The organism is Pseudomonas sp. SCT, from assembly GCF_003864275.1.
Classification (GTDB): Bacteria; Pseudomonadota; Gammaproteobacteria; order Pseudomonadales; family Pseudomonadaceae; genus Stutzerimonas; species Stutzerimonas stutzeri_AE.
On record NZ_BDJA01000012.1, the window covers coordinates 1 to 56,695 of the forward strand.

General features: G+C 59.8%; 51 protein-coding genes and 6 pseudogenes (1 of these 57 cut by a window edge). 26 read left to right on the forward strand and 31 right to left on the reverse strand.

Going from position 1 to position 56,695, the window contains the following annotated elements; all coding sequences use genetic code 11:
* Positions 1-223: 223 nt before the first annotated feature.
* Together BHD08_RS21660 and BHD08_RS21665 are read left to right on the forward strand one after the other, a co-directional pair.
* On the forward strand, positions 224-826 hold the full coding sequence (locus BHD08_RS21660) for a recombinase family protein (RefSeq protein ID WP_010465829.1): 603 nt from the start codon (positions 224-226) through the stop codon (positions 824-826).
* The gene (locus tag BHD08_RS21665; RefSeq protein WP_010465834.1) at positions 810-3,839 is read left to right on the forward strand and encodes a Tn3 family transposase; all 3,030 of its coding nucleotides are present in this window, start codon (positions 810-812) and stop codon (positions 3,837-3,839) included. The genes BHD08_RS21660 and BHD08_RS21665 overlap by 17 nt, the downstream gene beginning before the upstream one ends.
* 198 nt (positions 3,840-4,037) lie before the next feature.
* Here BHD08_RS21665 and BHD08_RS21670 read toward each other — a convergent pair.
* Positions 4,038-4,151: pseudogene (locus tag BHD08_RS21670) on the reverse strand (TetR/AcrR family transcriptional regulator); the annotation flags it as partial.
* A 151-nt stretch (positions 4,152-4,302) separates the two neighbouring features.
* Here BHD08_RS21670 and BHD08_RS21675 point away from each other — a divergent pair.
* Positions 4,303-4,860 carry a carboxymuconolactone decarboxylase family protein gene (locus tag BHD08_RS21675; RefSeq protein ID WP_125024889.1) on the forward strand — a complete coding sequence of 186 codons (558 nt, stop codon included), beginning with the start codon at positions 4,303-4,305 and terminating at the stop codon, positions 4,858-4,860.
* Between the two features lie 307 nt (positions 4,861-5,167).
* A complete protein-coding gene (locus tag BHD08_RS21680) occupies positions 5,168-5,596 on the forward strand; it encodes a hypothetical protein (protein ID WP_218567513.1) in 429 nt (142 codons plus the stop codon).
* A gap of 347 nt (positions 5,597-5,943) precedes the next feature.
* Here the strand turns inward: BHD08_RS21680 and BHD08_RS21685 are convergent, their stop codons facing one another.
* From BHD08_RS21685 to BHD08_RS21720, 9 genes are all read right to left on the reverse strand, one after another.
* Positions 5,944-6,225: a hypothetical protein gene (locus BHD08_RS21685; RefSeq protein ID WP_125024891.1), complete on the reverse strand. Its 282-nt coding sequence runs from the start codon at positions 6,223-6,225 to the stop codon at positions 5,944-5,946.
* 424 nt (positions 6,226-6,649) lie between these two features.
* Complete coding sequence (locus tag BHD08_RS21690) at positions 6,650-6,982, reverse strand: hypothetical protein (RefSeq protein ID WP_125024893.1); 333 nt, start codon at positions 6,980-6,982, stop codon at positions 6,650-6,652.
* A gap of 198 nt (positions 6,983-7,180) precedes the next feature.
* Entirely contained in the window at positions 7,181-7,711 is a 531-nt protein-coding gene (locus BHD08_RS21695) for a hypothetical protein (RefSeq protein WP_125024895.1), read from the reverse strand.
* Positions 7,692-8,732, reverse strand: coding sequence for a DUF3179 domain-containing protein (locus tag BHD08_RS21700; RefSeq protein WP_125024898.1), 1,041 nt, complete (start codon positions 8,730-8,732; stop codon positions 7,692-7,694). The genes BHD08_RS21695 and BHD08_RS21700 overlap by 20 nt, the downstream gene beginning before the upstream one ends.
* Positions 8,733-8,744: 12 nt before the next feature.
* A complete protein-coding gene (gene grxC / locus BHD08_RS21705; protein ID WP_125024900.1) occupies positions 8,745-9,005 on the reverse strand; it encodes a glutaredoxin 3 in 261 nt (86 codons plus the stop codon).
* 67 nt (positions 9,006-9,072) lie between these two features.
* Entirely contained in the window at positions 9,073-9,447 is a 375-nt protein-coding gene (locus BHD08_RS21710) for an MAPEG family protein (RefSeq protein WP_160128680.1), read from the reverse strand.
* Entirely contained in the window at positions 9,377-9,673 is a 297-nt protein-coding gene (locus tag BHD08_RS22990) for a hypothetical protein (RefSeq protein WP_160128683.1), read from the reverse strand. Before BHD08_RS22990 ends, BHD08_RS21710 begins: the two co-directional genes overlap by 71 nt.
* 125 nt (positions 9,674-9,798) lie before the next feature.
* Complete coding sequence (locus BHD08_RS21715) at positions 9,799-10,611, reverse strand: alpha/beta hydrolase (RefSeq protein WP_125024904.1); 813 nt, start codon at positions 10,609-10,611, stop codon at positions 9,799-9,801.
* Between the two features lie 86 nt (positions 10,612-10,697).
* On the reverse strand, positions 10,698-11,270 hold the full coding sequence (locus BHD08_RS21720; RefSeq protein WP_125024906.1) for a carboxymuconolactone decarboxylase family protein: 573 nt from the start codon (positions 11,268-11,270) through the stop codon (positions 10,698-10,700).
* 305 nt (positions 11,271-11,575) lie between these two features.
* Between BHD08_RS21720 and BHD08_RS21725 the strand changes: the two genes are divergently transcribed.
* The 12 genes and pseudogenes from BHD08_RS21725 to BHD08_RS21780 all read left to right on the forward strand — a co-directional run bounded on the left by BHD08_RS21725 (position 11,576) and on the right by BHD08_RS21780 (position 23,677).
* On the forward strand, positions 11,576-12,106 hold the full coding sequence (locus BHD08_RS21725; protein ID WP_256678751.1) for a TetR/AcrR family transcriptional regulator: 531 nt from the start codon (positions 11,576-11,578) through the stop codon (positions 12,104-12,106).
* 62 nt (positions 12,107-12,168) lie between these two features.
* Complete coding sequence (locus BHD08_RS21730; protein ID WP_125024908.1) at positions 12,169-12,846, forward strand: haloacid dehalogenase type II; 678 nt, start codon at positions 12,169-12,171, stop codon at positions 12,844-12,846.
* Positions 12,847-12,925: 79 nt separating this feature from the next.
* Entirely contained in the window at positions 12,926-13,906 is a 981-nt protein-coding gene (gene arsS / locus BHD08_RS21735) for an arsenosugar biosynthesis radical SAM (seleno)protein ArsS (protein WP_125024910.1), read from the forward strand.
* 12 nt (positions 13,907-13,918) lie between these two features.
* A complete protein-coding gene (locus BHD08_RS21740; RefSeq protein WP_125024912.1) occupies positions 13,919-16,111 on the forward strand; it encodes an FAD-dependent oxidoreductase in 2,193 nt (730 codons plus the stop codon).
* Positions 16,108-17,187: an FAD-dependent oxidoreductase gene (locus BHD08_RS21745; protein WP_256678752.1), complete on the forward strand. Its 1,080-nt coding sequence runs from the start codon at positions 16,108-16,110 to the stop codon at positions 17,185-17,187. Before BHD08_RS21740 ends, BHD08_RS21745 begins: the two co-directional genes overlap by 4 nt.
* An 85-nt stretch (positions 17,188-17,272) precedes the next feature.
* Entirely contained in the window at positions 17,273-17,674 is a 402-nt protein-coding gene (locus tag BHD08_RS21750; protein ID WP_160128685.1) for a DoxX family membrane protein, read from the forward strand.
* A gap of 120 nt (positions 17,675-17,794) precedes the next feature.
* Positions 17,795-19,118: pseudogene (locus BHD08_RS21755) on the forward strand (OprD family porin).
* A gap of 258 nt (positions 19,119-19,376) precedes the next feature.
* Positions 19,377-20,417, forward strand: a complete 1,041-nt coding sequence (locus tag BHD08_RS21760; protein ID WP_125024918.1) for a methyltransferase domain-containing protein — start codon at positions 19,377-19,379, stop codon at positions 20,415-20,417.
* A 13-nt stretch (positions 20,418-20,430) separates the two neighbouring features.
* Complete coding sequence (locus BHD08_RS21765; RefSeq protein ID WP_125024920.1) at positions 20,431-21,240, forward strand: phosphate ABC transporter substrate-binding protein; 810 nt, start codon at positions 20,431-20,433, stop codon at positions 21,238-21,240.
* Positions 21,206-22,063, forward strand: a complete 858-nt coding sequence (gene pstC / locus BHD08_RS21770; RefSeq protein ID WP_218567514.1) for a phosphate ABC transporter permease subunit PstC — start codon at positions 21,206-21,208, stop codon at positions 22,061-22,063. Before BHD08_RS21765 ends, pstC begins: the two co-directional genes overlap by 35 nt.
* Complete coding sequence (gene pstA, locus BHD08_RS21775; protein ID WP_125024927.1) at positions 22,060-22,890, forward strand: phosphate ABC transporter permease PstA; 831 nt, start codon at positions 22,060-22,062, stop codon at positions 22,888-22,890. The genes pstC and pstA overlap by 4 nt, the downstream gene beginning before the upstream one ends.
* A 4-nt stretch (positions 22,891-22,894) precedes the next feature.
* A complete protein-coding gene (locus BHD08_RS21780; protein ID WP_125024929.1) occupies positions 22,895-23,677 on the forward strand; it encodes a phosphate ABC transporter ATP-binding protein in 783 nt (260 codons plus the stop codon).
* 227 nt (positions 23,678-23,904) lie between these two features.
* Here BHD08_RS21780 and BHD08_RS21785 read toward each other — a convergent pair.
* Together BHD08_RS21785 and BHD08_RS21790 are read right to left on the reverse strand one after the other, a co-directional pair.
* A pseudogene (locus BHD08_RS21785) lies at positions 23,905-24,450 on the reverse strand (DUF5131 family protein); the annotation flags it as partial.
* A gap of 29 nt (positions 24,451-24,479) precedes the next feature.
* On the reverse strand, positions 24,480-25,451 hold the full coding sequence (locus BHD08_RS21790; RefSeq protein WP_125024931.1) for a site-specific integrase: 972 nt from the start codon (positions 25,449-25,451) through the stop codon (positions 24,480-24,482).
* A gap of 179 nt (positions 25,452-25,630) precedes the next feature.
* On the opposite strand from BHD08_RS21790, the gene BHD08_RS21795 reads away from it, so the two are divergent.
* Together BHD08_RS21795 and BHD08_RS21800 are read left to right on the forward strand one after the other, a co-directional pair.
* Positions 25,631-26,680 (forward strand): DNA-binding protein, encoded by a 1,050-nt coding sequence (locus BHD08_RS21795; RefSeq protein WP_125024933.1) that lies wholly within the window; start codon positions 25,631-25,633, stop codon positions 26,678-26,680.
* 215 nt (positions 26,681-26,895) lie between these two features.
* Positions 26,896-28,173, forward strand: a complete 1,278-nt coding sequence (locus BHD08_RS21800) for a DUF5623 domain-containing protein (protein ID WP_125024935.1) — start codon at positions 26,896-26,898, stop codon at positions 28,171-28,173.
* 94 nt (positions 28,174-28,267) lie between these two features.
* Here the strand turns inward: BHD08_RS21800 and BHD08_RS21805 are convergent, their stop codons facing one another.
* From BHD08_RS21805 to BHD08_RS21840, 8 genes and pseudogenes are all read right to left on the reverse strand, one after another.
* Positions 28,268-29,521 (reverse strand): site-specific integrase, encoded by a 1,254-nt coding sequence (locus BHD08_RS21805; protein WP_256678753.1) that lies wholly within the window; start codon positions 29,519-29,521, stop codon positions 28,268-28,270.
* 384 nt (positions 29,522-29,905) lie between these two features.
* A pseudogene (locus BHD08_RS21810) lies at positions 29,906-32,245 on the reverse strand (Tn3-like element ISPa40 family transposase); the annotation flags it as partial.
* A gap of 33 nt (positions 32,246-32,278) precedes the next feature.
* Positions 32,279-33,787 (reverse strand): annotated as a pseudogene (locus BHD08_RS21815) (Tn3-like element ISPa38 family transposase); the annotation flags it as partial.
* 252 nt (positions 33,788-34,039) lie between these two features.
* Complete coding sequence (locus BHD08_RS21820) at positions 34,040-34,600, reverse strand: chlorite dismutase family protein (protein ID WP_002718009.1); 561 nt, start codon at positions 34,598-34,600, stop codon at positions 34,040-34,042.
* A gap of 491 nt (positions 34,601-35,091) precedes the next feature.
* Positions 35,092-35,700: a DUF6088 family protein gene (locus BHD08_RS21825; protein ID WP_045735839.1), complete on the reverse strand. Its 609-nt coding sequence runs from the start codon at positions 35,698-35,700 to the stop codon at positions 35,092-35,094.
* A 316-nt stretch (positions 35,701-36,016) separates the two neighbouring features.
* A complete protein-coding gene (locus BHD08_RS21830; protein WP_063543707.1) occupies positions 36,017-36,496 on the reverse strand; it encodes a hypothetical protein in 480 nt (159 codons plus the stop codon).
* The gene (locus BHD08_RS21835; RefSeq protein ID WP_063541077.1) at positions 36,477-37,121 is read right to left on the reverse strand and encodes a DUF6036 family nucleotidyltransferase; all 645 of its coding nucleotides are present in this window, start codon (positions 37,119-37,121) and stop codon (positions 36,477-36,479) included. Before BHD08_RS21835 ends, BHD08_RS21830 begins: the two co-directional genes overlap by 20 nt.
* Before the next feature lie 38 nt (positions 37,122-37,159).
* The gene (locus BHD08_RS21840) at positions 37,160-38,158 is read right to left on the reverse strand and encodes a DNA-binding protein (protein WP_063542795.1); all 999 of its coding nucleotides are present in this window, start codon (positions 38,156-38,158) and stop codon (positions 37,160-37,162) included.
* A 179-nt stretch (positions 38,159-38,337) separates the two neighbouring features.
* On the opposite strand from BHD08_RS21840, the gene BHD08_RS21845 reads away from it, so the two are divergent.
* From BHD08_RS21845 to tnpC, 3 genes and pseudogenes are all read left to right on the forward strand, one after another.
* On the forward strand, positions 38,338-39,132 hold the full coding sequence (locus BHD08_RS21845; protein ID WP_125024937.1) for a hypothetical protein: 795 nt from the start codon (positions 38,338-38,340) through the stop codon (positions 39,130-39,132).
* A 217-nt stretch (positions 39,133-39,349) separates the two neighbouring features.
* Positions 39,350-41,116: pseudogene (locus BHD08_RS21850) on the forward strand (Tn3 family transposase); the annotation flags it as partial.
* Positions 41,113-41,475, forward strand: a complete 363-nt coding sequence (gene tnpC, locus BHD08_RS21855; protein WP_125024939.1) for a Tn3 family transposase post-transcriptional regulator TnpC — start codon at positions 41,113-41,115, stop codon at positions 41,473-41,475. The pseudogene BHD08_RS21850 and the gene tnpC, both read left to right, overlap by 4 nt.
* 235 nt (positions 41,476-41,710) lie before the next feature.
* On the opposite strand, the gene BHD08_RS21860 is transcribed toward tnpC, so the two are convergent.
* From BHD08_RS21860 to merR, 8 genes are all read right to left on the reverse strand, one after another.
* Positions 41,711-43,057: an NAD(P)/FAD-dependent oxidoreductase gene (locus BHD08_RS21860; RefSeq protein WP_125024942.1), complete on the reverse strand. Its 1,347-nt coding sequence runs from the start codon at positions 43,055-43,057 to the stop codon at positions 41,711-41,713.
* Positions 43,054-45,030, reverse strand: a complete 1,977-nt coding sequence (locus tag BHD08_RS21865; protein ID WP_125024944.1) for a glycoside hydrolase family 15 protein — start codon at positions 45,028-45,030, stop codon at positions 43,054-43,056. The genes BHD08_RS21860 and BHD08_RS21865 overlap by 4 nt, the downstream gene beginning before the upstream one ends.
* 2 nt (positions 45,031-45,032) lie before the next feature.
* Entirely contained in the window at positions 45,033-45,839 is an 807-nt protein-coding gene (locus BHD08_RS21870) for an SDR family oxidoreductase (protein ID WP_125024946.1), read from the reverse strand.
* Positions 45,840-45,921: 82 nt separating this feature from the next.
* On the reverse strand, positions 45,922-46,215 hold the full coding sequence (locus tag BHD08_RS21875) for a hypothetical protein (protein WP_125024948.1): 294 nt from the start codon (positions 46,213-46,215) through the stop codon (positions 45,922-45,924).
* Positions 46,216-46,309: 94 nt separating this feature from the next.
* The gene (locus tag BHD08_RS21880) at positions 46,310-46,981 is read right to left on the reverse strand and encodes a hypothetical protein (RefSeq protein WP_125024950.1); all 672 of its coding nucleotides are present in this window, start codon (positions 46,979-46,981) and stop codon (positions 46,310-46,312) included.
* A 503-nt stretch (positions 46,982-47,484) separates the two neighbouring features.
* Positions 47,485-48,267, reverse strand: coding sequence for a hypothetical protein (locus tag BHD08_RS21885; protein ID WP_125024952.1), 783 nt, complete (start codon positions 48,265-48,267; stop codon positions 47,485-47,487).
* 512 nt (positions 48,268-48,779) lie between these two features.
* Complete coding sequence (locus BHD08_RS21890) at positions 48,780-48,995, reverse strand: hypothetical protein (protein WP_125024954.1); 216 nt, start codon at positions 48,993-48,995, stop codon at positions 48,780-48,782.
* Between the two features lie 167 nt (positions 48,996-49,162).
* A complete protein-coding gene (gene merR, locus BHD08_RS21895; RefSeq protein WP_125024956.1) occupies positions 49,163-49,591 on the reverse strand; it encodes an Hg(II)-responsive transcriptional regulator in 429 nt (142 codons plus the stop codon).
* Between the two features lie 71 nt (positions 49,592-49,662).
* On the opposite strand from merR, the gene merT reads away from it, so the two are divergent.
* The 5 genes from merT to merD all read left to right on the forward strand — a co-directional run bounded on the left by merT (position 49,663) and on the right by merD (position 53,895).
* Positions 49,663-50,013, forward strand: coding sequence for a mercuric ion transporter MerT (gene merT, locus BHD08_RS21900; protein ID WP_125024958.1), 351 nt, complete (start codon positions 49,663-49,665; stop codon positions 50,011-50,013).
* 18 nt (positions 50,014-50,031) lie between these two features.
* Complete coding sequence (gene merP / locus BHD08_RS21905) at positions 50,032-50,310, forward strand: mercury resistance system periplasmic binding protein MerP (protein WP_125024960.1); 279 nt, start codon at positions 50,032-50,034, stop codon at positions 50,308-50,310.
* 212 nt (positions 50,311-50,522) lie between these two features.
* Positions 50,523-52,211 (forward strand): mercury(II) reductase, encoded by a 1,689-nt coding sequence (merA, locus tag BHD08_RS21910; RefSeq protein ID WP_125024962.1) that lies wholly within the window; start codon positions 50,523-50,525, stop codon positions 52,209-52,211.
* Positions 52,212-52,227: 16 nt separating this feature from the next.
* Complete coding sequence (locus BHD08_RS21915; protein WP_125024964.1) at positions 52,228-52,881, forward strand: tetratricopeptide repeat protein; 654 nt, start codon at positions 52,228-52,230, stop codon at positions 52,879-52,881.
* 609 nt (positions 52,882-53,490) lie between these two features.
* Entirely contained in the window at positions 53,491-53,895 is a 405-nt protein-coding gene (gene merD, locus BHD08_RS21920; RefSeq protein ID WP_125024966.1) for a mercuric resistance transcriptional repressor MerD, read from the forward strand.
* A gap of 489 nt (positions 53,896-54,384) precedes the next feature.
* Here merD and BHD08_RS21925 read toward each other — a convergent pair whose 3' ends face one another.
* The 3 genes in view from BHD08_RS21925 to BHD08_RS21935 are tightly spaced (at most 53 nt apart) and all read right to left on the reverse strand, a layout consistent with a single transcriptional unit that may run on beyond the window.
* Positions 54,385-54,996 carry an HAD family hydrolase gene (locus BHD08_RS21925; protein ID WP_125024969.1) on the reverse strand — a complete coding sequence of 204 codons (612 nt, stop codon included), beginning with the start codon at positions 54,994-54,996 and terminating at the stop codon, positions 54,385-54,387.
* A 53-nt stretch (positions 54,997-55,049) separates the two neighbouring features.
* On the reverse strand, positions 55,050-56,363 hold the full coding sequence (locus BHD08_RS21930; protein WP_125024971.1) for a three-Cys-motif partner protein TcmP: 1,314 nt from the start codon (positions 56,361-56,363) through the stop codon (positions 55,050-55,052).
* A gap of 21 nt (positions 56,364-56,384) precedes the next feature.
* Positions 56,385-56,695 carry the 3' portion of a phage Gp37/Gp68 family protein gene (locus BHD08_RS21935; RefSeq protein WP_125024973.1) on the reverse strand. Its footprint extends 433 nt past the window's final position, so only the last 311 of its 744 coding nucleotides appear in the window; the start codon falls outside the window, past its right edge; it ends in the stop codon at positions 56,385-56,387.

Here is a 56,695-nt window from a genome sequence, read left to right on the forward strand (position 1 = left end):
TTTCCAGTGTCGTCATTGTCGGCTATTGGCCGGCAGCAGCCCGTCGTTGCCTGATGGATCCAACCCCTCCGCTGCTATAGTGCAGTCGGCTTCTGACGTTCAGTGCAGCCGTCTTCTGAAAACGACAGCTGTGCTACCTGTGCAACACCCCCTCAAAAATGTACGGAAAACTCTATCGCTATTCACTATTATGCGGAAACCTGTTTTTGATGGTTATCCGCCTATGTTGGTTGGCTACATGCGCGTGTCGTCGGACTCCGACCGCCAGAGCACGGACTTGCAGCGCGACGCGCTGCTCGCCGCCGGCGTCGATCCGCGTCACCTGTTTGAGGATCGTGCCTCTGGCGCGAAGGATGACCGTGCCGGCTTGGCGCGGGCGCTTGAGTTCGTTCGAGCCGGCGATGTGCTGGTGGTGTGGAAACTCGACCGGCTCGGTCGCTCGCTGTCGCACCTGCTCGCCATTGTGACTTCGCTCAAGGACAAGCGGGTGGCGTTCCGCTCGCTGACAGAGAACCTGGACACTACGACGCCCTCGGGCGAATTCCTGTTCCAGGTGTTCGGTGCGCTCGCGCAGTACGAGCGCGCCTTGATTCAGGAGCGCGTCGTCGCGGGCTTGGCCGCCGCACGCAAACGCGGCCGGATCGGCGGCCGGCCGCAGGCGATCACTGGTGAGAAGCTGGACGCCATCGTCGCCGCGCTCGATGGCGGCATGTCTAAGGCGGCGGTGTGCCGCAACTTCAATGTCAAGCGCACTACGTTGATCGAAACATTGACGCGAGCAGGTTGGCGTGGTGCGGGAAGGACGGTCGATGAGCAACAAGAATAAGCTACTCACCGTCTTTTCTGACGCAGAGCAGGAAGCCTTGTACCGCCTACCGGACTTCGACGATGCTCAGCGGCTGGAATACCTGGCGTTGGCCGAATCTGAACTGGCGTTCGCCAGCAGCCGGCCTAGCCTGCAGGCCCAAGTCTATTGCGTCTTGCAGATCGGCTACTTCAAGGCCAAGCATGCTTTCTTCCGCTTCGATTGGCATGAGGTCGAGGACGATTGCGCCTTCGTGCTGAGTCGCTATTTCCACGGCGAAGCGTTCGAACGCAAGGCGATCACCAAGCATGAGCACTACAGCCAGAGGGGTCAGATCGCCGAACTGTTCGGCTACCGGTCGTGGGCGGCTAGCTTCCTGCCGCAACTGGCACAGCAGGCTGAACAGATCGTGCGGCGCGACGTAATGCCAGGATTCGTGGCCGCCGAACTGATCGTTTGGCTCAGCGAGCACAAAATCATCCGGCCCGGCCACACCACCTTACAAGAGCTGGTCAGTGAAGCCCTGTCCACCGAACGCAGGCGCTTGGGCGGCTTGCTGGCAGAAGTGTTGGACGAATCGGCCAAAGCTGCGCTGGGCCAGCTCCTGGTGCGTGACGACACCCTGTCTCAACTGGCAGCGCTCAAGCAGGACGCTAAAGATTTCGGCTGGCGTCAGATGGCAGGGGAGCGCGAGAAGCGCGCCACGCTGAAGTCCTTGCACGGGATCGCCAAGGCGCTGCTGCCCAAGCTCGGCATCTCGCAGCAGAACCTGCTGTACTACGCGAGCCTGGCGAACTTCTATACCGTCCATGACCTGCGCCACCTGAAGGCGGAGCAGACCCGGCTCTACCTGCTGTGCTATGCCTGGGTACGTTACCGGCAGCTCACCGACAACCTGGTCGACGCGATGGCCTTCCACATGAAAAAACTTGAGGACGAGAGCCGCACGGGTGCGAAACAGTCCTTTGTCGCCGAACAGCTGCGACGCCATCAGGAAACGCCGCAGGTTGGCCGCCTGCTGTCGCTGTACGTGGACGACAGCGTGGCCGATCCGACGCCGTTCGGCGAGGTGCGCCAACGCGCCTACAAAATCATGTCCAGGGAATTGCTGCAAAACACGGCGCAGCGCATGAGCGTCAAGCCACTGAACAAACTGGCGCTGCACTGGCAGGCGGTGGACGGCCTGGCCGAACGCATTCGACGCCATCTACGGCCGCTGTACGTCGCGCTCGACTTCGCCGGCACGGCCCCCGATAACCCATGGCTCGCGGCGCTGACTTGGGCCAAGAGCGTGTTCGCCAAGCAGCAGCGCCTATCACAACGGCCACTCGACGAATGTCCGGCGGCAACGCTGCCGAAACGCTTGCGTCCGTACCTGCTGATGTTCGATGCCGAAGGCACGCCGACAGGCCTGCATGCCGATCGTTACGAATTCTGGCTTTACCGTCAGGTCAGGAAACGCTTCCAGGCGGGCGAGCTCTACATTGACGACAGCTTGCAGCACCGGCATTTGTCCGACGAGTTGGTTTCGATGGACGAGAAAGCCGCCGTGCTCGCGCAGATGGACATCCCCTTCCTGCGGCAGCCGGTCAGTGCCCAGCTCGATGCACTGGCGGCCGAGTTGCGTGCGCAATGGGTGGCGTTCAATCGCGAGCTGAAACAGGGCAAGCTGACGCACCTGGAATACGACAAGGACACGCAGAGACTGACCTGGCGCAAGCCCAAGGGGGAGAACCAGAAGGCGCGCGAGCAAGCTCTCTACGAGCAACTGCCATACTGCGATGTCGCCGACGTGTTTCGCTTCGTCAACGGCCAGTGCCAGTTCCTGTCGGCGCTGACACCATTGCAGCCACGCTATGCGAAGAAGGTAGCCGACGCCGACAGTCTGATGGCGGTGATCATTGCCCAAGCCATGAACCACGGCAACCAGGTTATGGCACGTACCAGCGACATCCCGTACCACGTCCTGGAGAGTACCTACCAGCAGTACCTGCGCCAGGCGACGCTACATGTGGCCAACGATTGCATCAGCAACGCCATCGCCGCACTGCCGATCTTCCCGCATTACTCGTTCGACCTCGATTCGTTGTACGGTGCCGTTGATGGGCAGAAATTCGGCGTCGAGCGACCAACTGTGAAGGCGCGCTACTCGCGCAAATATTTCGGCCGCGGCAAGGGCGTCGTCGCCTACACGCTGCTGTGCAATCACGTGCCGTTGAACGGCTACCTGATAGGCGCACACGAGTACGAGGCTCACCACGTGTTCGACATCTGGTACCGCAACACGTCGGACATCGTGCCGAGCGCGATCACCGGCGACATGCACAGCATCAACAAGGCCAACTTCGCCATCCTGCACTGGTTCGGACTTCGTTTCGAGCCGCGCTTCACCGACCTCGACGACCAGTTGCAGGAGCTGTATTGCGCCGATGATCTGGCATTGTACGAGAAATGCCTGATCCGGCCGGCTGGCCAGATCGACCGGCAACTCATCGTCGGTGAGAAGGCGAACATCGACCGAATCGTCGCCACACTGGGCCTGAAGGAAATGACGCAGGGCACGCTGATCCGCAAGCTGTGCACCTATACGGCGCCGAACCCGACGCGGCGCGCAATCTTCGAGTTCGACAAGCTCATCCGCAGTATCTACACACTGCGCTACCTGCGCGACCCGCAACTGGAGCGTAATGTTCACCGCTCGCAGAACCGCATTGAGTCCTATCACCAGCTACGCTCGACCATCGCCCAAGTCGGTGGGAAGAAGGAATTGACCGGCCGCACCGACATCGAAATCGAGATCAGCAACCAGTGCGCCAGGCTGATCGGCAACGCGATCATCTTCTACAACTCGGCGATCCTGTCCCTGCTGCTGACGAAGTACGAGGCAGCTGGCAATGCCAAGGCGCTGGCGTTGATCACGCAGATGTCGCCAGCGGCCTGGCGGCACATCCTGCTGAACGGGCATTACACCTTCCAGACTGACGGCAAGTTCATCGACCTGGATGCGCTCGTGGCGGGACTGGAGCTGGGCTGACGGAAATTTCTGGGATTCCGGCGTACAACCCCTATTGGCCAATGCCTGAAAATAGGCTTTGAGCGCCGCCAGTAAAGACGGATGTGCATCGATCTGGCTCTGCAAGTCTTCCCCCATTTGACTGGCGTACAGATCCAGTGCTTCGGCGAACAACCCGCTTTTGCTGCCGAAGGTGGCATAGAGGCTGCCGGGACGCATGTCCAGTGCCTGCTCGATATGCTTCAGCGATGAGGCGAAGTAACCGCGCTCCCAGAACAGCGCGACAGCCCTGTTCAGTGCCGTGTGGCGATCATATTTTGCGACTCTAGGCATAGGGTTTCAGCTCGCGTGGTGCCGTCGACTCGGGTTTCGGCAGGCGCTTAGTTTGAGTGGTCACTCAACTATAGCTTGAGTGACCACTCAAATATAGGTAGCCTGGGCGCTATTGTTGAGCAATCGCTCAACACGCGCAGAGGCGATTTTCATGAAGAGCTTTAAACTGCACGACCAGTCTTCAGCACCGCAGGCAGCCAAGCCACTCCTGGAAGATTCCATGAACAGCTTTGGCATGATCCCAGGTTTGCATGCCGTAATGGCCGAGGCACCTGGCGTGCTGGACGCGTACAAGAAGTTGCATGCACTGTTTCTCGACAGCAGTTTCGACGCCGATGAGCAAACCGTGGTGTGGCAGAGCATCAATGTGGAGCATGGTTGTAATTATTGTGTGCCCGCACATACCGGCATCGCCAAATCGATGAAGGTATCGGACGACGTGACTAATCCATTGCGTGATGAAACGCCGTTATCCAACGAGCGACTGGAAGCGCTGCGCAGTTTTACCCTAGTAGTACTGCGCAACCGCGGTGAGGTCGCCGATGCAGACTTGCAAGCCTTCTATGCCGCCGGCTATGAGCAGCGTCATGTACTGGAAGTGATTCTTGGCCTATCCCAGAAAATCATGAGCAATTACATCAACCATATTGCGAAGACACCGGTTGATAAGCCCTTCATGAAGTTTGAATGGCAGAAAGCGCAAAAATAGACCTTGGTCGAGTTCATGCTATGAGTTCATGGTGGTGACACTGCCAAGGTGGAGCTGCCTCGGCTGGGCGAGATAGTACTGATGACCAGAGTGGGGCGTTAATTGGTCCCCAGTACCTGTGCTCAGAGGTTGGGAAAATATCGAGCGCCGTCGCGAGGCGGTCGCAGTAGACGGGAGTTTTTCACAATCTCCCAGCGCTGCCTGGCACGACGGGCGCTAGCTTGCCGCGCTGACACAAGTAGTTCGACCGATGATGATAGATAGAGCACGTCTCTGGCATGAGGATCCGCGCGTCTGGCGCTTGGTCTTGGTGCGCTACCTGGTCGTATTCGCGCCCCTCAGCCTGCTCTGGGAACTCGCCCAGCTGCCGCTCTATACCCTGTGGACGCAGGCGTCGCCCGCATCCATCGCCTACGCCGTCATCCACTGCGCGCTGGGGGACATGCTGATTGGTGTCCTGGCCCTGCTCGTCGCGCTGCTCGTCACCCGCGCCGGCCCGCTCGAGCGCTGGCGTTGGGGACGGGTAGGGGCCGTCGCGGTCGGTTTTGGTCTCGTGTATACGGCGTTCAGCGAGTGGTTCAACACGGCGGTGCGGATGAGTTGGGCCTACTCCGACTGGATGCCGCTGACGCCGATCGTTGCCCTCGGCGTCTCGCCGCTGCTGCAATGGTTGCTGCTGCCAACAGTCGCGCTGGCCTGGGCCCGGGCTGCTGCGCGCAAGGCAAACCAGGCTTGATCCTGGAGTTGGCGCCAGGGCCTATCTTCACCGGATCGCCCGAACGGTTGCTGCGTTCTGTTCGCGGTCGATTTCGGCAATAGCCGCATACACAGGTGGCGACCGGCAAGGTCTTGAGCGTGGTGTCTAGGAGGCTGTCGAACGTTGACGGAGCGGAGTCCGCGACCTGTCAGGAGGCGACCCAGCGGCCGTAGACGTGACCGACTGTCGAGTAACCTGGCTTGGCGTGCTGCCTGCCAGATATGGCCGGCGGCATCAGGCTGTGCGCCGAACCAAGCCCTCGTTGCGGGAGAGATGTCGGTGTTGCCGGCATTCCCCCGATGCTTGATAACGCAAGGTGTACGCCATCAGTGAGGGCCAAAGAGCACCCGGTTCTTCAGAATGCCGGGTTCCGACTTTTCGATCCGTTGTGGTTGTTGCTCGCGTTCAGGGCCGGCGGCAGTGGGCTGCTCCTTGATCATCTGCACAAAACGCTCACCGGAGTCCTGGTTGGAGCGATTATTCACCACGGCCTGTTGCTCCAGGCGGTAGTCCATCAGCCGGTCACTGCCACCTTCGGCCTGCACCGTGGTCACGGCTGCGCCCATCATCAGTGCGGCCAGTGCCGTCATACTCAGTAGCGTTTTCATGGTGTCATCCTCTAAAGATGCGGTATGCATCATTAGGATGACTGGCGAGGCGCTTTGTTACAGGTGTCGTGCCGAGCGCAATACGCTTCTAGCAGCGCTGCTCGGAGCGCTTAGCCGCGCAGATACGCGCTGCCCTGTACCGCAAGCCGCGCCAGCACGAATTCCGCGAGGCGCCGGAAAAACTGCTGCGGATCATGGCCAGCACCGGCGGTTGAGCGTCCTCGTGCTCCAGTCTCCCTGGGGCTTGTGCAGCACGGCATGCTCGCCGAGCAAGCCGGGATAGCGCAACGGCCGGGACAAGGAACGGAAGAACTCCGCACGGCGGTGTTGCCGCCGGGTGTTCCCCGTGAGCGGAAAAGAAAGGGGAGATACCCAGGCTATGGGCATCTCCCCGGGGAGGCTTTAGCACGCAAAACCTGCGCCGTCAGTGAGGACCGTAGAGTGCCCGGTCCCTCAGAATGCCGGGTTCCGACTTTTCGCTCCGTTGCGTCTGCTGCTCGCGCTCAGGACCGGCGGCGGTGGGTTGCTCCTCGACCATTTGCACAAAGCGCTCGCCGGAGTCCCGGCTGGAGCGATTCTCAGCGAGCGACTCGCGCCGCAGGAAAAAATCGGCCAGCCGGTCGCTGCCACCTTCGGCCAGCAACAGCTGCGCGCCGTCACGTGGCCAAGGCCCGTTCACTTCGTCAGCCTGTACCGTAGCCACCGCAGGACCCATCATCAGTGCGGCCAGGGCCGTCATACCCAGTATCGATTTCATGGCGTCATCCTCCACAGATGCGTTACCCATGAATTGGATAGCTGGCGAGGCGCTTTATTACAGGTGCTGTGCCGATCGCACTGTGCTTTTAGCTGCCGCTGGTCGGAACGCTCCGCCGCGGGCTGGCAATCGGATGTTGTGAAAAATCGAGCGCCGTCGAGAGGCGGACGCAGTCGGTGGGAGCTTTTTCACAACCTCTCAAAGCAACCGCAACACCCGGGGTGCGCCGCGGCGCCGTTGCCAGCAGCGGCTCAGCACCAGCAGCAGCAGGGACAGCGGCAGCAGCCAGGCGAACAGGCCGACGAAGGCGCCCAGCCCCGGAATGCCCAAAACCAGCAGCAGACTGGGGGCGCAACAGGCGCCGCCGGCGAGCAGCGCCGGCCACAATCCGGCACTCGACGCGGCGCCCTGGGACAACGAGCACTGGGCGTTGGCACGTAGCGCCAGGGCGCCGTGCAGATTGAGCGCCAGCAGGAGCGCCAGCAGCCCGGCCAAGGCCAGATTGGCCGGGCTGATCAGCAGCACCAGCACGCCCATCTCGAGCATGGCCACGGCCTCGAAGTACCAAGGCCCGCGGCGCGCCCATAGGCGCTGCCATTGCCAGTCCAGGGCCTGCCAGTTCCAGCCGGTCCGAGCAATGTCCAGATCGCCGATGGCATACAGGTAGAGCAGGCCATAGAGCACGGTAAGGCAGCCGATCAGCAGTCTGTCAGGGCTGTGGCGAGCCATCGAGCAGCACCGTTTGCGGGTAGAAGGCGTACCAGGCGAACCACATGGCGTCGAAGGCGTTGAGCGACTCCAGGCCTTCGAGATCGGCAGCCTGCGGCCCCGCAGCGGTAAAGCGCAGGCTGGCCGGATCCAGCTCGATCGGCGTGTCGGAGCGGTAGACCCAGCCGCTATCCAGTTGCTCGTCCCGGATGATCAGAAAGTGCTCGTCGCCATGGCGGTAGCGCAGCACAGCCTGTTCGCGCAGGTGCGCCCTGTCGACGGCGATGGCCACCCGCTCGGTGCGAAAACCGAGGATCATCCGCTTGGCCGGCAGGCGGCTGTCCTGGTGCATGACCGGGAACATCACGCCGGGGTCGGCATAGTAGCCCTGCAGTGGCAGGTAGCTGCCGTAGGGGTCGCGGTTGTAGTTGCGCAGGGCGCCGGTTGCCCGGGTCAGCACCTGGGTCTGCGCATGGCGTGCCTGCCACCTGGCCCAGGTGGTCCAGACCACCCGCACTTCCTCCAGGCTGCGGCCCTTGGCCGGCCCGTCGATGGCCACGCCGGCGATCTGCGACCAATGGCTGTCGCTGGCGCGGTCGTACATCACCACGTTGCTGTTGAGCAGCTTGCCGGAAACGCCGAGGCTGGTAGCGCCGCGCTTGAAGCCGACGGCGGTGGCGGTGAGCGGGCAGTAGGTGATGCTCAGGCCATCCTCGCCCAGGCTGTCGTTGACGATCTCGTGCCAGACCAGGATGCGCTGCGGATAGGCGCGTGCCTGGCCCTGGTGGAAGACGCCGAAGACGATGTCCTGGGGATCGAGAAAGCCATTCGCGCTTGCCGCGTCGCTGAAGCGCGGGCTGTCGATGGCCGGAATGCCGTCCTTGCCGGGGCCGCCGGACAGCATTGCGTTTGCATACGCCTCGTGACTGGTAGACAGCAGGCGGGCCGGCCCCTGCGGCGGAACGGCCAGGGCCGCACCGCTGATGCACAGAGACAGCGCCAGGGCCTGGCAAAGGGTGCGTGGCTGCAGTAGTTGGCGCATGGGCTGCTCCGTCTAGCAATCAGCCAGCAACGTCGCCAGTTCGCCAGCGCTATCGAGTCTGGCCAGGTCGTCGTAGCCGCCGACATGCCGTGCGCCGATGAAGATCTGCGGCACCGTCCTGCGGCCCGTCTTGTCGATCATCGCGCGCAGGGCCTGGGGATCCAGATCGACCCTGATTCTGCTCAGCGGGCCGGCGTCACGACGTGCCAGCAACTGCTCGGCCATGCGGCAGTAAGGGCAGTGCTGACTGGTGTACAAGGTGATCTGACTCATGGCGCTACCTCTCGAATAACCGGATATGAACGCTACCTTTGCCTAGGATGAATGCGACTGCGCTTTGTTACAGCGCGAGAAAAGGACGCAGATTGAGCGCGGTGAACAGCACCAGGATGAGTACGCCGCCCGTGAATACCTTCCTGCGCCGCGCGACCAGGTTGGCGCCTACATGGATGTAGGAATGTACCAGGCGGGTGCCGACAAAGGCCCAGCAGAGGGACAACAGCAGCCAGTCGACCCCGTCGTTCGCCCACGCCATGAATGACAGGACGTAGAACAACACGGGGGTCTCGAACTGGTTGTCGATATTGTTGGCGACTTTGAGCACGTAGTCGGGCCAGGCGTCCTTGTGCAAGGCACGGCGACGTTCATCGACTTCGCCGAGGCGCACGGCGCGGGACTTCACCGCACCCAGGCGAATGAACAGCAACAGCGTCAAGGCGACTTGAAACAGCACCGGCAACAAAACTGATGTTATTGCGCGCCCAGGCGAGCCACAGCGCCAGCAATGCCAGGGCTGAGTTTGTCGCCAGTTGCCACACTTCGTGCAGGCGCATGTGGGGCTCCCATTGCGGATTGAACACATGGGTCTGATTGATTTCCAGTAGGGGTACGCCAAGCCCATAGAGCAGCGCGCCGAAGGTGATGATGAGTTTTGCCAGCATGCTTGGAATTCCTCATGGAGCTGCAGTTATGGCTCTAGGGCCGGACAAAGCCTTACTCGCCGGCTTTGGTAATATGGATCTATCGGCGCTGCCCAGCGTGACTGATGGACTTAAGTCCCTTTGCGTTAAAGGTCGACAAACCGATTCAGTGCCTCCATTACCTCGGGCGCAGCAAGGATTCTGTTGTGGCCGTAACCCTGGGTTTTCATAAGCTGCGCGCTGGGCGAGAGCCCGACCAGCCTGTCGCCTTCGCTGTGATTTACGATGCGATCGTCCTGGTCATAGATCAGCAGGGTTTTCTCGTTTAGCCCGCGGTAGAGGGTGCCGGCCTGCATATCTTCCCAGGATGCGCCCAGTTGTTCGGCGATCAATCGCTGATAGCGGCTGATGACGGCTGGTCGCGGGGCCAGCTTGCGCCGGATCACCTCGATCGGCGGGAAGGGGTGGGAGGGCGCGCAAATACAGGTATAGCGGCTGGCCCTTATTTCGCCGGCATGACGGGCGGCCATCATGGCCAAGGCTCCGGCGGAATGGCCGATCAGGGTATGGATGTCCTGATCGAGGTCGTTGACCAGCTGCAGTAGATCGCGACGAAAGAAATGCCACTGGGTTCGCGTGCCAGGGGAGTCGCCGTGGCCGGTGATATCGGGGGCCACTACGCGGTAACCGCGCGCGGCAATTTGCCTGGCCAGAGGCGCCATCTGCGCCGCTCGACCACTCCAGCCATGTACCAGCAGCACCAGTGGACCCTCGCCCCAGCACCAGGCCGTATGAGTGGCCCGTTCGCCGTAGCGAATGGCTTGTGCCTGGCTTATGGCGGCGCGCTGGGCCTGATTCATAGGAGGGCGCTGTGTGCGCGATGCCAGTGAGGCGACCAGGCGCAAAGCCAGTGAGTCGGAGGTGATGTTGAGTGTCAGTTTGGCCAAATCGAGCAGCATGATTCCCCCACATCACCCCGCGGGGTGTTATTGGCGTTGCCCACACCTGAGGCTTTCCCAGGCGCGGTGCAGTGCTGTTGGTGTCTTTACTTCTGCGTCCAGGCGCGCCCGCTGAACATCTCATCGAGCGGCGTATGGAACAGGTGGTTGGCATAGTTGCTGAGGGTTTTCACCGCCAGCGCCAGGACGATCTCCAGGATCTGGCGCTCGCTGTAACCCGCACCCAGAAAGGCCTCGACCGCCGAGTTGGCCGGCAAACCGCGAGTATGGAACAGGGTGCGAGTGAACTCGGCCAGCGCCGCCAGACTGGCGTCCCCGATAGGAGTGCCGTCGCGGATCGCGTCGGTGACCTCAGGCGCCAGGCCGGACTTCATATCGGCCAGGGCGCTGTGCGCCGACACACAGTATTCGCAGCCGTTCTCGCGGCTGATCACCAGGAACACCAGCTCCTGCTCGGCCGGGGTAAAGCCCGATTCGTTGCGAAAAGCGCTGTAGCCATCCAGGTAGGTTTCCAGCAGGCCGGGGGAGTTGACCATATTGGAGTACATGTTGGGGATAAAGCCGACCTGCGCCTTGGCCTTCTCCAGGACGGCCTGGCCGCGGGCGTCGGTGCTGGTCAAGTCGAGTGCGGGGAGGGTCAGTTGGTATTCGCTGAGCATGGTGCTTTCCTCGATATATGGACTGATTGGTCTTTTAATCTGAAGCCGAAGGGCCTGCTGCCAGATGTGGAGCGATAGTGGGCTGTGTTTCAGTGATTCGGTCTATTCTGGACTTATCGGTTCGTATGTCAATCCAGGCAGCCTGCTAGCTGTACCGGGCTGCCCGACTCTGATACCGATCAAGAGGTTTTGTTACAGCTTGCGGACGCCCGTGCTGTGAATTAAATAATGATCGGTCCATAATGCGCAGCATGAACCGCGGACGCCCAAGAAACTTCGACCCCGACCTGGTCCTGGAAAATGCCATGCAGCTTTTCTGGAGCCAGGGCTATGAAGCCACCAGCCTGCAGGATCTGGTGATGGCCACCGGGCTGTCCAAGAGCAGCCTGTACGAGAGTTTCGGCAACAAGCAGAGCCTGTTCGAAGCCGCCTTCACCCGTTATTTCGACACCCGTGCCAAGCACATGCGCGAGCGCCTGGAACAGGCCGAATCGCCGCTGGGCTTTATTCGCGGCTGCTTGCTGTCCGTGCTCGACGATGCGCAGCGGGACACGCCACGTGGCTGCATGCTGGTTAACGTGGCCAACGAATTCTCCACCGCTGACCCTGCCGTACAGCCCTTGATCGAGTTGGCCACACGGCGTTTTCGCCAGGTATTCGAGCGCGCCTTCGAACAGGCCCAGGCCCGCGGCGAGTTGTCGGATAGACAATCCCCCGCCGCCTTGGCGCTGTACATGCACTGCGCCATGAGTGGTTTGCGCACTCAGACCAAGTCCGCCATCGCCCAGAAAGATCTGCTTACAGTCATCGAGCTGGTGATGGCGAACTTGCGCTGAATTTTTTTGCCTTATTTTGGACTTTTTAGTCCGTAAATGAGCGGCATAACCAGGAGTTTCCCATGAACAACGCTGTGGCCTTCGACATCTATGGCACCCTGATCGATACCCAGGCCGTGCTCGCCAGGCTGACCGAGCTGCTCGGCGACAAGGCTCCGGCCGTTTCGCGCTTATGGCGACAGAAGCAGCTGGAGTACAGCTTTCGCCGGGGCCTGATGCGCGACTACTGCGATTTCTCGGTGTGTACCCGGCAAGCCCTGGTGTTTGCCTGTCGCGAGCACGCGGTGACGATCAGTGAAGAGGCGATCGAACTGGCCATGCAGGCCTATGCCGACCTCGATGCTTTCCCCGATGTGCTGACCGGCTTGCACGCGCTGCGCAGTCGCGGCACGCGCTTGTATGCCTTCTCCAATGGCAGCCGCGAGGCCGTGGAGCGACTGCTGAAGCGGGCCGCAATTCGCGACTGTTTCGAGGCGGTGGTGAGCGTCGAGGACGTGCATTCCTTCAAGCCCGATCCACAGGTCTATGCCCATCTGGTGCGCAGTTGCGACGTGCCGGCCGCCCAGGTGTATCTGGTCTCGGCCAATCCTTTCGATATTCTCGGCGCCGCCCATGCCGGCCTGCGCACCGCCTGGTTGCGCCGCGATCCTGGCACGCCGTTCGACCCTTGGGGGGTTGAGCCGAACGTCACGCTCGAGAGTTTGCGCGACATTGCCCACCGCTTGCCCGCCGGCGATTAATGCCTGGCGTTGCCCAACCGCCGTAACGAATGCTCGCTTCGCGTCTCAAAAGCATAGTTCTCCACGAGTTTTAATCCTCATGCATGCCACTTTACCCCTGCTCGACGCGCTGAGTTTTCCCGCGATCACCCGAGGCCAACTGCAAGCGTTGCAGGTCAATCTCACCTACTTGTGTAATCAGCGTTGCCTGCATTGCCATGTCAACGCCGGGCCCACCCGTACCGAAGCCATGACCGACGAGAGCCTGGCGCTGCTGCATCAGGTAATCGACGCCCATTCGGTGCAAACCCTGGATCTGACCGGCGGTGCGCCCGAGATGCATCCGCGCTTTCGAGAACTTGTCAGCCACGCCCGGCGCGAAGGCTTGCGCGTTATCGATCGCTGCAACCTGACCATCCTCAGCGAGCCGGGCTATGCAGACCTGGCCGATTTTCTCGCCGCGCAAGGCGTGGAAGTGAGCGCCTCGTTGCCGTGCTATTCGCGCGATAACGTCGACAAGCAGCGCGGCGATGGCGTGTTCGACGCCAGTATCGCAGGCCTGCAACAGCTCAATAAGCTGGGCTATGGCCTGGATGGCAGCGGGCTGATTCTGAATCTGGTGTACAACCCGCAAGGCGCCAGCCTGCCTCCGCCACAAGCGCAGCTCGAGGCCGACTACAAGGCTCACCTGGCCGAGGACTTCGGCATCTATTTCAACAATCTGCTGACTATCACCAACCAGCCGATCGCCCGTTTCGGCAGCACCCTGGTGAGCAAAGGCACCTTCAACAGCTATATGCAGTTGCTGCGCGACAGCTACCGCCCGGAAAACCTCGAATCGGTGATGTGCAAAAGCCTGGTGAGCGTCGACTGGCAGGGCTACCTGTACGACTGCGATTTCAATCAGATGCTCGAATTGCCCCTGGTCATGCCCGGCCTGATCGGCCGTGACCGCCCTCATCTGCGCGACCTGCTCGGCTCACCGAGCCTGGCAGGCAACCCTATTGTCACCCGCGATCACTGCTACGCCTGTACGGCCGGGCAGGGCTCGAGCTGCGGCGGCGCGCTGGATAATCATTAAGGAAGGATTCACATGGACAAGCGTAAAGCGGCCCTGCTGGGCATCATTCTGCTGCTGGTGGCGGGTTTCTTCCTGTTCGACCTGGGCCAGTACCTCAATCTTGCGACCCTCAAGGCACAACAGACCGCCCTGAATGCACAGGTATCCGCCAACCCGCTGCTGACTGGTGGCTTGTTCTTCCTGCTGTATGTGGTGGCTACGGCGCTATCGCTGCCTGGCGCGGTGTTGCTGACGTTGGTTGCGGGCGCCTTGTTCGGCCTGCTCGGCGGCACCCTGCTGGTGTCGTTTGCCTCCACCCTGGGGGCGACCCTGGCCATGCTGATCAGCCGTTTTCTGCTGCGTGACTGGGTTCAGGCCAGGTTCAGCCAGCGCCTGGCCGGTATCGATCAGGGCATCGAGCGGGAAGGGGCGTCCTATCTGTTCGCCCTGCGCCTGGTGCCGGTGTTCCCGTTCTTCCTGATCAACCTGGCCATGGGCCTGACCAAGTTGCCGGCGCGCACTTACTGGTGGGTCAGCCAGCTGGGCATGCTGCCCGGCACCCTGGTATTCGTCAATGCCGGCCGTGAGTTGGGCCAGCTGGACTCGCTGGGCGGGATTCTTTCGCCAGGGCTGCTCGGCGCCTTCGTCCTGCTCGGTTTGATGCCGATTGCCTCGCGCAAACTGCTGGATCTGTTCAAGGCGCGCAAGGTCTACGCCGGCTGGATCAAGCCCAAGGTGTTCGATCGCAACATGCTGGTGATCGGTGCCGGCTCCGGCGGGCTGGTCTCGGCTTATATCGCCGCCGCGGTGAAAGCCAAGGTCACCCTGATCGAGAAGCACAGGATGGGTGGCGACTGCCTGAACACCGGCTGCGTGCCGTCCAAGGCGCTGCTGCGTTCGGGAAAATTTGCCAATGAACTGAAGAAGGCCGAGGCGTTGGGCTTCAAACCGGTAACAGCCGAGGTGGATTTTTCCGCCGTGATGCAGCGCGTGCAGCGGGTGGTGGCGGACGTCGAGCCGCACGATTCGGTCGAGCGCTATACCGGTCTGGGCGTGGAAGTGATCCAGGGCGAAGCGAAGATCACCTCGCCGTGGACGGTGGAGGTCAACGGCCAGAGTCTGAGCACCCGCGCCATCGTGATTGCCACTGGAGCCCGACCCCTGGTGCCGAAGATCCCTGGTATCGAGCTGGTTGAGCCGCTGACCTCGGATAATGTCTGGGACTTGCGCGAGCAACCCAAGCGCCTGCTGGTGCTCGGCGGTGGCCCCATCGGTTGTGAACTGGCCCAGGCCTTTCAGCGCCTGGGCAGCGCCGTGACCCAGGTGGAAATGACGGAACGCCTGCTGGTGCGTGAGGACCTCGAGGCCAGCGAGGCGGTGATGGCCAGCCTGCGCCACGATGGGGTAGCGCTGCGCTTGCAACACAAGGCCATGCGTTTCGAGGTGGTCGAGGGGCAGCGCCAATTGGTCTGCCTCAACCTGGCCGATAACCGCGAGGTCGCCATCGCCTTCGATCAGGTACTGCTGGCCCTGGGCCGGGTGGCCAACGTCCAGGGCTTCGGCGCCGAGGAGCTGCAACTGGCGCTGCGCCCTAATGGCACCCTGGAGGTCGACGAATACCTGGCCACGCGCTTCCCCAATATCTTCGCCGTGGGCGATGTGACCGGCCCTTATCAGTTCACCCACACCTCGGCGCATCAAGCCTGGTTTGCCGCCGTGAACGGATTGTTCGGTGGTTTCAAACGCTTCAAGGTGGACTACCGCGTGATTCCCTGGGCCACCTTTACCGACCCCGAAGTGGCCCGCGTGGGCCTCAACGAACAGGAGGCCAAGACGCAGGGAATCGCCTATGAAGTGAGCCGCTTCGGCATCGACGAGCTCGACCGCGCCATCGCCGACGAGGCCGCTCATGGCTATATCAAGGTACTGACCTCGCCGGGCAAGGACCGCATCCTGGGCGTGACCATCGTCGGCGAGCATGCCGGCGAGCTGATCGCCGAGTACGTTGCGGCGATGAAGCATGGCTATGGCCTGAACAAGGTACTGGGCACCATCCATATCTATCCGACCATGGCCGAAGCCAACAAATACGTGGCCGGCGAGTGGAAGCGTGCTCATACCCCGGTAGCGGTGCTGCGCTGGGTCGCGCGCTTCCACCAATGGCGCCTGGGCGGCGCCAAGGTGGATGCCCTCCCTGCGCTCAAGGTGAGCGAGAAAGCCTTGTGAGTGGTCAGTTCGATTTATTGCTCGCGGGGGCGGGGCATGCCCATCTGGGCGTGCTGCGCCTGTGGTTGAACGGGCAACGGCCGAAGGGGCGTATCGGCCTGGTCAGTGAAGGCCCGCATGCCTGGTACTCGGGCATGTTGCCTGGCCTGTTGGCGGGCCTCTACCGTCCAGAGGAATGCCGGATCCCGTTGCAGGCATTGTGTACGGCTGTCGATGTCGAGCTGCTGCAGGGGTGTTTGCTTGGCCTGGATCCGGCCAGCAACAGCGTCGAGCTGGCAGATGGCCGGCACATTTCAGCCACCTGGCTATCGCTCAACCTGGGTTCGCAACCCAGGGTGCCACGAGGTGCCGGCGCTGCGCTGGAGGTACTGCCGGTGAAGCCTTTCGAGGCTTTTCTCAAGGGTTGGGAGCGGTGGCAGCAAGCGCCGCAAGCGCTGGCCATTCTCGGTGGCGGTGCCGCCGGAGTCGAGTTGGCGCTGGCCCTTGCGCCTGTGGTGCCGGCACTCACCTTGCTCAGCAGTGCACAGGTCTTGGCCGGCCACCCGCAAGCGCTACGCACACGGGCGGTACGCCGCCTGGCCGAGGCCGGCGTGGTGGTGCGTGAGGGTATTGCCGTGGATGCAATCGATGGCGATGCGCTGCTGGCCGGCAACCAGGTCGCCTGGCGTGGCGGGCGGGTAATTCTCGCCACGGGCGCCAATGCGTTGCCCTGGCTTGGCGCATCCGGGCTGGCCTGTGATGAACGCGGTTTCGTGACGGTGAGCAAGACGCTGCAGAGTCTTTCGCATCCGCAGGTTTTTGCCGCCGGCGATTGCGCAAGCCTCAGCGCAACACCGCGCAGTGGCGTGTACGCCGTGCGCCAGGGGCCTGTTTTGGCTGCTAACTTGAGCGCAGCACTCAGCGGTTCTCCCTTGACACCGTTTTTGCCACAACGCCGCTCGCTGGCGCTGTTGGCCGACGGCCAGGGCGGAGCCATGCTCAGTTGGGCGGGTTTTACCGCCGAGGGTGAACTGCTCGGTTGGTGGAAAGACCGCCTCGACCGCCGGTTTATCAACCGGCATCTCGGCAAGCAATGAAGTTCCCATACCTGCCCGACCAACCCGGTTGCGGTGGACCACCATGGTCGGGGCACGAGCCCGGCCGTTACCAGGAGAAGTTGTAATGAAAATCTGGACCCTGATGCTGCTGCGCGTATCGCTTGGCTGGCTGCTGGTCATCTGGGGCGCCGACAAGGTGTTCAACGTCGAGCACGGCATGGCGGTGGCCAACAAGTTCTACTTCGGCTTGCTCGCCGCTGAGAGTGCGCTGCAGGTGGCGGGTGTGCTGCAGATGCTCATTGGCCTGGCCGTAGTCGTGGGTTTTGCAAGGCGTTGGGTCTACCCCGTGCAGGTGCTGCTCAACGGTGCTTCGCTGCTGGCGGTGATGCAGTCGGTGATCGATCCCTGGGGCTGGGTCTTCGCGGACAGCAACGCGCTGTTCTATCCCTCGCTGATCATCTTCGCCGCCAGCTTGCTGCTGATTGCATTTCGCGATGAGGATCGATTGGCGCTCGATAGATCCTGAGCTGTAACAAAATTTCGGTACCTGACTCGAAGTAGGTCAGCAGCAGTTGCGCTGGCATTGGTAGAACAACAAGCGTCCACCCTGTGGGGTGGCGCATAGCCTACGCAAGAGGGGTACCCAATACGCCCGTTCCAACTCAGTCTATTCAGTCTGGCCGTTGCCGCCGCCATCAGTCAGTCGGCTCTGGCCAGTCAGCAATCCGAGGCCCAGGGCTTCATCGAAGACAGCAGTTTCAACCTGCTAAACCGTGCGTTCTATTTCAACCGTGATTTCCGCAATGGTGGCTTCAACGGCGCCGGCACCAATGCCAACAAGCCTGGCGAGGAGAACGGTTATCGCGAGGAAACAGCCTACGCCATCATGGGCTTCTACGAGTCCGGCTTCACCCAGGGGCCCGTGGGTTTTGGGGTCGATGCCTATGGCTACCTCGGCATCCGCCTGGACAGCGGCGGCGGTCGCACCGGCACCTTTCTGGTCCCGGTCGGCAGTGATGGCGAGCCCGAGAAGGACTGGAGCGAGGCGGGCGGGGTGGTCAAGCTGCGCTGGTCGAATACCGTGCTCAAGTATGGCGAGCAGCGCTTCGGCAACCCGGTGGTCGGCACTGGCGACGCCCGTCTGCTGCCGGAAACCGCCACCGGCTTCGTTCTCACCAGCGAGGAGATCGAGGGCCTGGCCCTGGATGCGGGCCGTTTCACGGCGATGAACCGGTTCGACAGCACCAATTCCGACGACGAGCTGCTGATCCAGTACGCCAGTGATGTCGGCGATGCCATCAGTTGGGCGGGGGGGCTTCTACACACCGACCGACAACCTGACCCTGGGCCTGTACGCTTCCCGCGTCGAGGATACCTGGGACCGCTACTACGCCAATCTCGGTTACACCTTCGACTTGGGCGCAGAGCGGTCGCTGAATTTCGACCTCAACCTCTACCGCACCGACGATGAAGGCAAGCGCCTGGCTGGTGAGATCGACAATACCGATTGGTCGTTGGCCAGCAAGTACAGCGCCGGTGCTCACGCCCTGACCCTGGCCTTCCAGCAGATCGATGACGAGGCCGGTTTCGATTACATCGGTTTCGATGGCATCTACCTGGCCAACTCGGTGCAGTACTCCGACTTCAACTCCCCGGGCGAAGAATCCTGGCAACTGCGCTATGACCTCGACATGGCCGGCTATGGTGTGCAGGGCCTGAGCCTGATGGCGCGTTATATCATCGGCAGTGGCATCGACAGCTCGGATACCGATCCCAACAGTGCCTTTGCCGGTGCCGATGGCGAGCATTGGGAACGCGATATCGAGGCCAAGTATGTGGTGCAAGCAGGTCCGGCCAAGGATCTGTCGTTGCGCGTTCGGCAAGCGACGCATCGCGGCACTTCCGACCAGATCGACGGCGATATCGACGAAGTGCGCTTCATCGTCGAGTACCCGTTGAGTGTTTTGTAACGCTTTCACTCATGACTGAGTGAAGTACAGGGGTTGCTCCTTTCCTCCCCGACCTTGGGGCTGTATCTCCGATACAGCCTCTTTTTTATTTCGTGTCGACCCAGCGCTGTGCGGGCTGGCGCTGTAACAAGCGTGTTGATTTTTTATCTAGTTAGTAAGTGACATTTTTTCAACCAATCACTTTGATCGGCGTTGTTCTGCCCCTTTGCTGCGCAGGGCGACCCACTCCATGAACAGCTCCATGAACAGAGGTTACCCATGCACGAATCGGTACAGAACTACTACGGCAAGGTCCTGCAGAGCAGTGGCGACCTGAAGACCAGCGCTTGCTGCGATGTCTCCAACATGCCGGCCTGGCTCAAGCCGCTGCTGGCCAATGTGCACCCGGAGGTCAGTGCGCGTTATTACGGCTGCGGCCTGGTCGCGCCGGCACTGCTGCAAGGCTGCCGGGTGCTGGATCTGGGCAGTGGCTCGGGGCGTGACTGCTATGTGCTGGCTCAGTTGGTCGGCGCGCAGGGTTCGGTGCTGGGGGTGGACATGACCGCCGAGCAGCTGGCGGTGGCCAATGCGCACCTGGACTACCACGCCGAGCAGTTCGGTTATGCCAATGTGGCTTTCCGTCATGGCTATATCGAGGACCTGGCGGCGCTGGATCTGGCCGATGCCAGCTTCGATGTGATCGTCTCCAACTGCGTGATCAACCTGTCGCCAGACAAGGACAGCGTTCTGCGCGAGGCCTATCGCCTGCTCAAACCAGGCGGCGAATTGTATTTCTCCGATGTCTACGCCGACCGCCGCCTGGCCGAAGAACTACGCCAGGACGAGGTGCTGTACGGCGAATGCCTGGGCGGCGCGCTGTACTGGAACGATTTCGAGCACCTGGCGCGCCGTCATGGCTTCAGCGATCCGCGTCTGGTCGAAGATCAGCCGATCGACATCACCGACCCGGCCCTGGCCGACAAACTCGGCGATGCGCGGTTCTTCTCCGCCACCTGCCGGTTGTTCAAGCTGGAGGACCTGGAGCCGGCCTGTGAGGATTACGGCCAGGCTGTGATCTACCAGGGCAGCATCCCCGGCGCGGCCACGGCCTTCGTGCTGGACAAGCACCATCGCCTCGAGACCGGTCGGGTGTTCCCGGTGTGCGGCAATACCTGGCGCATGCTGCAGGGCAGCCGCTTTGCCGCGCACTTCCAGTTTATCGGTGACTTCAGCCGCCACTTCGGCCTGTTCGAGGGCTGTGGCGGTGGTTTGCCGTTCGACCAGCAGGGTGCCGCCTCTTCTCCAGCCAGTTGTTGCTAAGGATTCCAGTCAGATGATCAGTCGCAACCTTATCGCGCTGGCCTGCACGACGCTGCTGCTGAGCGCGTGTGCCCCGCAGGACAAACAGACCATCACGGTGTCCGGTTCCAGCACCATTGCGCCGCTGATGGCGGAAATCGGCAAGCGCTTCGAGGCGCAACACCCCGATGTGCGGGTCGATGTGCAGGCGGGGGGCTCCTCGCGTGGTCTCCAGGATGCCCGCAGCGGCCTGGCGGCCATCGGCATGGTGTCGCGCTCGCTGAACCCCGATGAGCAGGACCTGAGTCCCTTCATCATTGCCCAGGATGGCATCGCCATGATTGTCCACGCCAGCAATCCGCTCGATGACATCAGCAGCGAGCAGGTGGTGGCGCTCTATAGCGGCCGGCTCAGTGATTGGTCGGATCTGGGTGGTGCGGCCGGGCAGGTGGTGAAAGTACACAAGGCCGAAGGTCGCTCGACCCTGGAGCTGTTTCTCAAGCACTTCAAGCTCGACAACGCGGAGGTTCATCCGGATCTGGTGATAGGTGATAACCAGCAGGGCATCAAGTCGGTAGCCGGCAACCCGCACGCGATCGGTTATGTCTCCATCGGCAGTGCCGAGTACGAGGTGAAACTGGGCGCACCGATCAAGCTGCTGGCGCTCGATGGCCAACCGGCCTCGACCGCGGCCTTGCTTGCCGGTCAGTATCCGCTGCAGCGCGAGTTGAATCTGGTCGTGAAAGGCGATCCGGATGCCAATACGCAGGCATTGCTGGCGTTCGCCCAGTCTAGCGAGGTGGCCGACCTTGTCGAGCAGCACGCCTTTATCCCTGCGCCCTAACCTGGACTGGTTGCTGCGCGCGGCCAGCCTGGGCTGTGCGCTGACCGCTGCGGTGGTGCTGTTGCTGATTCTGCTGTTTCTGACCCAGGCCAGCTGGCCGCTGCTGCAGCAACCGGCAAGCCTGTTGGGCACAACCTGGCAGCCGTCGAGCGGCCAGTTCGGCCTCCAGGCCATGCTCGGCGCGTCACTGCTCAGCAGCCTGCTGGCCCTGCTGCTGGCGGTGCCGGCGGGGTTGCTGGTGAGCATCTGGCTGATCTTCTATGCGCCAGCGGCCGTGGCGCGGGTTTATGGGGCCATGCTCGGCCTGATGGCCAGCATTCCGTCGGTGGTCTATGGGCTCTGGGGCCTGGTGGTGCTGGTGCCGTTGCTCGGTGCCTGGATGCCGCCGGGTGCCAGTCTGTTGGCGGCGGGCATCGTGCTGGCGCTGATGATCCTGCCGCTGCTGATGGTGCAGGCCGATGTGGCCTTGCGCGAAAGCGCCCGTCGCCACCTGCCAGCGGCCTTGTGCCTGGGGGTATCGCCCTGGTCGGCGATTCGTCGCGTAGTGCTGCCCGCGGCCTGGCCGCGACTGTGGCCGGCCATCCTGTTGCAACTGGGACGGGCGCTGGGCGAAACCATGGCGGTGCTGATGGTGGCGGGCAATGTGGTGCAGTGGCCCGGCTCGCCGTTTGCGCCGGTCAGGACCCTGACCGCGAATATCGCGCTGGAAATGAGCTATGCCACGGGCCCGCATCTGCAGGCGCTGTATCTGAGTGGCTGGCTGTTGCTGGTGTTGGCGCTGCTGCTGATGGCGCTGGCGCGGATCTACGGCAGCCGTACATGAACCGCCGGGAAGCCTGGCGCGCCCGCGCCCTGGGATTGTTGGCGCTGGCGTTGATGCTGGCCCCCCTGAGCCTGCTATGGACGGTATTCGGCGATGGGATAGGCGTGCTCGACTGGCAGTTCCTGCTGGCTGAACCCGAGCAGGCAGGGCGCAGCGGCGGGATCGCCCCGATCATTGTGTCCACCGCATTGGTCTTGCTGATCTGCATGAGCCTGGCGGTGCCCTTGGGCCTGGGAACGGCGCTGTTTCTGGTGGAACAGGTACGTCCCGAGGGCCGCCTCAACCTGACCCTGCAATGGGCGCTTGATGGTCTGGGCGCCGTACCCTCGGTGGTCTTCGGCCTGTTCGGTTATCGCCTGTTCGTGGTCGAACTGGGCTGGGGCTATTCGTTGCTGGCCGGTGGCTGCACCCTGGCCTGTATGGTGCTGCCGCTGTTTATCCGCGGTTGCGAGCAGGCCTTGCGCGACTGCCCGCAGAGTTACCGACAGGCGGCTGCCGGTTTGGCCATCTCCCGGGTCGGTTACCTGCGGCGCATCCTGCTGCCGTTCGCGGCCCCGGGGATTGCCGCCGCCCTGGTGCTCAGTGCCGGGCGCGCCCTGGCGGAAACCGCGGTGCTGCTGTTCACCGCCGGTTATGTGATGCGCTGGCCGGAGAGCCTGTTCGACTCCGGACGTACCCTGGCCGTGCATATCTATGACCTAGCCATGAATGTATCCGGTGGTAGCCCGGCCTCGGCGGCAACCGCGCTGGTCTTGCTGGGCTTCGCGCTGGTGATTCAGTTGCTGGCCTGGCAGATCGGCAAACGACCGCTTTCCTTCGCGAGATGATGTTATGACTGCGTCAACCCAACCACCTTCACTCAGTATCCAGAATCTCAGCGTGCACTACGGTGAGCAGGGGGCCTTGCTCGGAGCGTCGCTGGACGTGGCAGCTGGCGAGCTCATGGCCGTGGTTGGCCCCAGTGGCTGCGGCAAGAGCAGCATGCTGGCGGCGGTAAACCGCATGACTGATCTGACCCCCGGGGCTCGCGTCAGCGGCCGGGTGTTGATCGACAATCAGGATGTACTGGCCGGGGCAGTGGATGTGCAAGCCCTGCGCCGTCAGGTGGGCATGGTGTTCCAGCAGCCCAACCCGTTCCCCCTGAGCATTGCCGAGAACATCCTGTTTGCCCTGCGCGAGCATGGCGTGCGCGACAAGCGCGAACTGCATGGGCGCATGGAGCAGGCGTTGCAAGCCACGGGCTTGTGGAACGAGGTGCGCGACCGCCTGCACAAGCCGGCACTTGGGCTGTCCGGCGGCCAGCAACAACGCCTGTGCTTCGCTCGCGCCCTGGCCCTGGAGCCCCGCGTGCTGCTGCTCGACGAGCCATGCAGCGCCCTGGACCCGATCGCCAGCGCTACGGTCGAAGGCCTGATCGACAGCTTGAAAGGCCGTTACACCTTACTCATGGTCACCCACAACCTGGCCCAGGCGCGGCGCCTGGCCGATCACGTGGCGGTGTGCTGGGTGCGCGATGGCTGCGGCTGCGTACTGGACAGCGGTCCGGCCGGCGAACTGTTCGAAAGTGCCCGTGACCCGCAGGCCCAACGCTATCTCAACGGGATGCTGTGTTGAGTCGCCCGGAATGACGACTCTAGTCTAGGAGGTACGGCACGACGTCCCTGGCAAGTTCATGCCCTGCTGGCCGGCCGAACCTGAAACGAAGTTGGACACTGACCTTGCTGGGCTGCTCCTGCCTCCTAGGAATCATGGCTGCCTGGGTCGATTGGGACTTCGAGCGAATCATCCGTAACGCTGAGCTTCGCTATGGCGCTCTGGGGGTAACCCGGGCACTGGCAGGATTCAACGCACTGGCGATGGATGTTGTCGACCCATTTCTGCTTCATGGGGCGCGCCTCGCCACCCGATTCGCCGCCGACAATGACCCAGTGGATATCAGTGAGATCCAACTCGCCCGATGCTAGGCACGCCGTAAGCCTTGTCCTCCACCGAGACACCCAGCCAGGCGTTCACAGGAGGTGTGCGCTGACTGAAGTAGTCGGCCAACCGTTCGGCGCGCTTGGTAAGTATCTGGAAGGTATGCTGGGACGCCTGGCGAATAACTTCGAATACCTGGTCGATGTACTCATCCGGCACCTGCTCGTGGAATAGGTCGGACATCGAGTTAACGAAGTTGATGGTCAGCTTCTTGCGCTGCAACGGCTCCTGCAGTTTTTCCGGGCGTAGGCTCAGGAGAAAACCGTTCTCGTAACCGGGCGTACCCATGACTGCAACCGGTGCGCCATGTTCTCGGCATAGCAGTGTTTGCAGTCCGGCGACACCTTGGTGCAGCCCACCACCGGGTTCCAGGTTATTTCCGTCCATTCGATGCTGGTCTGCGTACTCATTGCACCTTCACTCCTGTCGTGCGCCGATATTAGTGAGAAGTTGGCAGTTGAGTCAAAGTGCCAGTATTCAGTTCAAGGGCGGGCTTGGCCGCCAGCCCGCCAAAGGAAATGGCGGGATCGATGTAGCGCATGGCTGACTTGATGTCCTTCCAGCCCACATAGGTCATCAGTGCCTTGAGATCCCAGCCATTGGCCGTGGCCCAGGTGGCGAAGCCACGGCGTAGCGAGTGGCTGGTATACAGCTCGGCGGGAATACCGGCGCGCTGGAGGACCTGGCGCAACAAGCTGATCAGGCTGCCGGGATGCAGCGCATCTTCGCTCAGGTGCCCCCAGCGATCCAGGCGGCGGAACACTGCACCGCGGGCAATGCTGGCGACACTGATCCAGTCGAGATAGGCCTGTACTGGACAGAGGCGTTTCAGGGCCGGTGCGTAATGGGTCGTGCCGAGGTTCTCCCGATCACCTTTGCTCTGTGGCAGGAACAGGCTCATGCCAGCACCGGCTTCGGCCTGGATATGCTCGACCTGCAGTCGACAGAGTTCGTCGCTGCGAAAACCACGCCAGAAACCGATCAGCAGCAGCGCCGCATCGCGCCGGCTGCGCAACAAGCCTTCCAAATTGCCGGACTGCCGAGTCCGTTCGGCTTCCTGATTTAGCCACTGAACAGCCTGTTCCAAGTGCTGCAACTGCAACGGTGCAGCCTGCTTGGCTTGCGTCGGATGCAATGTGCGGATGCCCTTAAGCACCTGCCGCACCGTGGGCGCCTTGGTCGGATCAGGAAAGCCCTGGGTGATATGCCACTGGGCTAGGGCAGCCAGGCGCTGCTTGAGCGTACTGAGGCTCAGAGTGTCGGCGTAGTCCACCAGGTAGCGGACGATGCAGTCGCTGGTGGCGGGCAAGAAGCCGCCCCAGGTCACCTCGAAGTGCTCGATGGCCGACTGGTAGCTGCGGCGGGTGTTCTCCCGCGTACCGGCTTGCAGATAGCGCTCAATGTCCTTCATCGCCCGAGGTTGCCCTTTGTGTACTGAAAAACGGCTGCTCAGCGACCGTTTTTGCCAATCATATTGAATAACCCTATATTATCCGATTTGTTTACTTTGCCGAAACCGCCCTTTACAGCTGCTCCAAATAGTACGTAAATACGTAATACGTAATACATAACGAAAACGTAGGAGCAGACGTGTCCAGAGGCGGTATCAACAAGGCACTGGTTCAGCGGGCAAGGCAAGCGCTCTTGGCGCGCGGTGAACATCCGAGCATCGACGCTCTCCGTATTGAGCTGGGCAACACCGGCAGCAAGACAACAATTCACCGTTATATGAAGGAGCTAGAGGAGGCCGACCGTGCTCGGCGTTCGCCGGCTGTTTCCGTAAGCGAGCAGCTGCTCCATCACGTCACTAGGCTGGCCGAACAGCTTGAGGAAGAGGCGCAGGTGGTGATAGCCGAGCAACGTGCGAGATTTGAGGAGGAGCGCCTGGAGTACGAATCGACGGCAGAGGAGGCCAGTCGCCGGATTGAGGGGCTTGAGGCCCGCACTGCGGCGCTCACCACCCAGCTGGAGGATGTCCAGAAAGCGCTCGAGGCGGAAAAAGCCCTCCGGCAGCAGGCTGACATTGAGAACGCCCGTCTTGGCCAGGAAGGCCTCGATCTGCACGTTCGCCTAAAAGACCGCGATAGCCAGATCGCCTCGCTTGAGGAGAAGCACAAGAACGCGCGCGAAACACTTGAGCACTACCGACAGGCGAGCGTGGAGCAAAGAGAACAAGAGCAGCATCGCCATGAAACGCAGATGCAACAGGTGCAGCTTGAAATGCGACAGCTACAGCAGGTGCTAATCGTCAAACAAGACGAGGTGACCATGCTCAACCGTGACAATGCACGCCTGGTTACCGAAGCGCAGCAGCAGCACAAGCGCATTTACGAACTCGAGGATCTGCTGAGTAACAGGACGCAGGCCTGTACCGCAGCAGAGACGAAGCTGCTCAGCGCCGAGCGCGATGGCGAGGCGTTACAGCGCCGGTGTCACTCTCTGGAAGAAGATGTTGCTCAGCTAACCGACGCCTCAAACGCTCAACACGCCCTGGTCCAAGAGATGCAACTGCGGTTAGTCGATGCGATCGCCCAGGTGAGCAGACTTGCCGAACGAGCACCTGAGCGCGAAGCGCCCGGCCCAGCCAAAGGCGACTCCTCGGGAGATGGACCCTCCGCTCAGCCCGAACCTGACCAGTAGGGTTGCCGGTACGGCGGGACCGTACAGCTAGCCGTCTGGCTTGTTCTGGTCATCCAACATCTGGTAGCTTTCCTCCGTGCTCAACAGGCGCATGACACCCGTCGTCCAAAGCTGGCAACAGCACTGTTTGTACTGCCAAACGCGACCGACATTGACATCGTTCGGTCCTTGTAGCGGAGACGGGTGACGCTTCCATAAGGGCCTGGAGCATTGTCATGAGTCAGACGTACACCCCGCCAAGCACCATCCTGGGCATCTCCCGCCTCGCCAAGTCCATTCGTCAGCAACGCGGAATAAAACACACCCAGGCGCTTGAAGCTGCCGCCAGAGTTGCGGGCTTTCAAAGCTTCAAGCACGCCAAGCGCGCCCTTAGCGCGTCCGCCACTGCCGATACACTGGTACCGCTTTTTCTAACCGTCTTCTGGCACGACCGGGATGCAACGCCATTCTCTGGTCGGTGCACAGCACTGGTCCATCTGCCACAGCGAACGGTGGAGCTGCTACCGTCGCTGAAGGTTCGTGGCTATTCCATGCTGGGGGGCTTTCAGTTGGAGAGCGCTGACCATCTCCGGGCCTTGCTAGACGCGGGGTCCGCCGAACAGGCGAGAAAGCGCGTGACGGATGCCATCCGGCAATTGGTCTTTACCGACGCTACCGGACTTCGCCCAGCCCGGAAAGCGGCAGATGCACGCCGAATGAGCTTCCTGCAGAACCTGCCGGGGAATGACCACCTCACGCTTTGGATCGATCCCCTCACCGGTGATGGTGTTGGCTTGGACGAGCCTTATCAGTCACGCCTTGCATCGCGGGTCAAAGATCGCGAGGAATGGCTTGCTATCCACGGCCTGACCTCCGTCGCTCCAGACTGGGACGGTCTGTACGCGCCCGGGCGCACGGTTCCGTACCTGGTGTCATCGAACGAGGAGCTATTACAGCGAACCGTCTCAGCAGTGGAGAATCTGGGCGACTTGCCCGCCATCGACTGGGCTAGCCACGCGGGGCCTTACCACGCACCGTTCATTAGCCCTCATCGGCTCGCCAGTGGCCAACGTTACCGACCGCGGCCGCAACCCTCTTTCGGACAGAAAGGAGGAGCTATCGCTTACGGCGGCCGCGCCGGTGTCGCCTCGGAGTGGCGGCCCGCAGTTTCGATGCCGATCGCAGATCACATGACCCTAGGGTCGATTCTGAGAGGGCTCGCCTGGTCGCACGTGTCCTCCCGGATACAGGCAAAACTGACAGCAACTTTATCCCGCCTCGACGATTGGTCGATGTGCGAACACCCAAACGAATCCAGCCAAACCCTCAGTGACCTTTACTACGGCTCGGGCCGCCAGGACTTCACTAGCGTGGCGGAGCAGTGCGCCGGCTTGGCCGACGCCCGCCGGCTCGTCACGTCCTGCTACAACGACTGCCGCCCACGGCAGGACCTACTAGCAGTTTTTGAGCAAGTCGAAGCGCACGTGATCGCGTTGGGGGCAGGCGGCGATTAGGCTAGCTGGCACAGCGGGGTTTGGAAAAGAACGGGCTGCTCTCAGCGCCTCATAAGGAAGGCGCTGAGAGGTCGCAATAGCATCGCCGGCGCTGCTACCGGCGAATCCCAAGCCCCTGACTGCTGGCGGCCCGCTCTTGGTCGATTGAGTTGTAATACACGTCCTGCGTGGTGTGCAGGCTGCTGTGCCGCAGATCCAACTGCAGGTGTTTGGCGGGGCGGTGAGGGGCGTCAAAGGTTGCGCCGGTGTGGCGCAGCCAGTGTACGGTTGCTTCCTGGAGCTGCATGCACTCATCATCCGTGCGGCCGTCCGCCCGCATCCTGGCCAACGCGCGGTCGAAAACCTCTTGTACCAGTGTGCGGATATGCCGAGCACTCAGCCCTCGCCGGGCGTTGCGTCCAGTAAGCAATGGAGCGGAGTCAGTGCTGGTGGGCAGCGGCGTCAGATTCCGGCTCTCCCGGTACCGCTTCAGATAGGGGATGAAAGCGGGCTTGACGCTGATGGTGGCCTCTACGCCACCCTTGCCAATGCTCGTGTACCACCAGTTGCCGCCACGCCGACTGAACGAACCCATTGTGGGCGTCCACTCACCATTCCCTGCAAGGTCGCCGATACGCAGGTACATCGAGAAAAGCGCCACCACGATGAAGAGGCTCCGTTCGTACCTCGAGTCCTCATCTGCCATTAACTCGGCCGTCTCTAGCAGGAAGTCCCACTCGAGTTGCGTCAGGGCTTTGCTTGTCCGCTGAGATCCCTTGCCTCCTATCAAAGTGCTCTTTTGCTTAATCGCTGAGAACGGATTTCCGACTGGATGGCCGTCCGCATTCATGAAGGAATAGAACGTACTGCAGCTGGCGAAGATCAGCTGCAACGTCGGCTGGGTTGCTATGTACTCCCCGTTACCGCCGCGCTTCTTCTGGATGCTGAAAGGGCGCCACTCCGGATTAAAGCCCAAACCATCATCGCCAGGCACAAATCGGTGCTGCGTTAAAGGGCCGATCCAGTCAGCGGGAGGGGTTTTGTTAAAACGCATGAAGTCTTCCGCATCGCTGCGAACGAGCGACAACACCGATCGCCCCCTAACAATCCAGCTCCACAGCAGAAGGCGTTCCACGAACCCGCGATAGACCTTATATGTAGACGCCTTGCCGCTGTATGAAGTTAGAAACCGTTCGACGTGCCAATAGTCGACCGACACGTTGATCTCGGGGGGGAAGGTCTCCAAGTAGCGTTGAACCGCACCGTCCGGCGACGGTATCGGTTTCGCGTCCAAGATCGAACCCTCGGTGCTCGGCTTGATTGCACCAAAAAGCGGTCTGGGTTGAATGGTCCCTGTTTCCCTTGCCAAAAGATGGCTCCTCTTCCGGGCGTGAAGCGTTCTCTACGGTGGCATTCTAGGACTTAACACCACGGCGCGGCTGTTCGTTCCAGGAACAAAGCCTTAGTTGTGAGCCGCCGCAATCTCAGCATCAGTAAGGACGTGCTCTCGCACATCGTCGACCAGGTAGAACCCCGGGACGCAGTGTTGGCGAGCCCACGCCTCCAGCGGAGCGAGGAGGGCGGTCAACTCTGCCATTCCCGCTTCGCTGACACTGGGGTAGTCGTCTACCCACTCTCCGTGATCGCTGCCTTCGGCCTGATCCTGCATGTGCTGAACAACGTCGTCAGCGCCAGGCAAAAACGATGCGGGATCAGGGTAGGGGAGCCCGCAGAACTCGGAAAAAATCGTACGCTAAGGTTTTCCGAGCTGCCGCAGCGGCCTGAATTTCCCGTCTTCCAGCTTGCGGCTTTGCCGCCAAACGTAATCGCCGGTCAGGTTGATGTGCTCCCAGCCCAATGGCGAAAGGTATTGCAGTAACTCAGGATTAACTGGCTTGCCTGCCTCTTCTCGGGCCTGGGTCGCGCGCTCCAAGTACACGGTGTTCCACAACACGATGGCGGCCGTCACCAGGTTGAGGCCGCTGGCCCGGTAGCGCTGCTGCTCGAAACTCCGATCCCTGATCTCGCCGAGGCGGTTGAAGAACACCGCCCTGGCCAGGGAGTTACGCGCCTCGCCCTTGTTCAATCCGGCATGCACGCGGCGACGCAGTTCCACGCTTTGCAGCCAATCGAGGATGAACAGCGTGCGCTCGATCCGACCCAGCTCGCGCAGAGCCACGGCCAGGCCGTTCTGGCGCGGGTAGCTGCCAAGCTTGCGCAGCATCAGCGATGCGGTGACGGTGCCCTGCTTGATCGACGCGGCCAGCCGCAGAATCTCGTCCCAGTGAGCGCAGACGTGCTTGATGTTCAGGGTTCCGCCGAGCATTGGACGCAGCGTCGGGTAGTCTTGGACGCTATTGGGCACATACAACTTGGTTTCACCGAGGTCGCGGATGCGCGGCGCGAAGCGGAAGCCCAGCAGGTGCATCAGGGCGAAGACGTGATCGGTGAAGCCAGCGGTGTCGGTGTAGTGCTCCTCGATCCGCAGATCGGACTCGTGGTACAGCAGACCGTCGAGCACGTAGGTGGAATCACGCACGCCTACATTCACCACGCGGGTGCTGAACGGCGCGTACTGGTCAGAGATGTGGGTGTAGAACAGCCGTCCTGGCTCGCTACCGTACTTCGGGTTGACGTGGCCGGTGCTCTCGCCTTTACCGCCGGCACGGAAACGCTGGCCATCGGAGGATGAGGTGGTGCCGTCACCCCAGTTGGCGGCGAAGGCATGCCGGAACTGGCTGTTGACCAGCTCGGCCAGGGCCGTCGAGTAGGTTTCGTCACGGATGTGCCAGGCTTGCAACCAGGACAGCTTGGCGTAGGTCATGCCCGGACTCGACTCGGCCATTTTGGTCAGGCCGAGGTTGATGGCATCGCCCAGGATCGCCGTTAGCAGTAGCGTCCGGTCTTTCGCCTGTGCGCCATCCTTCAGGTGCGTGAAGTGGCGGGTGAAGCCCGTCCATTCATCCACATCCATCAGCAGCTCGGTGATCTTGATGCGCGGCAGTAGCTGGCTGGTCTGGTCGATCAGCGCCTGCGCGGTGTTGGGCACCGCGGAATCCAGCGGGGTGATTTTTAGCCCGGACTCGGTGAGGATGGCATCGGGTAGTTCGTTGTCCTTTGCCAGTCGGGTGACAGTGGCCAGCTGCTCGTCCAGCAGCTGCAAACGCTCTTCCAGGTACTGGTCGCTGTTCGGGTTGATCGCGAGTGGCAGCGCCTGTTCCCGCTTGAGTGCGGCGAATTTCTCGGGAGGCAGTAGGTAGTCATCGAAGTCGCGGAACTGCCGCGAGCCTTTGACCCAGATGTCGCCGGAGCGCAGCGCGTTCTTCAACTCGGACAAGGCGCAGATTTCGTAGAAGCGCCGGTCGATGCCTTCCGGGGTGATCACTAGCGGTTTCCAGCGCGGCTTGATGAAGGCGGTCGGTGCGTCGGAGGGCACCTTGCGCAGATTATCGGCATTCATCTCGCGTAGGGTCTGAACGGCATCCAGCACGGCTTGCGCTGCCGTCGCGGCTCGGAGCTGAAGCACCTCCAGAAAGGCTGGGGTGTAGCGGCGTAGCGTAGCGAAGTTCTCGCTGACCAGGTGCAGGTGGTCGAAGGCTTCCGGCCGGGCCAGCAGCTCGGCCTCAGTGACACTCTGGGTGAACTCGTCCCAGGGAATGACCGCCTCGATGGCGGCGAACGGATCGTCACCGGACTCTTTAGCGTCCAGCAGGGCCTGGCCGATCTTCGAGTACAGGCGCACCTTGTCATTGATCGCTTTGCCCTGCTTCTGGAACTGCTGCTGATGCTTGTGTTTCGCGCCACTGAACAGCTTGACCAGGATGCGGTCGTGCAGATCAACCAGTTCATCGATCACGGTCGCGGTGCTTTCCAGTACCACGGCGACCAGCGTGGCATAGCGCCTCTCCGGTTCGAACTTGCCGAGGTCTTGTGGCGTCATCTGCCCGCCCTCGCGGGCGAGCTTCAGCAATCGGTTCTGGTGGATGTGCCGGCCGAGGCTGTCGGGAAGGCCCACCAGTTGGAAAATCTTCAGCCGCTCGATGTGCTCGATCATGTGCCGCGAGTTCGGCTTCAGCGGTGATTGCCGCAACCAGGGGTCGTCTCAGAAAACGGAAAATAAAGCACGCTAAGCCGGTTGCAGCGGCCGTAGCGGCCTGAACTTGCCCGCGCCGATCTTGGCGCTGCTGCGCCAGAGGTAATCGCCGGTCAGGTTGATGTGCTCCCAGCCGAGCGGCGACAGGTACTGCAACAGGCCGTCATCGACGGCTTGACCGTGGCCACGCAAGGCGTTCGCGGCCCGCTCCAGATAGACCGTGTTCCATAGCACGATGGCCGCCGTCACCAGGTTGAGGCCGCTGGCCCGGTAGCGCTGCTGCTCGAAGCTGCGGTCGCGGATTTCCCCCAGGCGGTTGAAGAACACGGCGCGGGCCAGCGCGTTGCGCGCCTCGCCTTTGTTCAGCCCGGCATGCACGCGGCGGCGCAGCTCGACGCTTTGCAGCCAGTCCAGGATGAACAGTGTGCGCTCGATGCGTCCCAGCTCACGCAGGGCGACGGCCAGGCCGTTCTGGCGCGGGTAGCTGCCAAGCTTCCTGAGCATCAGCGAGGCCGTCGCCGTGCCCTGCTTGATCGAGGTGGCCATCCGCAGGATTTCATCCCAATGGGCGCGGACGTGCTTGATGTTGAGCGTGCCGCCGATCATCGGTTTCAACGCCTCGTAGGTGGCATCGCCCTTCGGGATGTAGAGCTTGGTGTCGCCCAGGTCACGAATGCGCGGGGCGAAGCGGAAGCCCAGCAGGTGCATCAACGCGAAGACGTGGTCCGTGAACCCTGCCGTGTCGGTGTAGTGCTCCTCGATCCGCAGGTCGGATTCGTGATACAGCAGGCCGTCGAGCACGTAGGTCGAGTCGCGCACGCCGACGTTCACGACCTTGGTGTGGAACGGCGCGTACTGGTCGGAGATATGGGTGTAGAACGTCCGCCCTGGGCTGCTGCCGTATTTCGGATTGATGTGGCCGGTGCTCTCGGCCTTGCTGCCGGTGCGGAAGTTCTGGCCGTCCGACGATGACGTGGTGCCGTCGCCCCAATGCTCGGCGAAGGGATGTCGGAACTGCGCGTTGACCAGCTCGGCCAGTGCCGCCCCGTAGGTTTCGTCGCGGATGTGCCAGGCTTGCAGCCAGGCCAGCTTGGCGTAGGTCGTGCCGGGGCACGATTCCGCCATCTTGGTCAGGCCCAGGTTGATCGCGTCGGCGAGGATCGTGGTCAGCAACAGGTTTTTGTCCTTGGCCAGGTCGCCTGACTTCAGGTGGGCGAAGTGCCGGGTGAAGCCCGTCCATTCGTCTACCTCCAGCAGCAATTCGGTGATCTTGACGTGCGGTAGGATCATCGCCGTCTGGTCGATCAGGGCCTGTGCGGTATCGGGCACCGCCGCATCGAGCGGCGTGATCTTCAGGCCCGACTCCGTGATGATGGCGTCCGGCAGCTCGTTGGCCAGCGCCATGCGGTTGACGGTGGCGAGCTGCGTTTCCAGCAGCGTCAGCCGGTCATGCAGGTACTGGTCGCAATCGGTGGCCACGGCCAGCGGCAATTCGCTGGCCTGCTTGAGGCTGGCGAATTTCGCGGGCGGCACCAGGTAGTTGTAGCGGCTCGCGTTTGAAAACGGGCGTGCTCGCATTCGACGCCGCTTTCGGCTCGAATTAACTGCAACTGACGGCGCGCTGATGCTCACGCTATCTGCAAACGAGCTTGCAATCGACGGCGGCGGCTCGCATTTCATGGCGGCGTGCTCGAATTAATTGCAAGTGAAATGCCGGGTTCCAAGCTATCCAAAATCAATAGATGCAGTGCCGGCTGCCCGCTAACGCCTCTGAGCGGTCAGACGGGGATTGACCTACGCCGCCTCTCGCACGAGACGGATATCGACTTCTCTGTCAACGTACTTCCATTCCTCTGTTGCACGCAGTTCGGAAAGCAATGCGTTGAACTCAGCCTCATGGGTTGGCGCGAACTCGAACCAATTGAGAAAATCGAACGGTTCATTTTCAGAGAGGTCGCGGCAGTGGTGGAGCTTGCGCGCTACTGCAGGCAAGTAGTTGAGCCCGATTTGGATGTGCTTTGACTTTTCGAAAACGCTCCGGCGCTCGTCTTGCGTGAATTCCCACCAAGCTGCGTTTTTTCGGATCGGTATCAACGCAGCGCAAGTTGCTTCTGGGCGCGCTAGCCCTTGCTGCTTCACCACAATTTCGTTCTTCTCTTCGCGCATGACATACCGTTCATTGCTTGTTATTCCGCGAAGTACCCAGGGTGCATTGGTTTCGGGCTGCAACTCTGAGGCAGATATTACGTTGAGCCTTTTGGCTTCAGGCAGTGACTTGCCAACTATGGTTTCGGTTCCAACGATCCGCCAAAGACCGCTGTCTCCGCCGACGAATGCAAATAATCGTGTATCCATTTCACCCCCTTCATGTGAGTGTGTTAACTTTTTTACAGCCTCAAAAAACCTATCTGCCCATCCCATGCTTGTGCATCATCGTCTCGCCTCGCTTAGCGTAGTATTGCATTACGCTTACCAGCGCCCCCAGTTAAATTGTAAATATAGCATCGAATTGGTCTGTGATACGACCGCCAGAAAATAGCCGTTTGTCGCCATTTCAAAAATTAATTGTACCGTATCGGTACGCCCTAACTAGGCGTCAGGCCGGAACCTTGGGCCGCGTCAGGATAGGGCCGATTCCAGCATTTTCTGACGCCTCGCCGGCAACCTCTAGGGCCTCAACCTGACAGGCCGTACGCTTAACGTACGATTTTTTCCGTTTTCTCTATCGTCCCCACTTCCCTCCTATCCGCATGTTTTATAAAGACTTTTCAGGACGTAACTGAGTCTTGCCGAGATAAGGCAAAATTAGGACATTCGTTCTCTAAATTATTGTATTTAAACGAGCATCAGAAGCCCTGCTCAGCAAAGACTGCTTCGCGCCCAATCGCTTCAGCCATCCATTGAGGAAGGTTTGATCTATGCGATATCAAAATCTGCCAATCGTTACTCGACAGGCACGTGCGCAGCTTGGCGACTGCCTCTGGGGCGTGGGGTTTCCCCAGCCAGGCAAGCGCACGTACAGCGTCGCCAGCAATGGTTGTTCCGAGGGCGATTTGCCAATGCGGCGCATGCTCGATTCTCACCTGAGCCTTGCCTAGCTGCAGGGTTCTCGGCCGTCCGCCGGTAACAAATACCTCCCTAATCGACACCTGTTGCGTTAGCCCTAGAAGGTTCGCTGCGCGGGCACCGCTTAACGCGATTACCTGATGGCTTTTCGAAGCTATCGCACTGATAACCTTCTCCGTCGCCGGCGCGCGTTTGCCGAAGCGCCCGGTGACCGGCGCCACATAGAGGCCGCGTGAAATCCGCATTAACTCCCCGCCCTTGGCTAATCGAGAGAATGCTTGGTCCACCGAAGCACGGTCAGCCAAGTGAAGGAATTCGTTTGGTGCAAGGATGCCTCCTTCAGGAAGAAGCCTGCTGTGTTCGATGATTGCCGCGGAAAGGGATTTCATGGATGGCTGGTTTTTGAAATATGTCAGAAACCTAGCAACAATCCTGACACTGATCAACGAACTGCGGCGCGGCAATCGGCAGTCGGAATAGGATTCGCGCCCAATCGCTACAGCCATCCAGAGAGAAAGGACGGATCAGTCGCTTGGTTGCACTCGCAGAAGAGCGTCGAACACGATTCGCAACCCGCCTGGGCGGTTAATAATTGATCAATTATCTATGTCGAGATAATTGCAGATAATTCCCGCAATCCGTGGCCGACTCGAGATCGAAAAATTGGAAAAAAGGACGAATTAGAGGGCCTGCGGAGGCTGCCAGCTAGCCGACAGGCACCGGCTCTGAATAGCCTGTCTTCACGTCCTGAGTGGCGGCGTAATGGCGGGTTTGGAAAGCCAGGACATCCTGCATCTGCTTGCTGACGTCTTCCTCCAGCCCCCATTCATAGGCCAGCTTGTCGAGCTTGTAGCGAGAGACCAACTGGGTCGCCCGCGGCGAGCGTTCAGCCGGTTTCAGGTTCGACCAGCTGCTGACAAAGCCTTTTAGACGCGCGGCTTTTTCCGTTGATACACAGGGAAAGCGACGCAGCAGGTCGACCAGATAGAGGGCTCGCAGCTTCTGTTCAGGCTTGCGCAGCTTGCCCGCCACTTCACGCTGCAGTACCGGCACGAGGTCGCGCTCTTCGTACCACAACTGTTTGGCGAGCTCCACAAGAGCATCGGACGCAACTTGGCTAAGGCGCTGCTGGGTGACAGTCTCCAGGAGCGCGCCAAAGCTTTGTTTACGATCCAGACGTGGCATCTCGCCCATCCTCCAGGTACTTCGCTGTGACCAGCTTCAGGCAGCCTAGCATTGCGCTTCGGTTGCCCACGGCATAATCGATTGCCTCTGTTGCCAGTGTAACAAACTGGCCGACATCGACACGGCCACATTCGATGAGCTGTTGGATATCAAATTGATCGTTTTCCGTAAAGCGGCCGAGTTTGGATATTGCTAGATCCACGCCGGCGGCAACGAAGATATGCAGCGGCTGCTCACCCTCGAAACCCTCCATGGGGATGGCGCGCTCGCGGTAGTCCTCGTGCAGTGGCCCGAGGGCATTGGTGTAGTTCTGATCCAGATAAACCTGCAAGTCGCGGCCGTCTCTGTCCTCATAACCCTCTGGCGGTGTGTAGACGGCCATGATCTCGTCCTTGCGCAGCACGCGGGCAGCCTCGATCTCCGCATCGATGTCCGCACTACCACGCGCATGGGTGAGCAGGTGCACCGCGCAGCCGCCGAAGACGAAGACCTTGAGCGAGCCTGGTGGGTTGCCATCCAGTAGCGGCAAGGCCCGGGCGAACAGATTACCAATGGCCTGGCCTAGCGGTGTAGTCAAACGGACAGGTTCGGCGGCCCCCTCATTGGCAGTCTCAAGTAGTGTCATCTTCACCTCCACTCAGCACATGGACTCAGTGTGCCGGTTCATGTGCTCGGTGCGCTATCGCTGTTCGCAAGCGGCGCCCCGAGTAGCTTCAACTGTGCATTGGCTTCGATCAGGCGCTCCTGCAGGCCCTGCGCCTGCTGCGTCTGGATCACAGAGGCTGTGCCCAGCCGGGATACCTCCTCCTGCAATGTGCAACAACGCTGTTCCAGGGTTTCATTCGAGCGCTCGGCACCGGCCAGCGCGTTCTGCGAGGCATCCAGGGCCTGAGTTTTCTGCGCCAGTAGCTGTTGCTGCGCATGTTGCTCTTTTTGCAGTTGCCGCGCCTCAGCTAGCAGACGCGCATTGTCGCGGTTCAATTGGGTCAGCTCGTCCTGCTTGATTATCAAGGTCTGCTGCAATTGCCGCAGTTCCAATTGCAGCTGCTGTACCTGCGTCTCGTGTCGACGTTGTTCCTGCTCGCGCTGCTCCTTGCTGGCCTGGCGATAGTGCTCCAAGGCGTCGCGTGCGTGCTGATGCTTTTCCTCCAGCGAGCGAATCTGCCCATCGCGGTCCTGCAGGCGCTCCTCCAGGTCGCGGTTGGCCTGCAGCAAGCGGGCATTCTCGATCTGGGCCTGTTGGCGTTGCTGCTGCTCCTGCTGTAGTGCTTGCTGGGCAGTCCGGAGCTGTTCCGTGAGCCCGCTGCTCAGGCTTTCCAACTGCTGGATTCGGCCTTCGGCCAGCCGAGCCTGGTTCTGGAAATCGAGCCGTTCGCGTGCCAGATGTTCGCGCTCCTGGGCCACGGTGGCCTGCGCATCCTCCTCTAGCTGATCTGCCAGTTGGCCGACCAGGTTGGCCAACTGTTCGCTGAGCGGGATTGAGCCCGCATCCCGGCCGCGCTCGGCGTCTTCGAGCTCTTTCAGGTAGCGGTGAATGGTGGTTTTCGAGCCGGTATTGCCCAGTTCAACCCGTACCGCGTCGATGCTCGGGTTCTCGCCTCGCGCCAGGATCGCCTGTCGCGCTTTCTGAACCAGTGCCTTGTTGATGCCGCCGCGGGCCATGGTCTGCTCCTACGATTTCGTAGTGGATTACATACCATGTATTTACATTCTAAAATTACCCGATGTAAAGACCTTCACAAGGGGATCATTAAGATAAAATAATAGAGCGTTATTCAATAAGACTGGCACAAACGGCCGCTTAGCTGCCGTTTTCCCGTACACAAAGGGCATTTCGAGCGATGAAAGACGTCGAGCGCTATCTGCAAGCCGGTACGCGGGAAAACACCCGTCGCAGTTATCAGTCGGCCATCGAGCACTTCGAAGTGAGCTGGGGCGGCTTTCTACCCGCCACCAGCGATAGCATCGTGCGCTACCTGGTGGACTACGCCGACACCCTAAGCAGCAACACGCTCAAACAGCGCCTGGCTGCTTTGGCTCAGTGGCATATCACCCAGGGCTTTCCTGATCCGACCAAGACGCCCACGGTGCGACAGGTGCTCAAAGGCATCCGCACCTTGCATCCGGCACAAGCCAAGCAAGCTGCACCGTTGCAGTTGCAACACCTGGAACAGGCGGTTCACTGGCTGAATCAGGAGGCCGAACGAGCTCAGCAGTCCGGCAATTTGGCAAGCCTGCGGCGCAGCCGGCGTGATGCGGCGCTGCTATTAATCGGCTTCTGGCGGGGTTTTCGCAGTGACGAACTCTGTCGACTGCAGGTCGAGCATATCCAGGCCGAAGCCGGTGCTGGCATGAGCCTGTTCCTGCCGCAGAGCAAGAGTGACCGGGAAAACCTCGGCACGACCCATTACGCACCGGCCCTGAAACGCCTGTGCCCAGTACAGGCCTATCTCGACTGGATCAGTGTCGCCGGCATCGCCCGCGGCGCAGTGTTCTGTCGCCTGGATCGTTGGGGGCATCTGGGCAGCGAGGCCCTGCATCCCGGCAGCCTGATCAGCTTGTTGCGCCAAATCCTGCAAAGCGCCGGTATCTGGGGTTTGGGGAGCAGTGGAACCAAAAACCAACGTAAGGCTTAGCTAGAGTTCACCGCTGCCGAAAATAGGGGCGGTTATCCAGACTTTGTTTTACTGAACGACTTTTCTGCACTGCTTTTCATGCGTTTGGACGGCCTGGCGTCAGTGCCTGCCAGGGTTCGACAAAAGGATGGTTTTCCCGAACTAACCAGACGCCACAAGGGTTTGCGGGCAGGCGCTGGGCTTAAGTGCACTTTCTGTTCCGTTGCTCCCCAAACCCCAAAATCTACACCGCGAATGGATCGACGAACACGTCGACGTGTCCTTTGCGTCAGAGCGTTGGGTCAAAGTTGTGCGCCGTTCTGCCACCGAAGGACCGCCGACCAACCGACGCTATCTAGAAGTCTGCGTATTCTCCTATCTAGCCAGTGAGCTGCGCTCGGGTGACATGAGTGTGCTGGGGTCGGAATCTTTCGCCGACTATCGTAAGCAGCTGCTCCCCTGGAATGAATGTCTTCAGCGACTACCTGCCTACTGCGAAAAGGAGGGACTGCCAGGCACGGCGAAGGAGTTTGTTGCTTCCCTCAAGGCCCAGCTGGAGGAAACCGCGCAGCAGCTGGATGACAAATTGCCCTCTTGCCGAGGTGACGTATCGATCAACGAAGCCGGCGAGCCGGTGCTGCGCCGAGTGACAGCACGAGACATCCCGCCTTCGGCCATCTCGCTACAGACAGCGCTTATCCAGCGCATGCCGGCCAGGCACGTGCTCGACATCATGGCCAACATCGAGCACTGGATTCAGTTCACGCGGCATTTCGGACCAATGTCCGGCAACGAGCCGAAGCTCAAAGAACCGGCCGAGCGTTACCTGATGACCATCTTCGCGATGGGCTGCAACCTCGGTCCCAACCAGGCAGCTCGGCACCTTGCGGGGAACGTGACCCCGCACATGCTCTCCTATACGAATCGCCGCCATCTCTCGCTGGAGAAGCTGGACAAGGCCAACCGCGAACTGGTGGAGCTCTATCTCCAGCTGGACTTGCCCAAGGTATGGGGTGACGGTAAGGCGGTGGCAGCGGATGGCACCCAGTTCGACTTCTATGACGACAACCTCTTGGCCGGGTATCACTTCCGCTACCGCAAGATGGGTGCCGTGGCCTATCGGCACGTGGCAAACAATTACATCGCGGTCTTCCAGCACTTCATCCCACCAGGCATCTGGGAGGCGATCTATGTGATCGAGGGGCTGCTCAAGGCGGACCTCAGCGTCGAGGCCGACACGGTGTATTCCGATACGCAGGGACAGTCTGCGACGGTCTTCGCCTTTACCCATCTGTTGGGCATTAATCTAATGCCGCGGATTCGTAACTGGCGCGACCTGGTGATGTGTCGACCAGATCGCGGGCTTTCCTACAAGCACATCAACCGCTTGTTTACCGATACGGCCGATTGGCAAATGATCGAGACCCATTGGCAGGACCTTATGCAGGTCGCCTTGTCGATCCAGGCTGGAAAGATTTCCTCGTCCATGCTGCTGCGCAAGCTAGGTTCCTACAGTCGGCGCAACCGCCTCTATCATGCTGCGCAGGCGCTCGGTGCTGTGGTGCGGACAATCTTCCTGCTCAACTGGATCAGCAGCCGTGAGCTGCGCCAGGAGGTGACCGCCAATACGAACAAAATTGAGTCGTACAACGGCTTTTCCAAGTGGCTGTCCTTCGGCGGCGACGTAATTGCCGAGAATGATCCGGATGAGCAGCAGAAGCGCCTGCGCTACAACGACATGGTGGCCTCATCAGTGATCTTGCAGAACACCGTAGACATGATGCGCATCCTGCAGAAACTGGCCCGCGAGGGGTGGCAGTTCACCGATGAGGATGTGTCCTTCCTCAGTCCCTACCTGACTAGCAACGTCAAGCGCTTCGGCGAGTTCAACCTCAAGCTCAACCGACCGCCGGAGCCTTGGATCAAGGACTCGGTGTTTCAACAAGCCGCCGGCTCGCTGCGGGTGATCACTCCCCGCCAGATCGATATCGAGAAAGCCTTATGATCAACCTTCCTACCGCATCCTTTCGCATTACCCCCTATGGAGAGGTGGACGCTGTGGCGTTGGAAAATCTACGCGACGGCTTCGACACGTCGCAACTACTCCGACTGGTTGATCGATTGGACTCCTGTCTGGCCGAACTGGGTGGAATCACCGCCATGCGCGATGAATTGCTGAATTTGCATGCGATGGCGCTGACGCTAGTCGAAGGCGCCGTACCGACAGTCCCTGCTGAGAATATCCGTATCTGGGAGGTGGCCGAATCGTTGAGGCTAGATCTTGAAGCGCTGAGCTCCTGGATTCGCGATGCCCAGTTGACGACCGCACCGCTGAGAGGTCTTGCTCCGGACGGCGGTGCGTAATTGTGTGCGCAAGGCAATGCGGCGGTGACGCATACGCTGTGCGCCAAATGAAAGGCCGCTCGAAGGCGGCCGGAGGGGTGTCGCACGGATGAGCCTTAGGCTAGCCCCAGCAATTGGTATTTTCGCGAGCTGCTCTGAGGATATCCGAACAGAAAAACAAACACGCTCTTACGGCCAAAGCCGAACCTTTGCGGAATAACGCAAAGTCTTGGCAGGGCAATGAATATACCTGCGCTCACACCATATAGCCGATATCGGATGCGCCGGTGGGATAGGCAAACATCGTCGACTTGATGTCGTCGGCGGTAAGTCCATGACGGATCGCCAAGGCAAACAAATTGATCACTTCATCGACATTTGGCCCCACCAGATGCGCGCCAAGTATCCGGCCCGATCCTTCTTCTACCAGCACCTTAAAGCCATAAACCGACTCGGCGGCCTGACGCGCGGTGAACCAGCCGGAGGCCTGTTCACTTTTGAGGTTGAATTTCAGGCCTTGCTCACGCGCCTGCGCCTCGCTCAAGCCGACGCTCGCAATAGGCGGGATCGTGAAGGCCACGCTTGGAACCCCCTGATAATTGGGCACACGGTGATTGCCTTCCAGCAAATTCGCCACAACCACCTTGGCGTCATGGCTCGAAACCGGCGTCAACGGCGGGCCCATCTGCGCGGCATCGCCGGCAGCATAAACGGCCGGGTTGGAGACGCTTTGCAGGTATTCGTTGAGCTTGAGCTTCCCACCTTCCGTAGCGACTCCGGCAGCCTCAAGATTCAGGGCGTCAAGATCGGGGGCGCGTCCGGCGGCATGGATCACGCAGTCGGCCTCGAACTGCAGCTTTTGCCCGCCGCTGGACGCCTGCACCCTGTAACCCTCACCGATCTTCTCAATGGCTTCGACCTGTGTCTCGGTGTGCACCTGGATACCAGCCTCCTGGAACGAGGCCATCAGCCAACCGACCAGTTCCGGCTCAAAGTGTTTCAGCATCTGGGCACCATGCTGCAGAACCACCACCTCTGCACCCGCCCGTGCCGCAAGGTGCGAAAACTCCGCCGCGATATAGCCGCCGCCGACCAGCACGATCTTTTTCGGCAGTTTTTCCAGGGTCAGGAACCCTTCGTTGCTGATCAAATACTCCTCACCGGGAATGCCCAGCGGGATCGGCTCTGCACCCGAAGCGATAAGGATGTTCTCCGCCTCGAGTGACTGGCCTTCGACATCGAGCGTATTGGGACCGGTGAACCGGGCGCGCCCATGGTAGGTATCGATGCCCTTGTCGGCGTAGCGGCGTTCCTGCTTTTCTGGGACCGGATCGGTAAAGCTGCGCTTGAAGCCCATCAATTCCGGCCAGTCGATGCTCACCTCGCCGGTGACACCTTTACCATGCATGCGCCGGGCATGATCCAGCGCGTGGGCGCCGTTGATCATCATCTTTTTGGGATCACAGCCACGCAGCGCACAGGTCCCGCCAAAAGGTCGGAAGTCGATGACGGCCACTGTGCGGCCGGCTTGCCGAACCCGCATTGCAGCCCCCATGGCTGCTGTTCCCGCGCCAATAACGATAAGCCCGTATTGTTTGGTCATGGATTCGTCCTCTCAGTGGTTGAGCGTGGGTATGCCTGTAACAGCTCCTGCGGATCCAGAATGGATCGCCTGGACTCAGATTCTGCCGGCGCGTCGTGGGGGGCGTGCCACAAAGCCTGTCGGTGCAGCATGAGCTCAGCGGCTCGTTTCGAACGGTCAGCATGAGTTCCGCTGAGCGATTCGGCCCCGCCTTCCTCATGGAGCCGCAAGTGGATAGCACTATTAATCAAGGCCAGATGAGTAAAGGCTTGTGGGAAGTTGCCAAGGAAGGCGTCGGTCATCGGGTTGATTTCTTCGGCGTAGAGCCCTACGTCATTGGCTTTGGTCAAAAGCCGCTCGAACAACGTACGCGCCTCCTCGGCACGGCCGCAGATCAGCAGCGCATCAACCAGCCAGAAGCTGCAGATTAGGAACGCGCCCTCGCCACCCGGAAGACCGTCCTCAGTGAGGTAGCGGTGGACGTAGTCACCCACACGTAGTTGTTCCTCCACCGCTTCCACTGTGCGCGCCAGCACTTCTGGCTCTAGGGGCATACCCAACAAGGTAACGAGCAGAAGCGCCGCGTCGAGATCCGGATAACCGAAAGCCTGCACCAGGTGCCCGCCACTGGGATCGACTCCCCGCGTTGAAACAGCCTCCAGAATTTCTGCCCGCGCAGCATCCCAAACTGGATTGGGGCCCAGCAGACGCAGCGCCCGGTCGAGTGCTACCCACGCCATCGCCTTGCCGTGAACGTGAGGGCGAGGTTCGCCGCGCATTTCCCAGATTCCCTGGTCGGACTCGTGCCAGTGTTCGGCTACGTGGTTGGCCATTTCCCGAATAATCGTTTCCAGTGTGGAATCAACGGGACCACCAAGGGCCTGGTAGATCAGCGCCCAATCGGCAAGTTCGCCATAGATGTCGACCTGTTTTTGGGTGTAAGCGGCGTTGCCGACCCGTACCGGAGAGGCACCGTCATGGCCTTCCAGGTGATCGAGCAGGCGTTCATCCAGTTCCGCCTCGCCGGTAATGCCGTACAGGATCTGCAGTTCAGGCAGCGTTTGCACGCAGCACAGCCCCAGATATTCGCAATACTTTCGTGCTTCACCGCCATAGCCGAGCGCGGCCAACGCTTGAAGTACGAATGACGAGTCGCGCAACCAGGAAAAGCGGTAATCCCAATTTCTGACGCCTCCGGCCTCTTCAGGTAGCGAGGTGGTCGGCGCTGCCACGATCGCTCCGGACGGCGCGAAGCTCAGGGCTTTTAAAACCAACGCACTGCGCCTCACCATGTCATCGTAAGGGCCTTGATAACAGCAGCGCTTGCACCATTGTTCCCAAAAAGCGCGGGTTATCGCCTGCAACCGGTCGACCTGGGCCAGGGGGGCACGGGCGGCATCCGATTCCGGGGCGATAACAAACGCTCTCCGTTCGCCAGCCTCTACTGTCAACACCGTGTCCAGCATCGGAGCTCCAGCAGCCGGTGCCGAATCGCAAAAGAGTATCGGCGCTTCGCTGTCCTGGCTGAAACCTCGATCAAATGCCTGCACGGCGCTTCGATACTCAACGCGAAGCTCGCTGCGCCCCTCCAGGCCCTCCACGACACGCACTAACCAGCCTGGCGCGTTGAGGGCGACATAATCTGCCTCGTCGGCCGTTGGGTCACGCCCTACCGGCATGAAATCGGTCACGGCGACTCGACCGCTTGGCGTGGTGAATACGGTGCGCAGCATATTGGTGTCCGGCACGTAGGCCCGCTCGACAGCGGTTTTTTGGGTGGGATGAATCAGGAAAAACGCACCCTTGTTTATGTCGAGCAGGCGCCACAAGCTAGGCTCGGCATCGAAACGACCGAGACAGCACCAATCGATGCTGCCGTTGGTGCCGACGAGCGCGGCACCATGGCAATCGCCGATCAGGGCGTAGTCCTTGATCGGCTGATATTTCTGGGTTCTTATCGGCTCGTCTGGCGCGTTTGGCTTTGCTGCACCCATGTTTAGCCTCCTTCCCGGAACGCTGGGTAGAGCAGCATGCCGCCATCGATAAACAGCGTTGTGCCGACGACGTAGTCGGATTCATCCGAGGCCAACCAAACGGTAGCCTTGGCGACATCCTCGGCCTCACCGATTCGCCCGTAGGGGATCAGCTTCAGTAATTTTTCTTTGGCCTCTTCGGTTTCCCACGCGTCCTGATTGATCGGCGTCTTGATCGCTCCAGGCGCGATAGCATTGACGCGAATTTTTTCGGGCGCCAACTCCTGCGCCATGCTTTCCATGAGTAACTTCAACCCGCCCTTGGCGGTGGCGTAGTTCACATGCCCGGACCAGGGAATCGCCTGGTGCACGGAGCTGGTAAAAATGATTTTACCCAGCGCTGGTGAACGCTCTGGATCGAGGCCTTGATGGCGAAAGCGGCGCACCGCCTCTTGAGTGCAGACGAACTGTCCGGTGAGATTGACTTCGATAACCTTACGCCAGTCGTCCAGTGTCATTTCGGTGAACGCAGCATCACGTTGGACCCCGGCATTGGCGACCACTATGTCGACGCCACCCAGCTTTTTCTCAAGCGCGCCAAACAATCTTTCACAATCTTCAGGCTTGGAGACATCCGCCTGCACCGCAAACGCCTTACCGCCGCGGTGGGTGATATCCGCCACCACCCGTTCGGCCTCTTCCTGGCTGGAGCGGTAGTTAACTAAGACCACCGCGCCTGCGTCGGCAAGCGCGCAGGCGATGGCCCGTCCGATCCCGGAGCTTGCCCCGGTTACCAGGGCTCGTTGCCCTGCCAGCAATTTTTCGGTCATAGAACCTCCATTCAGACGGTGGCTTTGGCAGGCCGCCGCTCGTTAAGAAGGGCACCACGGACACGCGCTTCCATGATCGGTTTCAGCGCGGTGGTTTGCCTTCGTTATCAATCGGGTTGTCTTCAGTGGCACAGGTGAGTCCCGATGAACAGCGGCCCTCGTTGCGGGGACAGGTTGCACAGCCGCGCTTGAGATACCAGATGAAGCCAATCACACCGACCACGGCAAATAGCCCACCCATCACAGGCCAGCTCGGCACCAGAAAAGCCAGTGATACTCCTGAAAGCAAAAGCAGCGGAATGCCGCAGCACAGCAGATGCAGCCCTGCGAAGGCCGCTATGAGCAGTCTGGAATCGCCAGTCTTTCTGTTTTTCATATATCCCGATCCGGTTTGACCATTGTTCGGGCGAGGAGCTGTCGCTTCCCCATCCACTTGCCGTGGGCCGCATTCGCGTCTTAACCACAGGCCATCATCCGTAACGGGTAATGGCAGGTTGTGCTTCGAGGAATTGCATTTTCTCCGCCATCACAATCGCAGCCAAATGCCAACGATTCGCACGGTGGTAATTGCGCAGAAACGCATCTCGAACATCGGCGCGGTGACTGAGGACAGCCCCATGGTTCCAGCGATTCATGAAAGCCTCCACGCTGAATACATGACCAACCATGATCATGCGGTCGTCGATCGCGTCCGTATCCAGACGGCCCAACGACTCGGTACTTTTCGCGTCGTGCACGGCGTTGTAGGGCGCAGGAAGTGCATAATCGCCCTGTTCGAGCAAGACCTTCAGTTCCGTCAGATTGGGCTCACAGACGTCATGCCGATAGGTTTCCATGGACTGGCGAAGCTTTGGGTTCTTCAAGGTCTGAATATAGAGATTGCACTGTCCCATGCAGACCCATTCCCGAAGATAGCCTTGGGAAACGGCGTAATATTCGCTAGCGTCCAGTGTTGTGCGGTTATTGCGGGTCGACTCGTACAGTTTTAGTGGCTCGTCGCTGTAGGGAGTGCGGCCATACTCCTCGCCAATTACGATTTGCGGCTGCTGATCGCCGCCCTCGGTACTACCCCCCATCAACCGGCTCGCTGCTTTCTCAAGGATGTTTTGATCATGCGGCTTACCATGTATTTGGTCGCTCATTGAAATAACCTCCGCTTGGCTCATGATCCAGCCGTTGTTTCGCTTGCTAATCGCCCCTCAAAACCGAGAGGCAACGATTGTTCTTTTACTGATATCAACGAACATAGGGCGTTCAGCGTTAGTAACGTACCAACGTACGGCTATAACCTGCCGAAGCATCCCGAAACACCCAGGCAAACCACCGGGCAGACTCCAAACCGCACACCTGCTACCAAGCACGCGCAGGTCACCGGCTCGGCGTCGAAGCGACTAAAACAGACCAGGCGATTGAACCGTCGCGCGCCGCCAGACAACGGAACATGCCAGCCACCGGCGGATAATCCCGGGCCAGGCGGTAACACGGCTACGGTACTGCTAGGCCGCTTATGAAAGCGGCCGTCTCGGGATGCTGGTTAATTTCGAGGCCTTGATGAAGATTCATCGGGCCGGAAAATCTTTCTAGCAGCCGATGATTGGCCATCGATGTGATTCTTTTGGTTATTAAGTCGACTTGTATTGGCGGCCTACTTCCGAGGCTCATGCTTCGTTGATGGAGGAGCTTCTTTAAGTAAACTAAAGACCGTTCCCTTGTCTCGTATATAGCGCTGAGCTAATAGCCCCACGATTGCACCAAAGACAAGGTGAACGAGAAGGCTGGCAATAAACAGGCCAGGCCAAGCGCCGTAGATTCCGAACGGCCCAAACATCAAAGGGACTGGTGGTAAAGTCATCATGCCCATTTCAAAAAACAGGATCCAGGCAACCCCCCAGCCCCAGTGCGCCCGCCCGGCAATCAAGGCATATAACAGCGCGAATGTGCTTCCGTTGAGGACGATATGGTAAACGGAGCCGGTAAACGTAACGATTGGGCTATCTGTCATGTTCCCTGTAATCCACTTGCCGAACATGATTGGCATATCGCTTGGGAACCAGCCCATCCAGACACCTAGCAAACGTACGGGCTCACCACCGATAATTGTTCCGATCAGACCCACAGCCAAACCGACACCGATCCGGTTAGCCAGGCGTGGATAACGTCGTACTGAATAGACCCATATCAAGGCAATCACGATCAGGGCAGGGATGATTACGTCCATGATGTACCAGGAGGTAAACGAGTGCATCATCTTCATCATCTCAGGAACTTTGGTCGGATCTGGCGGAGCGAACCACATATCAGCCATTGATATCCCGTTCGAAAGCATGAATGCATATCCGCCGAATGTGATCATCAGAACCGGCAGGGAACCTGCAATGAAGGTAATCGCTGTAAGCATGAATTCAATTTTGGAGCTAGTTGGTTTCATACAAGTCTCCTGCACAAAATAGTTGTTTACGTTTTAGCCGTGTTCTTCGCGTATAACGCAGCGCTTTCAGTTTCGGCCAGTATGTGCCAACTGCTAGGTTTTCTTGCTGGCTGTCCTTACACCTGAGCATGGTGATTGCTCATCTAGTGATATCAACAAACGCAGGGCGTTCAGTGTTAGTGACGTACTAACGTACGGCTATAGCTGCCAAGGCATCACGCCATTGACGCACTGCTTTTGGCGGGCCGCTTTCACAGCCAGTTATGAAGGGGAACAGTCGAACTGAGGAAGGCAATCGCAGGACACCGTCCCGGATCACTCCTGCAAGTGGTGAAAGCAAATTAATCAGGTCGCTTTATAACTGCACGGCGTGGCTGACAGGCGAGCGGACCTTTCGCTGGGCCCCGTCAAGCGCAACTGAGACCATGGCTTTTCTTCGTTGGGCTAGCCATAACCGGCTACGCCAATGGCTAGCCAGCTATGGCTTCGGAAAAGGAAGCGCCTCAATTTCGTCACGCACGCGTTAGGAATTCGTTGGCCCGCCTGACCCGTATTTTGTCTTGGTCTTGGACTTCACGGAAAAAGTCGGCCAAATCCTGGTTACCCGCTTGCTGAGCATCACGAATGTATTGATCGCAGGCCTTCGCGCCGTGAAGCGCGTGATAAAGGATGCTCGTTAGATTGTAGGTAACATCGCTAGTATCGGTTTTCGTTGAGTCGGTGCTCATCTCGATTCTCCTTATGGGTAGTAGCCTTTCTGGGAGAGGTCGAATCGATCGCAAAGTTCATAGCCACATAGGCATCTATGTCGTATCTATGTACGGAGACAGCAGTTGCTTTCATCACAATCAGCTTTTTAACCTCAACAGGAATCGAGATCTAAGCTAAGCAGCCATCAAGCTAAGCGAGCAGTGTCCGCGGCCTGTTGTAAAGAAGAGATGAGCGGGCAACTTACATTATTGTCTCGGTGATGGCATCGGCCTGCAAATTGCGACAGTACCGCTTGCATATGCTCCAGGTCCGCCAGGCGTGAGCGTATGTCTGCTAGTTTGTGCTCAGCGATTTCCGCCGCCTCAGCGCAATGCATTCCGTCTTCGAGCTGAAGCAGTTGTGCGACTTCATCCAATGAGAAGCCAAGGCGTTGCGAGAACTTTATGAACTTGACGCGCGCTATATCTGAGTCGCCGTAGCGGCGAATGCTTCCGTAGGGCTTTTCCGGTTCGGGTAGCAAGCCCTTACGCTGATAGTACCGAATGGTCTCTACGTTTACGCCCGCTGCCTTGGCGAAGACACCGATGGTGAGGTTGCCGAGTGTTTTTTTCATAACGCTTGACTCCGTAGCTGGATACGGAACCAAGATTATGTCATTCACACGTCGATCGAAAGGAGGAACCCATGTCGGAACCGCGAAGTGGTCGTGCTGCACTAGTCACGGGAGGGCTTGCCGCTGTCGTAGCCTCGGCTTGCTGCCTGGGACCTTTGATTCTAGTAACCCTGGGAATCAGCGGTGCCTGGATCAGCAACCTGGCAGTTTTGGAGCCTTACCGGCCGATCTTCATCGGCGCGGCACTGATAGCGATGTTCTTTGCGTACCGGCGGATCTTCCGTCCGGCACAAGCCTGCAAGCCGGGTGATGTCTGTGCGGTGGGGCGGGTCAAAACCTCGTACAAAGTGCTCTTCTGGGTCGTGGCCACGCTGGTTCTGGTTGCGCTTGGGTTCCCTTATGTCCTGCCACTGTTTTATTGAAACCGAAAGGAAAATGTCATGAAAAAAATCTTAACAGCAATCGTCCTGGCCGCTGGGTTCAGCTCATCCGTTTGGGCCGCTTCGCAAACCGTCACGCTTTTGGTACCCGGCATGACATGTTCGTCTTGCCCCATCACGGTCAAACACGCGCTGAACAAGGTCGAGGGGGTCAGCGAGGCGCAGGTTAGCTTTGCAACCAAGCAGGCTACCGTGACTTTCGACGATACGCTGACTGACGTCGAGGCGCTGACCAAGGCGACTACAGATGCCGGTTATCCATCTGAGCTGAAAGAATAGTCTAAGCCGGCAGCACGCTTGACTAGGCTCGCCATGTATCCAGGCGGCGCCAATTCTCCTCGCGGCGTCTCCACTCGCTTATCGGCGCAGTGGAGGCCATCGCAAACGTGCTAGCCGACCATGTCTTCCGGTCAGATGAATCGTCAGTAGTTACCGCGCCGGACCAATGCCGAAAGGCTGTCGGCCCCCAGTGCGAAAAAAGGAAATTACATATGAGCAAAACAGATCAGGTCACCCTTCAGGTGACGGGCATGACCTGCCCAAGCTGCACGCAACACGTCGAGGCAGCGCTACTGAAGGTGTCTGGCGTATCGCATGCCGCTATCGAATACTCCGAGGGCCTTGCTCGTGTTACGGGTACCAGGCCGGACCTGTCATCCTTGATCGCAGCTGTTCAGGCGTTGGGTTATCAGGCCGCCCTTGTGGAGGGCGGCATGCGCAGCGAGGAATCGGCAGGTACACCCGGCTGGCAGACTGGCGAAACCGCCACGCGGAACACTGGCGGTCGGTTGCATATCGCGGTCATCGGTAGTGGCGGAGGCGCGATGGCGGCCGCTCTCAAGGCTGCCGAGAATGGTGCGAACGTCACCCTGATCGAGCGCGGCACCATTGGCGGCACCTGCGTCAACACCGGCTGTGTACCGTCGAAAATCATGATTCGCGCCGCGCACATTGCCCACCTTCGTCGTGAGAGTCCTTTTGATGGCGGGCTTTCGGCAGCAGCTCCGACCGTGTTGCGCGACCGGCTGTTAAAGCAGCAGCAAGACCGCGTCGAGGAGCTGCGCCACGCCAAGTACGAAAGCATTTTGGACAGTAGCGATGCTGTGAACGTGATCCGTGGTACGGCGCGTTTCAAGGATGGCCACACCCTGACCGTGGCATTGGTTGAAGGCGGTGAGCGAGAAGTGACCTTCGACCGCTGCCTTGTCGCAACAGGCGCGAGCGCGACCATTCCACCGATCCCCGGTCTCGACGGCACCCCATATTGGACATCCACAGAGGCATTGGTGAGCGAGACCATTCCGGAACGGCTTGCCGTGATTGGCTCGTCTGTCGTCGCACTGGAACTGGCGCAGGCATTTGCCCGCTTGGGCAGTCAGGTCACCATTATTGCCCGCCGCACGCTGTTTTCCAGCGAAGACCCGGCCATAGGCGAGGCAGTGACAACCGCTTTCCGCGCCGAGGGCATCGAAGTTTGGACACACACGCAGGCAAGCGCCGTGTCTTATGCCAGCGGCGAGTTCGTACTGACGACTGACAAGGGCGAGTTGCGGGCCGACAACCTGTTCATAGCCACCGGGCGCTCACCCAACACCGAGGGCTTGCATCTGGAACGCGCTGGAGTGGAACAGGACCAGCGTGGTGGCATCCTGATCGATCAGGGCATGCGCACCAGCGCACCGAATATCTATGCAGCGGGCGATTGCACCGACCAGCCGCAGTTCGTTTACGTCGCAGCCGCCGCGGGCACGCGTGCAGCAATCAACATGACCGGCGGCGATGCGAAGTTGGATTTGGATGCCATGCCGGCCGTGGTGTTCACCGACCCGCAGGTTGCCACTGTTGGCTACAGCGAAGCAGAGGCCAAGCGCGCCGGTTATGAAACCGATAGCCGTACTCTTAGCCTTGACAACGTGCCGCGCGCACTCGCCAATTTTGACACGCGCGGTTTCATCAAGCTTGTCGCCGAGGCTGGCTCGGGCCGCCTGCTTGGCGTGCAGGCAGTGGCACCGGAAGCGGGCGAAATCATCCAGACCGCGGTGATCGCCATCCGTGCCCGCATGACGGTACAGGATCTGGCCAACCAGCTCTTTCCCTACCTGACGATGGTCGAGGGCTTGAAGCTGGCTGCGCAGACCTTCTCGAAGGACGTCAAACAGCTGTCCTGCTGCGCGGGATGAAATCTAGGAGGTTGTTATGTCTTGTATAAAGCTCGCGGGACGCTTTCCTCGGTCTTCGCTAAGAAGCCTGTTGCTCGGTGTTGCAGCATTGAGTTTGTCAAACGCGGTTCTTGCCTATGACTTTTCAAAGCTGGAGACGGCATTTGAAACCTTGTCGCCGGAGACCATTAACAGCTGGGAGCAAAAAGCGCACGCCGGTAATGCCCTCGCGCAGAATGTCGTAGGCGTGGCTTACAAGTGCGGCATCGGTGTAAAGCAAGACCATGCAGCGTCGGTCAAATGGTTCCGTATGGCGGCTGAGCAGGGTGAAGCTGATGCTCAGTTCAACCTGGCGCGCCTCTATGGAAGCGAGGTCAACGGGGCCTACAAGAAAGCTCGCGCAGTCCCTGCAAACGATGAAGAAGCGCTCAAGTGGTATCAGCGCTCGGCAGAGCAAGGACATACACAGGCCCAGGTAAAACTTGCAGAGATGTACGCAGATGGAGCGGACAAAGGCCTGCACGTTCAGGGCTTTGTCCTGGCTTATAAATGGCTGAGCCTGGCTGCAGCTGCAGGGGAACCAACGGCGAAAGAACTTATCCAGGTCTATTCGACACGGATGGAGCCCGAGCAGGTGGCTGAGGCCAGGTCGCTTGCGCAAGAATGGTTGAGCCAAAAACGCGCTAGTTAAGCTTTGAGCTCTCGCCGATAGGCAAACAGGAGCGGGCGCATCTTGGTTTTCCAGTTCTGTAACATCGCCGATACGTCCCGATCCTGCTTGCCGCCCCAGTAGCCAAGAGGGCCCTTGGTACCAGATATAGCCGAGCATTGCCCACGCCCACGCCCAGTGGCCGGACAGCAGGCGATCATCGCTCACTGTTACGCATACGATGCTGACTTTAATCACATCGTCAGAGCGCGGCAGGCAGGTCCGTTTCCTATTGATGCGCCCATCTTTGTTCAAAAAAAACTTGATCCCGTAGCCTGGTACGGAGACAGCATCCTCTTTTCTGTCTTCAGCGGCTAGAGACCGCCGCTAGGTAAAAATATCCGAACGCGGGATTTGCATGTACACACAAGGAAAGCGCTGTATTACACCTAGGCACAGTAACCAGAAGTACCTGTCTGGAAGCTTTGAGCGGCTGTCTCCCGAGGGGGACTCGCGGCTTCCGATTAAGCTCACGAAGGGGTACGCGGTTTCCCAGCATAAAGGAGCCCAAGCGGTAAACCTTGTGCAGAAGCTCCATCCGGCGCGAGATCTCCGCTTACTGTTGACCCACGACGATAGCGTTAGCTCTTCGTGACGGAATACACTGTATCTAGGCTGGCGAAGGAAGCGGGGATCAGCATCAACGTGGTGCGTGACTACGTACTGCGTGGATTGATACAGCCGACACGGCGCACAGTCAGTGGTTATGGCCTCTACGACGAGTCTGCGCTGTCCCGGTTGCGTTTCGTTCGGGCTTCATATGAATGCGGCATTGGGCTCGATAAGCTGGGCCAGTTATGCCAAGCGATCGATGCTGGAAACCGGCTGGATACCATGCGATGCATAGAACATTTGCATGTTCACATCAAGCAGCGGCAGCGGGCATTGACTATTGTTGAGGCCCAATTGGTAGAGGTGGCTGAGCATGCCTCGGAGCAAGGCTGCGGTGATATGTTGTCCAAGTGGTTTGAAGCCAACCTGACACATGACGGATGAACTGTTAATTATATGATCCTAGGTCCAGCCGAGGGACATGATCCGGCGGCGTGAAGGTCGAGTAGTCGGCCCTGGTGGATCGTCAGCTATTCAGCGCGATGGTGCACCCCGCCAAGTTCTAAGCCATTACGCCGATGCTGGTCTGCTTACTATTAAACCGTGCTGCTATCGTGCGGCGATGTTAGCGACTGGCAGTTGAGCTAAATGCCAACATTTAGTTCTAGGACGGGCTTTGCCGCCAGGCCGCTAAAAGAGATCGCAGGATCGATGTACCGCATGGCTGAGTTAATGTCTTTCCAACCGACATAGGTCATCAGCGCCTTGAGCTCCCAGCCGTTGGCCGTGGCCCAGGTTACCAGGGCACTGATTGACGTGATTCAGAGCCAAGCGCGACGCCAGATTGCCGAGAGCTGAGATGGATGACGAGGGCAGATCGGTGCCGATTGTACTTAACAGGCGGCCCGTAAAATAAAGGCTCGGCGGAACGCGCTACTGCAGAACAAATTCCGCAAACTCCCTCAGTGTGGCAAACCCAGCTTGCCGTACCTTACCCTCACGCTGCAGGTGATGGCCCTGCATGCCCAGTGTCTCTGGCCCTAGAACATCGGCAACCAGCGTATCGCCGATCATCGCGATGGCGGAAGCCTCAAAACCAAGTTGTTCGATCACCTGACGATAAATTCCAGGCTCTGGCTTTATCGCCCCGACCTCGAAGCTCCACGCGTAAACATCGAAGGCGAGCAAGAGCAGCTTGGCTGGGATCGCATAAGGGGCCGCGAGATTGGAGCACAACGCGAGCTTCAGGCCGGCCTCCTTCAGTTGATTTAGCGATTCCAGGGTGTCCTCAAAGCAGCGAATGCTGGCCAACTCGGTGAAAAGATCGGTTTCAAGTCGAGCCAGCTCGAAATGGTTCAATTGGGCACCGAACAAAGCGGCAGCTCCAGCTAAGCCCAAATTTTGGGTCATGAGAGTCCGCGCATCGCCTGGCTTTGGTTGCCTGCCCTGAAGCCGCAGTTGCTGCATCAACTGACGGAAAGGATGACGTCGCTCGCCAATCTGGAGCAGCGTGCCAAATGCGTCGAAAACTACTGCTTGTATCACGCCGGTACCTATACCGTTAAAGACGAGCCGCCGCCAAAGAGCGGGGCCGAACCTCAATCTTCTGAGTTGAACTTCTTCAGTGGTGGCAGGAAGAAGATGGGTCTCTGCGGCGGAGCAATCAAAACGTCAGTGGATTTGATGCTTGTGCCTTTGCGGCGCCTTGTTTTGCCCTCCTTGTCCACTGCCAGCAAATCACCGGTCGCGACAGCCATATGGAGAGCCTGCTTTACGCGAAGCTCATCAGCCATGGTGTAATTGGTCAATCCACTCATCAGGCCCAGAAAAGGTTGCCGTTCTACTTCGTAGACCTGCTTAGGCAAGAGCTCTGAAAGCTCGCCACGGATGCGGTCATCCGTGGCATCGTCGAAGTGGTGCTCATCCAGCAGCAAATCGTGTTGACCTGTCACGGCGATATCACGATTGGCGTCGTAACCGAAAAAGCTGGAGGGCGAGAGCATGTGGGAAAAATTATTGCCGTACTTCCAGTGGATTTTCTTCATCACATCGTTGGCGCGGTAGTTGTTTGCCAAATGGATGAACCAATAGGCCATCGGGTTGCTGCCGGCCGGACGAATGAAGAAGACGGTCATGTACTGGGCACCGCTTTCCTGCTTGATCCCCTCAGACAGATAGCGCTGGATCAGGTATTGCCAGCTCCGCGGCTGATGCGCCTTCAGCTGTTTGAGCATGTCCCATGGCACATGGTGGTCCAAGCCGATATTGGAAATGGCTTTCCGGTTCGCTTGGCGGTCGGCCAGGTAGGTAACCAGAAAATCGACATTGAAGGTCAGCAGGACCTCGGCTTTGCTGAGGTTCTGGAAAATCCATTTGATCTTGGGGAACGGCACGTCGGCATAACCGTACTGATCCAGCAGGAAGAGCACACGCTCACCCTTGCCGAAGTGCTTGAGCTTCTGAGCGATTATCGGCAAGGCCTCGGTGAATTCGGCGCGATGCAGATGCACATCCTGACCAACCCGAGGGGCGTGACCGCGTGCGGCCAATACCGAATGCAAGCACGCGATGTTCTCAGGCTTCACATCCACGAAATAGTGCTGGGAGCGGATGGGCCGTCGCTTGATACGCTCCAGATTGTTTCGGATCTCCGACGCCTGAATCGCCTCCAGAGCTATTACTGGAGAGCCAAAGTGGTGTTTGCCTGCGCCGTCATGGTAGATACCGCCGCCACTGAAGCCATCGACGATCGATAACCCCAGCTCTGGCATCAGCTGGTTGCGCATCAGCACGTCGATGTAAGTCTGGATGTACTCATCGATGATCTGGTGTTTGATGTTGCTGTGCGGATCGATGACCGGGAAGGTTTGCGTTCTCCAATCCCAGCGGTACTTTTCATCATCCTTGGCCATGGCGTATTCCTTGTACTGATTTCAGGCGAGATTGAGCAGAGGGATTTCATCCCAGGTCTGGCCGTTCAATAGTCGTCCATTCGCCCTTTTCGAACGCTTCACTCCGTCGGCCCCCCAGCCGCCCCATTGCTTGAAGAAGAACGCTGAGCCGAAGGCGTCGCACTGGCGATGAATGTTGTCGACCCACTCTTGCTTCATCGGCCGCGCCTTAGCCCCTGACTCTCCACCGACAATCACCCAGTGGATGTCGGTCAGGTCCAGCTCACCTAAGTCCTCCAGCAGCGGCTCGGCAGAGAGAAAGCGAATCGTGGCATCGACTTGGCGCAGGCAGT

What these genes read in the sequence shown, in the direction of transcription:
- BHD08_RS21860 (WP_125024942.1), bottom strand. Translation starts at nt 43,057, where the DNA reads ATGACCAAACAATACGGGCTTATCGTTATTGGCGCGGGAACAGCAGCC.
- BHD08_RS21890 (WP_125024954.1), bottom strand. Translation starts at nt 48,995, where the DNA reads ATGAGCACCGACTCAACGAAAACCGATACTAGCGATGTTACCTACAAT.
- BHD08_RS21695 (WP_125024895.1), bottom strand. Translation starts at nt 7,711, where the DNA reads ATGGCTCGCCACAGCCCTGACAGACTGCTGATCGGCTGCCTTACCGTG.
- BHD08_RS21880 (WP_125024950.1), bottom strand. Translation starts at nt 46,981, where the DNA reads ATGAGCGACCAAATACATGGTAAGCCGCATGATCAAAACATCCTTGAG.
- BHD08_RS21675 (WP_125024889.1), top strand. Translation starts at nt 4,303, where the DNA reads ATGAAGAGCTTTAAACTGCACGACCAGTCTTCAGCACCGCAGGCAGCC.
- BHD08_RS21865 (WP_125024944.1), bottom strand. Translation starts at nt 45,030, where the DNA reads ATGGGTGCAGCAAAGCCAAACGCGCCAGACGAGCCGATAAGAACCCAG.
- arsS (WP_125024910.1), top strand. Translation starts at nt 12,926, where the DNA reads ATGCATGCCACTTTACCCCTGCTCGACGCGCTGAGTTTTCCCGCGATC.
- BHD08_RS21765 (WP_125024920.1), top strand. Translation starts at nt 20,431, where the DNA reads ATGATCAGTCGCAACCTTATCGCGCTGGCCTGCACGACGCTGCTGCTG.
- BHD08_RS21915 (WP_125024964.1), top strand. Translation starts at nt 52,228, where the DNA reads ATGTCTTGTATAAAGCTCGCGGGACGCTTTCCTCGGTCTTCGCTAAGA.
- BHD08_RS21875 (WP_125024948.1), bottom strand. Translation starts at nt 46,215, where the DNA reads ATGAAAAACAGAAAGACTGGCGATTCCAGACTGCTCATAGCGGCCTTC.
- BHD08_RS22990 (WP_160128683.1), bottom strand. Translation starts at nt 9,673, where the DNA reads ATGCTGGCAAAACTCATCATCACCTTCGGCGCGCTGCTCTATGGGCTT.
- BHD08_RS21660 (WP_010465829.1), top strand. Translation starts at nt 224, where the DNA reads ATGTTGGTTGGCTACATGCGCGTGTCGTCGGACTCCGACCGCCAGAGC.
- BHD08_RS21790 (WP_125024931.1), bottom strand. Translation starts at nt 25,451, where the DNA reads ATGAAGGACATTGAGCGCTATCTGCAAGCCGGTACGCGGGAGAACACC.
- BHD08_RS21725 (WP_256678751.1), top strand. Translation starts at nt 11,576, where the DNA reads ATGCAGCTTTTCTGGAGCCAGGGCTATGAAGCCACCAGCCTGCAGGAT.
- BHD08_RS21870 (WP_125024946.1), bottom strand. Translation starts at nt 45,839, where the DNA reads ATGACCGAAAAATTGCTGGCAGGGCAACGAGCCCTGGTAACCGGGGCA.
- BHD08_RS21685 (WP_125024891.1), bottom strand. Translation starts at nt 6,225, where the DNA reads ATGAAAACGCTACTGAGTATGACGGCACTGGCCGCACTGATGATGGGC.
- BHD08_RS21665 (WP_010465834.1), top strand. Translation starts at nt 810, where the DNA reads ATGAGCAACAAGAATAAGCTACTCACCGTCTTTTCTGACGCAGAGCAG.
- BHD08_RS21730 (WP_125024908.1), top strand. Translation starts at nt 12,169, where the DNA reads ATGAACAACGCTGTGGCCTTCGACATCTATGGCACCCTGATCGATACC.
- merP (WP_125024960.1), top strand. Translation starts at nt 50,032, where the DNA reads ATGAAAAAAATCTTAACAGCAATCGTCCTGGCCGCTGGGTTCAGCTCA.
- tnpC (WP_125024939.1), top strand. Translation starts at nt 41,113, where the DNA reads ATGATCAACCTTCCTACCGCATCCTTTCGCATTACCCCCTATGGAGAG.
- BHD08_RS21885 (WP_125024952.1), bottom strand. Translation starts at nt 48,267, where the DNA reads ATGAAACCAACTAGCTCCAAAATTGAATTCATGCTTACAGCGATTACC.
- pstA (WP_125024927.1), top strand. Translation starts at nt 22,060, where the DNA reads ATGAACCGCCGGGAAGCCTGGCGCGCCCGCGCCCTGGGATTGTTGGCG.
- BHD08_RS21740 (WP_125024912.1), top strand. Translation starts at nt 13,919, where the DNA reads ATGGACAAGCGTAAAGCGGCCCTGCTGGGCATCATTCTGCTGCTGGTG.
- BHD08_RS21845 (WP_125024937.1), top strand. Translation starts at nt 38,338, where the DNA reads ATGAAAGACGTCGAGCGCTATCTGCAAGCCGGTACGCGGGAAAACACC.
- BHD08_RS21715 (WP_125024904.1), bottom strand. Translation starts at nt 10,611, where the DNA reads ATGCTGCTCGATTTGGCCAAACTGACACTCAACATCACCTCCGACTCA.
- BHD08_RS21800 (WP_125024935.1), top strand. Translation starts at nt 26,896, where the DNA reads ATGAGTCAGACGTACACCCCGCCAAGCACCATCCTGGGCATCTCCCGC.
- grxC (WP_125024900.1), bottom strand. Translation starts at nt 9,005, where the DNA reads ATGAGTCAGATCACCTTGTACACCAGTCAGCACTGCCCTTACTGCCGC.
- BHD08_RS21780 (WP_125024929.1), top strand. Translation starts at nt 22,895, where the DNA reads ATGACTGCGTCAACCCAACCACCTTCACTCAGTATCCAGAATCTCAGC.
- BHD08_RS21825 (WP_045735839.1), bottom strand. Translation starts at nt 35,700, where the DNA reads ATGAAATCCCTTTCCGCGGCAATCATCGAACACAGCAGGCTTCTTCCT.
- BHD08_RS21690 (WP_125024893.1), bottom strand. Translation starts at nt 6,982, where the DNA reads ATGAAATCGATACTGGGTATGACGGCCCTGGCCGCACTGATGATGGGT.
- merT (WP_125024958.1), top strand. Translation starts at nt 49,663, where the DNA reads ATGTCGGAACCGCGAAGTGGTCGTGCTGCACTAGTCACGGGAGGGCTT.
- BHD08_RS21930 (WP_125024971.1), bottom strand. Translation starts at nt 56,363, where the DNA reads ATGGCCAAGGATGATGAAAAGTACCGCTGGGATTGGAGAACGCAAACC.
- merA (WP_125024962.1), top strand. Translation starts at nt 50,523, where the DNA reads ATGAGCAAAACAGATCAGGTCACCCTTCAGGTGACGGGCATGACCTGC.
- BHD08_RS21830 (WP_063543707.1), bottom strand. Translation starts at nt 36,496, where the DNA reads ATGCCACGTCTGGATCGTAAACAAAGCTTTGGCGCGCTCCTGGAGACT.
- BHD08_RS21750 (WP_160128685.1), top strand. Translation starts at nt 17,273, where the DNA reads ATGAAAATCTGGACCCTGATGCTGCTGCGCGTATCGCTTGGCTGGCTG.
- BHD08_RS21720 (WP_125024906.1), bottom strand. Translation starts at nt 11,270, where the DNA reads ATGCTCAGCGAATACCAACTGACCCTCCCCGCACTCGACTTGACCAGC.
- BHD08_RS21820 (WP_002718009.1), bottom strand. Translation starts at nt 34,600, where the DNA reads ATGGATACACGATTATTTGCATTCGTCGGCGGAGACAGCGGTCTTTGG.
- merR (WP_125024956.1), bottom strand. Translation starts at nt 49,591, where the DNA reads ATGAAAAAAACACTCGGCAACCTCACCATCGGTGTCTTCGCCAAGGCA.
- BHD08_RS21760 (WP_125024918.1), top strand. Translation starts at nt 19,377, where the DNA reads ATGCACGAATCGGTACAGAACTACTACGGCAAGGTCCTGCAGAGCAGT.
- BHD08_RS21840 (WP_063542795.1), bottom strand. Translation starts at nt 38,158, where the DNA reads ATGGCCCGCGGCGGCATCAACAAGGCACTGGTTCAGAAAGCGCGACAG.
- BHD08_RS21835 (WP_063541077.1), bottom strand. Translation starts at nt 37,121, where the DNA reads ATGACACTACTTGAGACTGCCAATGAGGGGGCCGCCGAACCTGTCCGT.
- BHD08_RS21700 (WP_125024898.1), bottom strand. Translation starts at nt 8,732, where the DNA reads ATGCGCCAACTACTGCAGCCACGCACCCTTTGCCAGGCCCTGGCGCTG.